This window comes from Pigmentibacter ruber (assembly GCF_009792895.1).
Taxonomy (GTDB): Bacteria; Bdellovibrionota_B; Oligoflexia; order Silvanigrellales; family Silvanigrellaceae; genus Silvanigrella; species Silvanigrella rubra.
The window spans coordinates 461,372-519,042 of the sequence record NZ_WSSC01000001.1 but is presented as its reverse complement, the minus strand read 5'-3'; the positions used below and the strand labels follow the sequence as shown (position 1 = coordinate 519,042).

At 29.4% G+C, this 57,671-nt stretch carries 48 protein-coding genes (2 of these 48 running past the window's edge); 16 read left to right on the top strand and 32 right to left on the bottom strand.

The genetic code is table 11. The annotated features are described in order from the left end of the window. A protein-coding gene (locus GOY08_RS02190) for a methyl-accepting chemotaxis protein (RefSeq protein ID WP_158996923.1) crosses the window boundary here: on the bottom strand, window positions 1–1,082 show its 5' portion. The gene continues 499 nt to the left of window position 1, outside the view; only the first 1,082 of its 1,581 coding nucleotides appear in the window; it begins with the start codon at window positions 1,080–1,082; its stop codon lies off the left edge, out of view. A gap of 171 nt (window positions 1,083–1,253) precedes the next feature. Here GOY08_RS02190 and GOY08_RS02185 point away from each other — a divergent pair, with 171 nt between their 5' ends. The 3 genes from GOY08_RS02185 (at window position 1,254) to GOY08_RS02175 (ending at window position 4,446) form a co-directional block, all read left to right on the top strand. Beyond that, complete coding sequence (locus tag GOY08_RS02185; protein WP_158996922.1) at window positions 1,254–1,625, top strand: response regulator; 372 nt, start codon at window positions 1,254–1,256, stop codon at window positions 1,623–1,625. A 79-nt stretch (window positions 1,626–1,704) separates the two neighbouring features. Next, window positions 1,705–3,627 (top strand): methyl-accepting chemotaxis protein, encoded by a 1,923-nt coding sequence (locus GOY08_RS02180; protein ID WP_158996921.1) that lies wholly within the window; start codon window positions 1,705–1,707, stop codon window positions 3,625–3,627. Window positions 3,628–3,699: 72 nt separating this feature from the next. Continuing rightward, the gene (locus GOY08_RS02175) at window positions 3,700–4,446 is read left to right on the top strand and encodes a substrate-binding periplasmic protein (RefSeq protein ID WP_158996920.1); all 747 of its coding nucleotides are present in this window, start codon (window positions 3,700–3,702) and stop codon (window positions 4,444–4,446) included. A gap of 12 nt (window positions 4,447–4,458) precedes the next feature. Here the strand turns inward: GOY08_RS02175 and GOY08_RS02170 are convergent, their stop codons facing one another. The 3 genes from GOY08_RS02170 to GOY08_RS02160 form a co-directional block, all read right to left on the bottom strand. Further along, window positions 4,459–5,028: a hypothetical protein gene (locus GOY08_RS02170; RefSeq protein WP_158996919.1), complete on the bottom strand. Its 570-nt coding sequence runs from the start codon at window positions 5,026–5,028 to the stop codon at window positions 4,459–4,461. A gap of 302 nt (window positions 5,029–5,330) precedes the next feature. Further along, on the bottom strand, window positions 5,331–6,554 hold the full coding sequence (locus GOY08_RS02165; RefSeq protein WP_158996918.1) for a GAF domain-containing sensor histidine kinase: 1,224 nt from the start codon (window positions 6,552–6,554) through the stop codon (window positions 5,331–5,333). Between the two features lie 8 nt (window positions 6,555–6,562). Continuing rightward, a complete protein-coding gene (locus tag GOY08_RS02160) occupies window positions 6,563–6,862 on the bottom strand; it encodes a metal/formaldehyde-sensitive transcriptional repressor (protein ID WP_158996917.1) in 300 nt (99 codons plus the stop codon). A 75-nt stretch (window positions 6,863–6,937) separates the two neighbouring features. Between GOY08_RS02160 and GOY08_RS02155 the strand changes: the two genes are divergently transcribed. Beyond that, entirely contained in the window at window positions 6,938–9,184 is a 2,247-nt protein-coding gene (locus GOY08_RS02155) for a heavy metal translocating P-type ATPase (protein ID WP_158996916.1), read from the top strand. Here GOY08_RS02155 and GOY08_RS02150 read toward each other — a convergent pair. The 7 genes from GOY08_RS02150 to alr all read right to left on the bottom strand — a co-directional run bounded on the left by GOY08_RS02150 (window position 9,171) and on the right by alr (window position 16,060). Then, entirely contained in the window at window positions 9,171–10,229 is a 1,059-nt protein-coding gene (locus GOY08_RS02150; protein ID WP_158996915.1) for an oxidoreductase, read from the bottom strand. The two genes, GOY08_RS02155 and GOY08_RS02150, sit on opposite strands and share 14 nt — an antisense overlap. Window positions 10,230–10,369: 140 nt before the next feature. Further along, a complete protein-coding gene (locus GOY08_RS02145) occupies window positions 10,370–11,338 on the bottom strand; it encodes a hypothetical protein (protein WP_158996914.1) in 969 nt (322 codons plus the stop codon). Between the two features lie 56 nt (window positions 11,339–11,394). Continuing rightward, a complete protein-coding gene (locus GOY08_RS02140) occupies window positions 11,395–12,045 on the bottom strand; it encodes a hypothetical protein (protein WP_158996913.1) in 651 nt (216 codons plus the stop codon). A 51-nt stretch (window positions 12,046–12,096) separates the two neighbouring features. Beyond that, the gene (locus GOY08_RS02135) at window positions 12,097–12,393 is read right to left on the bottom strand and encodes a hypothetical protein (RefSeq protein ID WP_158996912.1); all 297 of its coding nucleotides are present in this window, start codon (window positions 12,391–12,393) and stop codon (window positions 12,097–12,099) included. A 3-nt stretch (window positions 12,394–12,396) separates the two neighbouring features. Further along, complete coding sequence (gene tgt, locus GOY08_RS02130) at window positions 12,397–13,671, bottom strand: tRNA guanosine(34) transglycosylase Tgt (RefSeq protein ID WP_202914010.1); 1,275 nt, start codon at window positions 13,669–13,671, stop codon at window positions 12,397–12,399. 2 nt (window positions 13,672–13,673) lie between these two features. Beyond that, entirely contained in the window at window positions 13,674–14,846 is a 1,173-nt protein-coding gene (gene queA / locus GOY08_RS02125) for a tRNA preQ1(34) S-adenosylmethionine ribosyltransferase-isomerase QueA (protein WP_158996911.1), read from the bottom strand. Further along, a complete protein-coding gene (gene alr / locus GOY08_RS02120) occupies window positions 14,846–16,060 on the bottom strand; it encodes an alanine racemase (RefSeq protein WP_158996910.1) in 1,215 nt (404 codons plus the stop codon). Before alr ends, queA begins: the two co-directional genes overlap by 1 nt. Before the next feature lie 155 nt (window positions 16,061–16,215). Here alr and GOY08_RS02115 point away from each other — a divergent pair, with 155 nt between their 5' ends. Both GOY08_RS02115 and rpmF read left to right on the top strand, forming a co-directional pair. Beyond that, window positions 16,216–20,625 carry a protein kinase domain-containing protein gene (locus GOY08_RS02115; RefSeq protein ID WP_158996909.1) on the top strand — a complete coding sequence of 1,470 codons (4,410 nt, stop codon included), beginning with the start codon at window positions 16,216–16,218 and terminating at the stop codon, window positions 20,623–20,625. Between the two features lie 170 nt (window positions 20,626–20,795). After that, complete coding sequence (gene rpmF, locus GOY08_RS15715; RefSeq protein ID WP_158996908.1) at window positions 20,796–21,002, top strand: 50S ribosomal protein L32; 207 nt, start codon at window positions 20,796–20,798, stop codon at window positions 21,000–21,002. A 56-nt stretch (window positions 21,003–21,058) separates the two neighbouring features. On the opposite strand, the gene GOY08_RS02105 is transcribed toward rpmF, so the two are convergent. The 8 genes from GOY08_RS02105 to GOY08_RS02070 form a co-directional block, all read right to left on the bottom strand. Next, the gene (locus GOY08_RS02105) at window positions 21,059–22,249 is read right to left on the bottom strand and encodes an MFS transporter (RefSeq protein ID WP_158996907.1); all 1,191 of its coding nucleotides are present in this window, start codon (window positions 22,247–22,249) and stop codon (window positions 21,059–21,061) included. Between the two features lie 49 nt (window positions 22,250–22,298). After that, the gene (locus GOY08_RS02100) at window positions 22,299–23,051 is read right to left on the bottom strand and encodes a phytanoyl-CoA dioxygenase family protein (protein ID WP_158996906.1); all 753 of its coding nucleotides are present in this window, start codon (window positions 23,049–23,051) and stop codon (window positions 22,299–22,301) included. Window positions 23,052–23,089: 38 nt separating this feature from the next. Further along, entirely contained in the window at window positions 23,090–24,850 is a 1,761-nt protein-coding gene (locus GOY08_RS02095; RefSeq protein WP_158996905.1) for a hypothetical protein, read from the bottom strand. A gap of 256 nt (window positions 24,851–25,106) precedes the next feature. Continuing rightward, window positions 25,107–26,777, bottom strand: coding sequence for a hypothetical protein (locus GOY08_RS02090; RefSeq protein WP_158996904.1), 1,671 nt, complete (start codon window positions 26,775–26,777; stop codon window positions 25,107–25,109). A 327-nt stretch (window positions 26,778–27,104) separates the two neighbouring features. Continuing rightward, window positions 27,105–27,803, bottom strand: a complete 699-nt coding sequence (locus GOY08_RS02085) for a substrate-binding periplasmic protein (protein WP_158996903.1) — start codon at window positions 27,801–27,803, stop codon at window positions 27,105–27,107. Between the two features lie 82 nt (window positions 27,804–27,885). After that, the gene (locus GOY08_RS02080; RefSeq protein ID WP_158996902.1) at window positions 27,886–29,874 is read right to left on the bottom strand and encodes a hypothetical protein; all 1,989 of its coding nucleotides are present in this window, start codon (window positions 29,872–29,874) and stop codon (window positions 27,886–27,888) included. Between the two features lie 244 nt (window positions 29,875–30,118). Further along, entirely contained in the window at window positions 30,119–31,993 is a 1,875-nt protein-coding gene (locus GOY08_RS02075) for a hypothetical protein (RefSeq protein WP_158996901.1), read from the bottom strand. A 71-nt stretch (window positions 31,994–32,064) separates the two neighbouring features. Beyond that, window positions 32,065–32,763 (bottom strand): LbetaH domain-containing protein, encoded by a 699-nt coding sequence (locus tag GOY08_RS02070; RefSeq protein ID WP_158996900.1) that lies wholly within the window; start codon window positions 32,761–32,763, stop codon window positions 32,065–32,067. Between the two features lie 169 nt (window positions 32,764–32,932). Here GOY08_RS02070 and GOY08_RS02065 point away from each other — a divergent pair, with 169 nt between their 5' ends. After that, entirely contained in the window at window positions 32,933–33,175 is a 243-nt protein-coding gene (locus GOY08_RS02065) for a hypothetical protein (protein WP_158996899.1), read from the top strand. Window positions 33,176–33,179: 4 nt separating this feature from the next. On the opposite strand, the gene GOY08_RS02060 is transcribed toward GOY08_RS02065, so the two are convergent. Beyond that, the gene (locus GOY08_RS02060) at window positions 33,180–33,824 is read right to left on the bottom strand and encodes a hypothetical protein (RefSeq protein ID WP_158996898.1); all 645 of its coding nucleotides are present in this window, start codon (window positions 33,822–33,824) and stop codon (window positions 33,180–33,182) included. Window positions 33,825–33,827: 3 nt separating this feature from the next. Continuing rightward, window positions 33,828–34,442, bottom strand: a complete 615-nt coding sequence (locus GOY08_RS02055; RefSeq protein WP_158996897.1) for a hypothetical protein — start codon at window positions 34,440–34,442, stop codon at window positions 33,828–33,830. 212 nt (window positions 34,443–34,654) lie between these two features. On the opposite strand from GOY08_RS02055, the gene fni reads away from it, so the two are divergent. Genes fni through GOY08_RS02025 form a run of 6 tightly spaced genes read left to right on the top strand, consistent with a single transcriptional unit; the run spans window position 34,655 to window position 41,386 of the window. Next, window positions 34,655–35,761, top strand: coding sequence for a type 2 isopentenyl-diphosphate Delta-isomerase (gene fni / locus GOY08_RS02050; protein WP_158996896.1), 1,107 nt, complete (start codon window positions 34,655–34,657; stop codon window positions 35,759–35,761). 10 nt (window positions 35,762–35,771) lie between these two features. Next, window positions 35,772–37,097: a hydroxymethylglutaryl-CoA reductase, degradative gene (locus GOY08_RS02045; protein ID WP_158996895.1), complete on the top strand. Its 1,326-nt coding sequence runs from the start codon at window positions 35,772–35,774 to the stop codon at window positions 37,095–37,097. Between the two features lie 13 nt (window positions 37,098–37,110). Then, a complete protein-coding gene (locus GOY08_RS02040) occupies window positions 37,111–38,127 on the top strand; it encodes a hypothetical protein (RefSeq protein ID WP_158996894.1) in 1,017 nt (338 codons plus the stop codon). Further along, window positions 38,117–39,331 (top strand): diphosphomevalonate decarboxylase, encoded by a 1,215-nt coding sequence (mvaD, locus tag GOY08_RS02035; protein WP_158996893.1) that lies wholly within the window; start codon window positions 38,117–38,119, stop codon window positions 39,329–39,331. The genes GOY08_RS02040 and mvaD overlap by 11 nt, the downstream gene beginning before the upstream one ends. After that, window positions 39,328–40,344: a mevalonate kinase gene (gene mvk, locus GOY08_RS02030; RefSeq protein WP_158996892.1), complete on the top strand. Its 1,017-nt coding sequence runs from the start codon at window positions 39,328–39,330 to the stop codon at window positions 40,342–40,344. The genes mvaD and mvk overlap by 4 nt, the downstream gene beginning before the upstream one ends. Continuing rightward, window positions 40,328–41,386 (top strand): tyrosine-type recombinase/integrase, encoded by a 1,059-nt coding sequence (locus GOY08_RS02025; RefSeq protein WP_158996891.1) that lies wholly within the window; start codon window positions 40,328–40,330, stop codon window positions 41,384–41,386. Before mvk ends, GOY08_RS02025 begins: the two co-directional genes overlap by 17 nt. A 1-nt stretch (window position 41,387) precedes the next feature. Here the strand turns inward: GOY08_RS02025 and GOY08_RS02020 are convergent, their stop codons facing one another. The 9 genes from GOY08_RS02020 to GOY08_RS01980 form a co-directional block, all read right to left on the bottom strand. Further along, window positions 41,388–41,828: a hypothetical protein gene (locus tag GOY08_RS02020; RefSeq protein ID WP_158996890.1), complete on the bottom strand. Its 441-nt coding sequence runs from the start codon at window positions 41,826–41,828 to the stop codon at window positions 41,388–41,390. Between the two features lie 129 nt (window positions 41,829–41,957). Next, window positions 41,958–43,229 carry a histidinol dehydrogenase gene (gene hisD / locus GOY08_RS02015; protein ID WP_158996889.1) on the bottom strand — a complete coding sequence of 424 codons (1,272 nt, stop codon included), beginning with the start codon at window positions 43,227–43,229 and terminating at the stop codon, window positions 41,958–41,960. Beyond that, on the bottom strand, window positions 43,226–44,455 hold the full coding sequence (gene hisE, locus GOY08_RS02010) for a phosphoribosyl-ATP diphosphatase (protein ID WP_158996888.1): 1,230 nt from the start codon (window positions 44,453–44,455) through the stop codon (window positions 43,226–43,228). The genes hisD and hisE overlap by 4 nt, the downstream gene beginning before the upstream one ends. Next, the gene (gene hisF, locus GOY08_RS02005) at window positions 44,442–45,224 is read right to left on the bottom strand and encodes an imidazole glycerol phosphate synthase subunit HisF (RefSeq protein ID WP_158996887.1); all 783 of its coding nucleotides are present in this window, start codon (window positions 45,222–45,224) and stop codon (window positions 44,442–44,444) included. The genes hisE and hisF overlap by 14 nt, the downstream gene beginning before the upstream one ends. Continuing rightward, window positions 45,212–45,793, bottom strand: a complete 582-nt coding sequence (gene hisH / locus GOY08_RS02000; RefSeq protein WP_158996886.1) for an imidazole glycerol phosphate synthase subunit HisH — start codon at window positions 45,791–45,793, stop codon at window positions 45,212–45,214. Before hisH ends, hisF begins: the two co-directional genes overlap by 13 nt. Further along, window positions 45,787–46,371 carry an imidazoleglycerol-phosphate dehydratase HisB gene (gene hisB / locus GOY08_RS01995; RefSeq protein ID WP_158996885.1) on the bottom strand — a complete coding sequence of 195 codons (585 nt, stop codon included), beginning with the start codon at window positions 46,369–46,371 and terminating at the stop codon, window positions 45,787–45,789. The genes hisH and hisB overlap by 7 nt, the downstream gene beginning before the upstream one ends. Next, complete coding sequence (locus GOY08_RS01990) at window positions 46,368–48,017, bottom strand: aminotransferase class I/II-fold pyridoxal phosphate-dependent enzyme (RefSeq protein ID WP_158996884.1); 1,650 nt, start codon at window positions 48,015–48,017, stop codon at window positions 46,368–46,370. The genes hisB and GOY08_RS01990 overlap by 4 nt, the downstream gene beginning before the upstream one ends. 1 nt (window position 48,018) lies before the next feature. Then, window positions 48,019–48,867 carry an ATP phosphoribosyltransferase gene (gene hisG / locus GOY08_RS01985; protein WP_158996883.1) on the bottom strand — a complete coding sequence of 283 codons (849 nt, stop codon included), beginning with the start codon at window positions 48,865–48,867 and terminating at the stop codon, window positions 48,019–48,021. Window positions 48,868–49,382: 515 nt separating this feature from the next. Continuing rightward, window positions 49,383–50,492, bottom strand: coding sequence for a S1/P1 nuclease (locus GOY08_RS01980; protein WP_158996882.1), 1,110 nt, complete (start codon window positions 50,490–50,492; stop codon window positions 49,383–49,385). Between the two features lie 114 nt (window positions 50,493–50,606). Here GOY08_RS01980 and GOY08_RS01975 point away from each other — a divergent pair, with 114 nt between their 5' ends. Beyond that, window positions 50,607–51,311, top strand: coding sequence for a peptidylprolyl isomerase (locus GOY08_RS01975; protein ID WP_202914009.1), 705 nt, complete (start codon window positions 50,607–50,609; stop codon window positions 51,309–51,311). Here the strand turns inward: GOY08_RS01975 and GOY08_RS01970 are convergent. After that, the gene (locus tag GOY08_RS01970) at window positions 51,286–51,918 is read right to left on the bottom strand and encodes a YigZ family protein (RefSeq protein WP_158996881.1); all 633 of its coding nucleotides are present in this window, start codon (window positions 51,916–51,918) and stop codon (window positions 51,286–51,288) included. The two genes, GOY08_RS01975 and GOY08_RS01970, sit on opposite strands and share 26 nt — an antisense overlap. A gap of 1 nt (window position 51,919) precedes the next feature. Beyond that, a complete protein-coding gene (locus GOY08_RS01965) occupies window positions 51,920–52,999 on the bottom strand; it encodes an SAM-dependent methyltransferase (RefSeq protein ID WP_158996880.1) in 1,080 nt (359 codons plus the stop codon). A 208-nt stretch (window positions 53,000–53,207) separates the two neighbouring features. Between GOY08_RS01965 and GOY08_RS01960 the strand changes: the two genes are divergently transcribed. Beyond that, the gene (locus GOY08_RS01960) at window positions 53,208–55,091 is read left to right on the top strand and encodes a hypothetical protein (protein WP_158996879.1); all 1,884 of its coding nucleotides are present in this window, start codon (window positions 53,208–53,210) and stop codon (window positions 55,089–55,091) included. Window positions 55,092–55,099: 8 nt separating this feature from the next. Then, window positions 55,100–57,671, top strand: partial view of a hypothetical protein gene (locus GOY08_RS01955; RefSeq protein WP_158996878.1) — the 5' portion only. The gene runs 131 nt beyond the window's last position; the window shows 2,572 of its 2,703 coding nt (coding positions 1–2,572); the start codon lies at window positions 55,100–55,102; the stop codon falls past the right edge of the window.

Here is a 57,671-nt window from a genome sequence, read left to right as displayed (position 1 = left end):
TTGCTACTCTCACCTAACTTTACAATAATTGAATTTGTATTTTGTGCTTGTTTAAGTGCAAGAGAACTACTTGCAGAAGCTTCAGCAGCATTGCGAGCTATTTCTTTAATTGCCGCACTCATTTCCTCTGTATTTGTTGCAACTGAACGCACACCTTGGGATACCTCCTCTGACGAAGCAGCCGTTGAGTTTGCAACTGACGTGGTTTTTTCTGCATTTGTGCTCATTTGCTTAGAAGTTGCATTTAATTCTTCTGAGGCTGCAGCTAGTTGGCGGGAAGCCTCTCCAATATTTTCAGTTAATGTAACTCTGTCTGTAATAATTTCCCAAGTAACCATAATGCCAATATATTTTTTATCAGAATCATATACAGCAGAAGCTAACAAGCTTAATTTTTCAGGTCCAACGGAAATTATTGCTCTATGAGGAAGATTTTTATCATTTGCCAGCAATCTTCTTTGATGTGCAGGATTTTTATGAAAAATATCAATACTTGAACCCACAAATTCATTCAGTCTAATGGGCAAGTACTTTTCCAATTTTTCTAATGTTTTTAAGCTAGTGCTGTTTGCGTAAGTAATTTTAAAATCCATATCAGAAAACATAACATTAATAGGAATATTTTCCATCATAGAATTAATTCTTGCTAAGTTGCCTTCAATAAGTAATTTCTGGGTTACAATATCCCATGTTACCATTACCCCTATATATTTTTGATTTGTATCATAAATTGCAGAGACTAAAAGATCTAACTTTTCTGGACCAACAGTTATAATTGCTCGATGTGGAAGGTTTTTATCATTTGCTAAAATTCTTCTTTGATGTGCTGGTACCTTATGGAAAATATCAATACTTGAGCCAACAATTGCATTTACTCTGATAGGCAGAAATTTTTCAATTTTTTGCAGAGTTTCTTTACTTGTTTGATTGATATATGTAATTGTAAAATTCAAATCGCAAAACATAATATTAATTGGAGAGTTATCGGCCATTCCTTTGTATTCATCTAAGTTTAAACCTGTTAAAGTTGTTAAATTTAAACCTGGAATATTTGTACTTTGATTGCCCTTTAGCTCTTCCATGGTAATCCCCTTAAAATTAGTAATTTTAGCAATAACTTTAATTCTACTAAAAATAACATGCCCTATTAATGAGTAAGAAATATAAAGCGTTTATTTTTTGTCTATTGCAGTGAAGAATGTTGATTGTATAATAAAACATACTTTCTATTATTTTATTCTACGGAGAAGCAAATGGCTCACAAAATTTTAATTGTTGATGATGCTAAAACAATTCGCCAACAAGTGAATTTTACCTTAACAAAAGGGGGCTTTGAAGTCATTGAAGCAGAAGATGGGGTAGATGGAATAGCAAAATTGAAAAATAATAAGGATATAAAAGCAATAATCAGCGATATCAACATGCCAAATATGGGTGGGCTTGAAATGGTCGCACAAATCAATACAAGTAGCGACCTACCGCATCCACCAATATTAATGCTAACCACTGAAGGTGCAGCCGAAATGATTGCTGAAGCTAAAAAAGCAGGTGCTAGTGGTTGGATCACAAAACCTTTTAAGCCGGAAGTCCTAATAGAAGCTGTAAAAAAACTGGTTGGTGCATAATTATTATCAATTATATATATAAATTTTTCTTTATAAAATTAGAAATAATTGAAATAAAATAAAAATAGGAGTTAAAAAATTGGCGGATGTTTCAGAAGCTAAATATTTGGAATTACAAAATGTTATTCAAGCATTTCATAAAGCACAAGCTATTATAGAGTTTAGCATGGAAGGAATAATTTTAACCGCTAATAATAATTTCCTGCATGTAGTAAATTATAATTTAGATGAAGTTGTTGGCAAACATCACAGAATTTTTTGTGAAACAAATTATGCAAATAGTATTGAATATAGACTATTTTGGGAAAAATTAGGTAGAGGTGAATTTGATTCCGGTGAGTTCCGCCGTTTTGGTAAAAATGCAAAAGAAGTATGGTTACAAGCTTCTTATAATCCAATTCTGGATTCAAATGGCAAACCTCAAAAAATAGTAAAAATAGCTTCTGATATAACAATCCAAAAAATGAAAAATACTTATTTTGAAAGTCAAATAAATGCAATTGAAAAAACACAAGCTGTTATTGAATTTACATTAGATGGTATTATCATAAATGCAAATGAAAATTTCTTACAGTTAACTGAATATTCTTTAAGTGAAATTAAAGGAAAACATCACAGAATGTTTTGCGATCCTAGCTATACAAACTCAAATGAATATAGAATTTTTTGGGAAAAATTAGCAAATGGGGAATCTGATGCTGGTGAATATAAGCGTTTTGGAAAAAATGGGAAGCTAGTTTATCTCTCAGCTTCATACAACCCCATTTTTGATACAAGCGGAAAACCATTAAAAGTTATTAAGTACGCTACAGACGTAAGTAAACAAAAACTAAAAGATCAAGAACTAAATGCTCTCTCAAAAGCACAAGCAGTAATAAATTTTAATTTAGATGGCACAGTTATTGAAGCAAATGAACTCTTCCTTTCCCTTATGGGATATAGATTAGATGAAATAAAAGGAAAACATCACTCTATATTTTGTGACCCAATTTATACAAATAAACCAGAATATCGAGAATTTTGGCAAAAATTAAATAACGGGCAATTTTCAGCAGGTCAATTTCAACGTTTTGCGAAAGGCTCAAGGGAAGTTTGGATTCAAGCTTCTTATAATCCAGTTTTTGATTTAACAGGGAAAGTATACAAAGTAGTTAAATATGCAACTGATATAAGTAAAGAAAAATTTGAATGGCTAGAACTTGTAAGGACACTTGAAGAAACAGCTATTCAATTAGGTTCAGCTTCTGAAGAATTAGCAACAACAGCTTCAGAACTTACAGCCAATTCAAATGAGACATCAAAACAATCAGTCAGCGCTTCAGCAGCCTCAGAGGAAGTAGCTAAAGGAGTAAATTCAGTTGCAACAAACACTGAAGAAATGGCTGCATCTATTAAAGAAATTTCAAAAAGTACATCCGCCGGATCAGAAAAAACACGCCAAAGTTTAAAACTATCTCAAGAAACAAATTCAATAGTCAGCCAACTTGGAAATGAAAGTAAAGAAATTGGTACAGTTCTCAAAACAATTAGTTCTATTGCGCAACAAACAAATTTATTAGCATTAAACGCTACAATTGAAGCGGCAAGAGCAGGGGATTCTGGTAGAGGTTTTGCAGTCGTAGCAAGTGAAGTCAAAGAACTTGCGAAACAAACAGCAAAAGCTACTGAAGATATCTCTTTTAAAATTGGTACAATACAGCAGAGCACAGCGAAGGCGGTTTCTGCAATTGGAGAAATTTCTAAAGCAATTGAGGAAATAAATACAATTTCAGTCACAATCGCTACAGCAGTAGAAGAGCAAGCAGCAACTACAACTGAAGTTTCACGCATTGTATTAGAATCTAGTAAAGCAGTAGATGGAATCTCAACTTCTATTAAGAAAGTTTCAATTTCGGCATCTCAATCTTCTACCAGTGCACTCCAGTTACAAGATGCTGCAAAAAGTTTAAATCATTTAGCAATTAAACTCCGAGATTTAGTCTTAAAATTAAAAGTAAACTAATATATTAATAATAATAGGAATTAAGGAAAAGATACTCATAAAAAATCATATAGAAAAATATCTGGAGGATAAATGTTAAAAATCAAAATTCTTATCTTATTGTTATTCACTTTAATAACGGAACAAACTTTTGCTGCTTTTTATACTCTGGATTATCCTCCGTTTAGTTGTACTCATGAACAAGCAACAAAAGGAATTTCAATTCACTTTGTGCGTGAATTACTAAAAATTACAGATATTAAAGAAGAAATTTTAATTGGCAATTGGGCCGAAGGTTTAGAAAAAGCAAAAAAAAATGAAATAGATGGAATATTTCCTGCGATTAAAACAAAAGAAAGAGAAGAATTTCTTATTTTTCCTGCTGAAACTCTTTTTACTGAAAACATTGTTGCTATTGGAAAAAATTCTTCTGAGTTAAATACAATTGATGATATTTCTAAACTGACTGGGAAAAAAATTTGCACAGGTAAAGGCTTTAGTCTTGGTAATAAAATTGATAACTTGATTAAGCAAAAGAAAATCATAAAAGAAGAAGAAAAAGATGTTAGAAATTGTTTAACATCTGTCCTGAATAATAAAGTTGATTATTTTCTTGCTGATAAATTAATTGCAGAATTTGCATTAATTCACTTTAATGATAAAGATAAAACTTTAGCAATATCTGAAAAAATTTTAGATTCCACTCCAAATTACCTTGCTTTTACAAAAAAAAGTAAATATTTAAAAAAAATTCCTGAAATTGAATTAGCTATAAAAAAGCTTAAACAGGAAAATTTTATCAAACAACTAATGACTCAAGAATTTAATGATTGTTTTTAAATTTAAAAACTATTATAAATACTTATCTAATCCCTCAGCATTCTGTATAATTCCATGTTGGTACAAAGGAATAAGATGATTTTTAAGACCCACATTACTTATGTCAGAAGATATTCTATTAAAATTATTTTTTAAAACTTGAATAGTTTTACTAAACTGTCTATTCATAAAATCTTTCCAAGCCTTAACATCTGAATATTGCATAAAATCTTTGTTACAATAATTTGTAATAGTTTCTAATGAATTTGTAGCAGTAGATCTGAAAGAATGTACATTAGAATTTTCAACCAACATAATACCTGCTAAATTTTTCTCCTCAACTTCACTTAATCCATAAGTTAATGAAGTCACACTTATATTTGTATAAAATATGTACATTAATTTTTCATTTGCAATTTCAAGTTTTATTATTTGCTCAAATAGAGGCATTATTTTAGATTTTATATGTTTGCATTCCGCATTTTTATTTGTGCGATCATCTGCAGAATATGTAGGGTCTTTTGAAGAGGATGTGCCGACTCCACAACTATTAAATATCATTAAAGTTACTATTAAAAGAACTATTTTTTTAATTAAATTCACACGTTAAAGCCTCCTCAATTTTATTATATTTTTGCAATAAAAATCACAAAAACAAAGAGATTTTAACATTATTTATAAAAAATAAAATTAAATTATTATTTAATATATAAAATAAAAAATAATATTTTTTTATCAATTAAATCAATATCTTAATTTTAAAACAAGAGTCTTACCTAACTTTTATCAAAATATAACAAAATTTTAAATTTATACAAATTTTATAGAAAATAGATAATTATATTTGGAAAATCTTCGAACACATGATAACTGTATGAAAATAAATAATAAAATGTAAGCGTAAATCAATAACTAATATTCATCTGAACTACAAATGTTGTATTTGGAGAATTTTCAACATATTTTAAACTACCATGATTAGCTTGAATAATACCTTTCGCAATACAAAGTCCCAAACCTTTTGGTAAATTCATCATCTCTTTAGATGAAACAAATGGCTCCATTAAGCTTGTTTGCAAGTTTTTTGGAATACCATTTCCAGAATCAGTAAAATAAACCTCTACAGTATTTTCCAAATTTTTTATCACAGAAATTTTAATCCACCGCTCTGTTAAATTTAATATTGATTCGTAAGAGTTTAATATTAAATTATAAAAAGCATGCGATAAATTAATAAGTTTGCATTTTATCAATAAATCATCAGGTATATCAATTTTAACTTCAATATTATCTTTTGCAAATTTTCTTTCAAACATAAAAAAAATAGTTTGCAAAATATCTTTTAATGAAACTAAAGTTACTACTTCATTTTCATCGCATTGTGAAAAATCATTTAATGATTTAACTATTTTTGAAATTCTTTGACTAGCAGTTATAATAATTTCCATATCGTGTTTTATATTTAAGGATTCCAATATTTCATTTTCAAAATTTTCCATTTTTGTTGTGATATAAGATATTTTTCCTAAAATAATAGCTAAAGGATTATTTATTTCATGGGCTATTCCTGACGATAAATTTATTATAGAACTTTGTCTTTCTTTTTTTATAAAATCTATCTGAATTTTTTCTAACTCTTTTTTTGCTTTATACAATTCAAAGTAATTTATCACCTGCTTTGATAATACTGCTAGCATTTCTTTTTGTTTATTTGTTAATTGCTTTGGCTGATAGTCAATAACACATAATGTACCAATATTGTTACCATTAGGTGTCCTTAACGGTTGACCTGCATAAAAGCGCAAAGAGGGTTCACCCAATACCAATGGATTATCTTTAAATCGATCATCTATTTGTGAATCCTCCACTATAAATAACTTATTTTGCTCTATGGCATGAGTACAAAATGAGACATTTCTTGCAATTTGAGTTACTTCTAAGCCTGTTTTTGCTTTAAATACTTGTACGTCTTTGTCGACTAAAGAAATAAAGGCTATTGGGACTTCACAGATACTAGAAGCTAGCTGGGTTATTTCATCTAAATTAATGTCACCATCTGAATTTAAGATTTGGTAACTATACAGTTCTTGCAAGCGTTTTTCTTCCGAACTGAATTCTTCAATAACCATATTTCTCCTTAAAGAAATGCCTTTAATGAAATAGATAACTCATTTGCTAATTGTAATTCATTTTTAGATAACTCTCTATCCTGTTCTGCCATATGTTCAAGAATATGGCTTTCAATTACTTCACACATTAAGCCAGTAAGTGCTCCACGCACTGAAGCCAGTGTATGCAGAATTTTTTTGCAGTCCTCATCTGTTTCTAATGCTTGTTCTACACTCTTTAGTTGACCTTGCATTTTTTTCACACGTGCAATTAAGCGCAATTTATTTGAAATATGATGTGATTTTTCATTTGTAGATTGTGTTGACATAATTTACCCCCCTACCCTATAATTTCATAATCGATCTTCAGCCGAAGGTCAATTCCATGCCCACTCGAGGTTAGTATGAATATTGAAAAAACTGCGGAAATAAAATTTTCCATTAATGGAATGGATTGTCCAAGTTGTGCGCAAAAAATTGAAATATTTAGTAAAAATGCAAAAGGAGTCCACGAGGCAAAAGTCAATTTCGTAAATTCTATTTTACTTTTAAAGTTTGAACCAGAAATATTTAAAAAAGATCAATTTATTCTTTCCACTAAAAAATTGGGCTATTCTTTACAAGAAGAGGCAATTAAAAATAAATATAATTCGATTGCCACGTTAAAAAAACAATTTCAAAAAAGTAAAAATTTTAAAAGTTTTCCACAAAAAAAAATTGTCGCAAAAAAAATTCAAATTGATAAAAAAACTTCAAGTTTTACAAAATTTGCAACTTTTTTTACAAGTCAAAATTGGACATTGATAGGAATTTTAAGTTTCGTATATTTAGCTCTGTTATCCCTCCAATATTTCTATAACAAAAATTGTCATTCCTTATTTACAGGTTTAACCTTAATCCCCCTCTATCCAATTGTAACAAAGGCTTTTTATCTAGCTAAAGCAAAACATATATTTAGTGTGGAAACTTTGATGAGTATTTCAAGTATAGGAGCAATCACTATAGGCGCTAGCGAAGAAGCTGCTGCAGTCCTAATATTATATTTAATTGGGGAAAAGCTTGAATCTGTGACCCTTGCAAAAAGTAATCAAGAATTAAAAATGCTTATGGGAATACTGCCAGAAACAGTAACTAGGGTTACAGAAAATCATACTCAAGAAATAATCCCTCTATCAGAAATAGAAGTAAACAATATATTAGAAATAAAACCTGGAGACAGATTTCCTGTAGATGGAAAAATAATTTCAGGTGAAGCTTTCATAGATGAGTCTCTGATAACAGGTGAAGCCACTCCTATATTTAAAAATGAAAATTTTCCTGTTTCAGCTGGCTCTATCAATCTTGATGGTTTTTTATTAATTCAAGCAGAATCCACTGCCGAAAATAATACTGTTAGTAAATTAGTTCACCTCATAACAGAAGCACAAGCTTCAAAAACTAACGCAATGCGTAGCATAGAAAAATTTAGTAAAATCTACACCCCCACAATTTTATTGCTTGGTATTTTAGTTGCCGCCATTCCTCCCCTTTTTTTTCATGAGAATTGGTTTTCTTGGATTTACCGCGGACTGGCAATATTATTAATAGGATGTCCATGCGCTTTAGTCATTTCCACACCCTCTGCAATTTCGGCTGGAATTTTAATAGCTGCGAAATTAGGAATATTAATTAAAAATGCTATTTCATTAGAAACAATTGGAAAAATAAAGCAAATTGCTTTTGATAAAACAGGGACATTAACTTATGGTAAACTTGACGTAACAAAAATTGTTTCTTTTGATAAATCTGAAATGCAGATACTGCAATTAGCAGCAAGTGTAGAAGCAAAAACCAATCATCCCTTGGCTAAATGTATTATAGAGTATGCAAAAAAATTAGATGTTTCAATTTCAGATGTAAAAAATTCTAAAACAATACCTGGAGTTGGAGTCCAAGGAGAAATAAATAATTTAGCTGTATTAATTTGTTCACCGCAATACGCAAGAAAAATAACTGCCATTTCTGATAATTTTGCAAATGAAATTATAGAATTACAAACCAAAGGAAATACTGTAATTTGTATTTTAGTAAATTTTAAAATTGAAGGATTAATTGCTTTAAAAGACAAAATTAAAATTGAGGCCAAAGAAACAATTGAAAAATTAAAAAAATTAAATATAAATTCTACTATTTTGACAGGAGATAACGTAACTACTGCCAATTTAATCGCAAATCAATTAGATATTGCTGTTAAAGCTGAATTGCTACCTAATGAAAAGTTAAATTTTATTAAATCAACTTCGGAAAAATCTTTTATTGCTATGGTTGGAGATGGTATAAATGATGCACCTGCCTTAGCAGCAGCAAATATTGCAATTGCCATGGGAAATGGAAGTAATATTGCAATTGATTCCTCGCAAGTGATAATAACAGGTAATAAATTAACAAGCATTGTTGATGCTATTTCGCTTTCAAAAAAAGTAATGGTCACAATAAAACAAAATATAGTTATTGCAATTGGGCTTAAAGCAATATTTTTTATCTTAACTATTTCTGGTGCAACACAATTGTGGATGGCAATAATAGCTGATACTGGAGCAACATTAATTGTTACATTAAATTCACTAAGCATTTTATTTTTTAAATCTAAGTTTAGTATTAAAAAACTTTAATCCATTTTTTAAGCTGATTACTTTCATAAGCTAATTCAATTAACTTAATTACATTCAATGCATCTTTTGGATCAACTGGGTTTTTCTCTTTTGCAACGATTGCAGAATAAATCTGGAGATAAAATTGGAAGTAATTTCCTGGTAAAGTTGAAATATCAATTAACATTTGCTGACCATTATTTATTTGCACAAATTTAACTTTATTTTCTATATTATTTTCATGCCCCCAAGTTTCGATATTTAATTTTTCACCTTTTGCAATAAAATTTAAAGAATTTTCTTGGGGATCCAGACCATTTTTTAGGAAAAATCCATTCTCCCCTAAAATAGAAAATATAGGCCGAGGTTGAAAACCTAAATTAGTTGCTCCAAGAATTGCTGTTGTTTTTTCATACTGAAAAATAAGATGAAAATAATCTAAAGTAGAAGCATTAGTTCTCTGCATTTGAAGATCTGCAAAAATCTCTATGGGCATTCCTAATGTAAAAAGAACTTGATCAATTAAATGCGAACCCAAATCATATAAAATACCAGAACCTTCCTGTTCTTGCTCTTTCCATTTTTGTTTATTTACGATTGGTCTAAACCTATCAAAATAACTTTCATATAAAGAAATATTTTGCAGTTTTTTTTCAAGAATACATTTTTGAAGGGTTAAAAAACCATTATCCCAACGTCTATTATGAAAAACACTCAGTAATAAATTTTGTTTTTTAGCAATATTTATTAACTCTTCACCCTGAGAAAAAGAAATTACAAAAGGTTTATCTACAACAACATTTTTCCCAGAAAGTAAAGCTTTCTTAGCTAATGAGAAATGTTCTTTATTTGGAGCTGTGATAATAACTAAATCTAATTCTTTTATTTTACAAAGCTGATCAAAATCAGATATTACAGAAACTGTTGGATAAGTTTTTTGTACTTTTTCGGCTTGGGTTGTGTTTATATATTTTAAATTAAAGCAATTGGAATTTGTAATTAAAGGGGCGTGAAAGGTAGAACCCGACAATCCAAAGCCAACAATAGCTGTATTTAGTTTTTTCATATGAGTATCCAAAAAAAAGACTCTAGAATGATTTAGATTCTAAAGTCAATTATTTTGTTAAGTTAGAAATTATTCCGATAATTTCAATCCACCATAGCAATCTGTCATATTAGTTAGTCTTGCATAGCCAGAAGTAATAGTTACTCTAATGTCAATCTACCAGAGCACGAAGTAACAGCATCTTCAATTGATATTTCGGAGTCCATAGTTGATTTACATGAATACACTTTTCTAAACTTCTTCTGCTTTCCAATATAAGCCTCAATAACGCAGCGAGTTTCCACTACTCGATCTTCAGTTTTTGGTATTTTAGGGCCAACCTTTGCTTTGCAACTTGAAAGAATTCTTCTTTTAGATTCAGTCCCTTCGGAAACGGCTCCATCCATTATTTTAATTTTTTCGTTTTTATCCTCTTCTAATAAAGAGATAAGATCATCTCTTAAAGCTAAAGATACTTTATCTTTATTTGAGATAAATACGTACTGATCCTTATCACCTTCTTTAGCTACTAATTCAGAAAGTTTACTAAAAATATCTTCATCTTTAGAAATATTGCCGCATCCGCTATTGGTTTTACAAAGGTTTAAATCTTCTTCATAGGTATTTTGATACTCTGCTAGAAATTTTTTTGCTGCATCAACATTTTTAGCAAGAGTTTCATCATCTTTTGCATTTTCTAAAGACTGCACTAAACTTTTAGCTTTTTTATTAATTGAAGCAAGCTTTTCTTGCAATGAATTTAAAAAAGACGCCTTTTCTAGGGTAACAACTGCTGAAAAAGAATCTTTATTATTACATCTTTTTAAAGTTTTAGCACCAATTATAACCTCTGAAACAACAGACTTAGATGTTGCATTCAATGATGCATTTTCATTTGTCTCTTCAACTGTAGCTGTAGCGGTTACTTTTTGTCGAATATTTCTTGCTAAATCAACTTGTGCATTTTGATCAGCTTCTTTTTGAGTATTTCCTGTTCCATATCCAACATATAATTCCTTTTGAGTTTTTGATTGTAGATCAGCAAGGGTAGAACAAGGATCTGTTTGTGCATAAACACTACTGAACAAAGCAATAGAAGACAAACTTATAAATAAACCAAAAGCTTTCATTTTTCACCTATTATATTGGATGAGAACAATTGTTTGGAAGGATATTCTATCAGAGATTAATCTTCTGATTTTTCAGAAGCTCCGGCATCCTTCTTACCAACGCTATCAATAAATTGTTTTTGCGCATCAAGCAATTTTCTACGGATTTCAGGATTTCCACCTGGAGCACCATTTATAGCATCACGCATTTGTTTGTCTAAAACAGATTTTTCAATAGCTACTTGAACAGCGCACATTAATTTTTGAGTTGGCCTTACACCTGACTCATCTGCTTCCATTGTTTTTTCCCAATAAGTGGTAGTTACTTTAGCTCCAGAAATATTTCCTTGGGATAAAAATGCTGTTAGTGAAGAGAGAGATGGATCTGATGAAGCATTTAAATCTTCAACTTGTCCTGAAGTTGTAACAGAATTTTTAATATATTTTAACATTTCACCAACGGCTTGAGTGCGAGCCATAGAAACACAAGCATCTGGTCTTGAAGCGCCACTTAAAGTTACTTTGTGAATAAAAATAATATTAGAACCTTCTTCACGAATAACAGAGCTATTTAATACCCAATCAGGAGTTTCTAAAGTTTTATCTGAATTAGCAACAACTTCTTGTTTTATATATTTGGATGAAGATTTACAAGAAGATAAAAAAATTGAACTAATAGAAGAAATTATAATTAAACTTGTTTTTAATGTCTTAGATTTTGAAAACATAACTAACCTCAAATAAAAGAGTTCGCAAAACACATACAATATTATATGTGTTCAGTGCTTTTCGCAAATTACTTTTTCATAAATAAAATTTGGTTTATCGAGAATTGAATTTTGAATAAAAAAAACGGTTGTAAATGTAAAAAAAATGCCTAAACTTGCAATAAATACGCCGCCTAAAAATCCTAACCAAAACCACCATTTTTTTATTTGATTAGGATTTTGGTTCTTTTCTTTTGAGTTTTTTATCACATCATTTAAAAAACTTTGAGTTTCTTGTGCACCAATAATAACAGGAATTGCTTTGTCTGAATTATCAAAAACGAAAGAATTCTTATTTTGGCTCTTCATGGGCTAGACACTCCCAGGGGCATACTTCCTTCTAATAGAGGGCAATGAAGAAAATATCGTTCCTGCTCTAATCGATTCACGCATTTCAAAAGTCAAATCGAATAAAAATTGCAAGTTGTGTATCGACAATAATCGAAAAACTAGTAATTCTTCTGCAACAAAAAGATGACGCAAATAAGCACGGGAGTAGTTTTGGCAAGTGTAACATTTACATTCTGAGTCTAACGGTAATTTTGAAGTTCTATGTATTGCATTCTTTATTTGTATTTTTCCATTTGCTGACGCAGCTTGGCGCACAAAAACACTGCCATTTCTCGCATTTCGGGTTGGCATAACACAATCAAACATGTCAATACCAAGCATAATAGCATCAATTAGATCATCAGGAGCACCAACACCCATAAGGTAACGCGGTTTAAATTTTGGCATCCAAGGCATTGTTGCTGACAGTAACCTGCGCATTTCACGTTTGGACTCACCAACTGATAATCCTCCAATGGCATAGCCTTCAAAATCATTTTCAACCAACTGTTTGATACTTTGCACTCTTAAGTCACCGTACATACCACCTTGTACAATTCCAAATTGAGCTCTATTTAATTTATTCCTAGCCATTCTTGCGCGTTTTGCCCAACGCATAGATCTTTCCATGCTCGACAAAGCTTCAGCATGCGTTGCAGGATATGGAGTGCATTCATCAAGAACCATTTGAATATCAGAATCAATATCTTCTTGAATTTTAACCACATTTTCAGGTGTTAGAGTGATTTTAGCGCCGTTAATATGATTTGCAAATGTAGCGCCTTCTTCAGTTAATTTCCGTATTTTAGCAAGACTCATAACTTGAAATCCGCCACTATCGGTTAAAATAGCTCCAGGCCAACGCATAAATTCATGTAAACCACCAAACTCACGCATGAGTTCCATACCTGGACGTAAATTTAAATGGTAAGTATTTCCCAAAATCAATCTGTAACCAATTGAATAGACATCTTCAGGCGAAAGTGATTTCACACTTCCTACAGTCCCTACTGGCATAAATATGGGAGTTTCTAATTCAACTGAGCCAAACTTTAATTTTGTAATTCGCGGCCCTACATCCTCTAACAAAGACATATCTTTTGTTTGCGCAATTCCTTTTTGCAGAACTTGATCAAACTCGGAATAAAGATCTTGGGCTTTTAAATCATTGGTATCGAATTGACCCGATTTAAAATTTTCTGGCAAAGGTAAAGATTGAAGTAAATTAAATTCTATTATATTTCTATCTGATAACATTGTTAATTATTCTCTCCAAATATGAGAAGACTTGAATCACCATAACTTAAAAAACGATAGCGATTTTCTATTGCATACGCATAAAACTTTTGCCAAAATTCATAACCCATTAATGCAGCGATTAACATTGCTAATGTACTACATGGTTGATGAAAATTAGTAATTATAGCATTTCCAATAAAAGGTTTAACTATATCTAATTTATTTTTTGGATAAATAAATAATTTTGTTTGAAGCCATTTATCTGCAAATGGTAATAATATTTTAGATAAATTTTTATCCAGAAGATTTTTATTAAATTCTGCATAATTTAAATTTTGAAATATATGACGAAAAAAACTTTCAACAGCTCGTAAAGAAGTAGTCCCTATAAAAACAATAGGCCAATTATTTTCTAAATGTTCAATAATTTTTTTTACTAACTCTTCCGAGAGCATAAATATTTCTTCATGCATATCATGTTCTTCTATATTTTCACTTTGAACAGGTAAAAAAGTTCCTAACCCTACATGCAAAGTTGCAGAAGAAAATATAATATTTTGCTCCTTACATTGAGCAATAATTTCTTCAGTAAAATGCAAACCTGCAGTAGGCGCTGCACTACTTCCTTGTTCTTTTGAATTTGCATAAACCGTTTGATACCTTTCTTTATCCATAGAAGTATAATTTTGAACTTTATTTGGATCTCTTTGAATATAAGGTGGTAATGGCATTTCTCCATATTTATCAAGAATTATTTCAAGAGTTTCATTCAATACTAAAGAAACAGATGGATTTTCAAGATTTTCAACTTTGAATAAAGGAACTTTTCTATCATCATCTGAATAAAGAATTTCACCAACTTTTAATTTATTTTTAGGTCTAAGTAAGCAAGCATAATTTGCTTTATTTCCTCGCTCTAAAAAGAAAACTTCACCTCTACCACCTGTAATACGTTGAATGCGAACGCGTGCTGGATATACTTTAGAATTATTAGCAATCAATAAAAGTTTTTTTTGTTTCTCAGCCAAAGAAAAAATTTTATTCAATATTTTGGGCAAATCTTCAAATTTATTATCTAATATAGATTTTTCTGTAGAATTACAGACAAGGAGTCGACTTGCACTTCTTTGAGATAACGGGACTTGAGCAATGAGATCTTCAGGCAAATCATAGTTAAAAAATTCTTTTTTCACTAATCTACAACCAATCTTTTTAAGTGAGGGCCAATTCGCGTCACTACTTCATAGTTAATGGTTTGTGCCCAATCTGCTATTTGTTCAGCAGAAATAGCTTCATTGCCATCTTTTCCTAAGAGTGTCGCAACAACTTCAGAAGTGTTTTCTCTTGTTGCTTCCGTTACGTCAACAATTATATGATTCATCATCACTCTTCCAAGTATTTTGCAACGTATTCCATTCACAAGAACATATCCTTTATTAGATAAAAGTCTTGGGTAACCATCAAAATACCCTACAGGCAATAATGCAACCCTCAAGTCTCTATCAGCCCTACAGGAACAGCCATAACCGATGTATGTTCCTGCAGATATTTTTTTAATACTTTGGCTATGACATTTCCAAGTTAAAACAGGTTTTAAATTTGGTAGTTCGCTTTTTACCACTTTTGCAGATAACTTTGTTTCATTTGAAGGCCATAAACCGTAAAGTGAAATTCCAATCCTTGCAATGTCATAATGGGAAGCTGGTATGATAAGAGTTGAGGCACTTTGCGCAATATGTTTTTCTAATTTATAACCTATGTTTAGTTCTTCAGTGATTAAATCATATGCTTTATCTAATTTAGCTATTTGCTCAAAGGCATAAGATTGTTCTGTAACATCTTCGGTATTTGCAAAATGGGACATAACCCCTTGCACATAAATTAAATCGTTGTTTTCCTTTAAAAAATTTAATTTTGTTTGAATTTCTTCTAACATAAAGCCTTCTCTCGAAAGACCTGTATCAATGTGTAAATGTGCTTTTAACTGTCTGTAACTATTTCCTTTTTCTTTTTCAGATTTCCTTAATTCAGAGATATAATTTTCCCAAAATGGACCTGTTATCGCAACTTCAATCACTTTCTTTGCACACAGAACAGATTCAGCAGGAGAAATTGCTCCTAGAACAATAACTCTTTTTTGCACCAACTCATTGTCTTTTTCGAATTTCCGAATCTTAAAAGCATCTAAAGGAGAAATGACAAATAAAACATCTACATAGCCATGGATACATTCAAGAATTTCTTGAAACCCATGTCCATAAGCATTTCCTTTAATGACTCCACCTAAAATAATATGCGATTCCATTTGGGATCTGTAAGTGTTGATATTTTTTATAATTGCAGACTTACTTAGCTCGATCCATGAAGCACAATCCTCGTGATCTATAATTTGAACTGACTCTGCCATGAACCAACCTCCCTGTGAATAACTCAGGCATTAAAAAGAAAAATGAGCTGTTTTTACGATTATAATATTTTTTAATTATTCGTAACAATCCTATGGAACAAAAAGTTTACACCGATAACTAACAGGGTCGATAGATAGAGTAGAATCGGGGCTATATGGATAATGAAAGGCTCATAGCGCAAATATCACAAAGAGAAGATGCGAGTGTAGATAAGGTTGCAAGTCTGAAGATAAAAAGCAGCCCTATCATTGCGCGTATGCAAAGAGCTGATGAGCTGAGAAGAAAAACAATTAAAGTAGATGGACTTAACAAATCGCGTTTTTGTAAATTAAAACTGCAAGAAAGTTTTGATTTATTACAAAAAGCCCTTCCTTTTGAATATGGTGAAAATTTAGAGCTCTTTTTAAAAAGTAACGAATTTGAAGTTTTCACCCGTTGGGTTGAAGGTACAACATTATTTGATGCAAATAAAAAAGATCCACCTATTAAAGTTAATGATTTTATACGCTTAAGAAATAGGATTCGATTTTGGGTTAGAATTTTTGAATATTTATCTTTTTACCATACAAAAGGAATTATTCATGGAAATTTAAAACCACAAAATATTCTTATTCGTGATAGAGCAACAGTTGATATTAAGTTAACTTATGAATCAGAATTTTTTGAGAGAAAAGAAGAAATCCCACATATTATCTTTCTTGATGGTGGATATGCGCACTTTTTGCCAAGCTCCTATGAACAACAAAACAATGAAGAAAGAATTTCTATTTTTCAAAGAATTGTTGAAAAAAATTATTGGTTAGCACCAGAAGCTAGAGGATTAATTGAAGGTTCTTACCGAGAAAATTCTGATATTTTTAGTCTTGCGGCAATTATGGCTTGGGATTTAGGACTAATCAAAGATTCAGGTTTAAGTGTTTTAGAACAAATCTGGTCAGCATTTTTAGTACCAGAAGCAAATACTTTTATTTTGGGAAATGATTGGTATAAATGGACAACTCGACATCCAATTTTTGAAACTATTAAAAGATTAAGAACTATACTCTTAAAAGCTCTTGAACCCTTACCAGAAAAAAGAATTTCTAATGCTAGAGAATTAGCTTTTGAATTAATTATGTTGTCAAACAAACTTACAGATAATATAGATATCCAAAATATTAGTAATATATATACTAGCTATTCACTAAATTATGCTGACAAACATAATCAAATCTTACTTAACAAAAATTTTGATATACCAGAAACTGTGAGTGATTTTTTACTGCAAAAAAGTAACAAGGATAAAAATAGATTATGGATAGATGCTAAAACTTTAGGAGCTAATAAACATCTTTTAATGCGAAATTTGTGTGTAGGATTAAATATAATTAATAAACATACTTTTTTCTATCCAGTGAAATTTAGTTCATTAAAAATTCCATTTTCAACATTAAATGATTTATGTGAAAATTTATTAAATTATGCAATTTTTCTTAATCCTAAGTTTTTGCAAGAAATGAAATCAATTTTCTTTAATTTAGGAAATCAAGTAGAGATTTTATTTTATATTTTACCATCTTTAAAAAAATACGCAGAAAATAAAAATGTAGCAAAAAAATCTGCTACAAACTCTCTTATTCAAATAACTCATGAATGGCTTTATAGTAACATAGAGAAAATTTTTGAAAGAATTATATCTTCATCTGAAATTTCTTTTATTATCATAGATGATATTAATAGATCAGACTTTTCATCATTGCCTGTTTTATTAAATATTATTAAAAAGAATTCTATAAATAATAGGTGGATTTTAGGAATAAGATCTGAAGAAGATATTTTTGATGAAGAAATTAAAAAAACAATCCAATTACTAAAAAGCCAAGATGTTATTTTTTCAAATTTGAAAGATGATAGAACTCGCACTTATTGGGTTGCAAAACTTAATCACTTAACAAGTCAGCAAGCCCGTTTTCTCGCAACATGGGCTATGGCAGATTTGAAAATTGATACTGATATTATAGAACTATTGAGTAGTAAAGTAATGAACCTAAAAGAGATATTTTCTGAAAAATACCATGAAGGAAAAGAAGATATCAATTCCATTAATTCAGAAGTAAATGACCTAATACAAGAAGAATCAGAAGAAATCAGCACTGAAACAAGTCCACCACCAGAATTAGATGAAGAGTCAGAGGAAAAAATAGAGAAAAGAAAAAAAGATCCTTTACATTTAGCTTATGAAACTTTAAATGTGGCTATTAAAGTAGGACTTGTTTCTGAAAATAGAGATATATTAACAGGACATTTAATAAGTTATTATTGGGAACATCAATTTATCTGGTTAAGCTTATCTTTATTGCTTAATAAAGACATAAAATCAAAAATTTATTATTTATTATCCGAACATTTATGCAATAAATTGAATGAAAAAACAACTCTTTCTGAAATTATTCAAATTTCTGAATATTTGTCCAGATCAGATCTTAAAAAATGTTCATATAGTGCATATTCAGCACTCTTAATTGCAACTGAAGACTTATGTGATTATACATCAACTGAATTTATTATTTCTAAATTACAAATGCTTAGTGAAAACATTGAAAAAGAATCACCTGATGAAGCTCCAGTACTCATTCCTAAAATAAGAGAACACATTGCCGATCTTTCTCTTTCTTTAGGAAAGTATGAACAAGCTGAAAAATACTACCAAGCTGTAAGCTGGAATACTGTAAATTTAAAAAGAAAAGCTATTTTAACAATTAAAAGCTTTTTTCCTTCCCAAATTAAAAAGAGAGAAAAAAGAACGGATGAATTTTATAAACTTATTCATCTATCTGAAGCCTCTGGAATTATAGAAAAGTCATTATTTGAAACAAAAAGTTCTTATATTAGTATTATTGAAAGTGAAATATATAAAGTACAAAAAAAATTACAAGAACAAACGGAATTTTTAAGTAAAGTAGATTCAAATAATTTAAAAATATTGATGGAGAGTATCACAAATCCAATTGAATTTCAAGAAAATGCAAAGCAAGACAAAACAAAACTATTTCCAAAAATGCGCCCTGTACGCAGTGCAGTGTTGTCACGTTTTTTTAGATCATGTATAGGATGGATAGATAATAATGTTTTAATTCCTCAAATAGTTAGAGTATTAAATTTTACTATTGATAGTAATGATGGTGAAAGCATTGTTCATTTATTATTTTCTTTACTTATTTGTGCTGAAAGAAATATTCCCAGTCGCCTAAGATCTTTAATAATTGAAACCATTCTTGAACTCTCTGGAAGATTAGGTAACGACTTAAATATTTTTGAAGCCTATTTATTAAAAGCATGGTCCTCTATTTTTTATGACGGCAATTTACTAGAAGGCAAGAAAAATATTGATAAGATTAATTCATCCATGTCCAATGATCTCCCTTTTTCATTGCGTCAATGTACAAGAAAATTACAAATTTTAATTGAATTTGAATCCATGAGTTTTGATGCAATTAAGAATCATAAAAATAATCCGCAAAAATATATTAAGAAATTTCAAGATTATCATCTTACGGACTGGTATATTGGAAATGTTATATATTCAGTTCAACAAGCTCATTATAAATTAAAAAGAACTCCTGGTGATGAATTATTTATTGGTAATATTCTTGATGAAAAAACCGATCAACTGCTCCTATTAACACATCTTTTATTTGAAAAAGGACATGCGCATGCTGCCTCAATAATTACACAAGAAGCTAAAGAAGCGGGCATAAGACAATGGTTTGTGGATCCATCAACTCATATTGAATTTGTCCCTGAATTATTTGCAAACAAAATGTATGAACTCTCTACTTTAAAGAAAAAAGTATTTGCCTCTACTCCTCAAAGTAAAGCTAATAGATTTCTTAATCAAATAAAAATGTTTAAGAAATTTATTTCTTTTAACAAACAAAGCTCATTAAAGTATTGGGGTGAAGATAGAGCTATTCTTACTGGAAATAAAATTGAAAAAGCAAATACACAAGATACGGAAAGGCTTCACTTTTTATCCCAAACTGCTATTTTATCAGGATTTAATTGGACAGCTTACCGTTTAGCTTTAAAAGCAAGGACAGATATTGTTGTTATTATAGATGACTTGAAAGATATAGAAAATACGGTTAAAGGACATGCTACTATTCGCAAAGATCAAACTAGTAGCCCAGAACTCATTTCTCAAAATTTCACTAGAATGAGTGATGGCCATGATCGATTTGATGAATTAAAAGATAGAGCCTATATGGCCTCACAAGCCTATCCAGAGCAAGGTGTAGCAATAAACTATGTTCTAGAGTTTCTTCATAATTTTCAAAATAATATTCAGAACTCAAAGCTTTCTGAAGAAGAACTTTTTCTCCTTGCCAACATGATTCATCGTTCCATTCCAAAAGACAGCGACATTATAGAATCAACCTTAGCAGGGGCATTAAAAGCATCGGCCAAAAGATTGATATTAAAAGATAAAAGTGCAGAAAACCCCTCTTCAAACCCGCAGCAAAGCTCCCAAGAAGAAGATAAATCAAAACAAAATGAGCAAGAGAATTTGAAGCAGACAGGATAGCTATTGACATAGCTAGTTGAGTCCATTATGAAGATGGGACGTTTTATTTGCGTGATGTGTGATGTGGAGAAATTTTCTCAGGAATATCACACCCGTTTATTCTTGAAAATTTTTGTACTGTATTTCAAAGGGGATAACCTTCTGAAATTACTATAAAAGGATACCCTCGTATGCCAACTCCTAAGATGAAAGTTTCCCGCGCTCGCCGTAACTCACGCCGTGCTCATGACGCTCTAACAGCTATCAATTTTTCAAAATGCTCTAACTGTTCCGCTCCAAGACTTCCACATTCAGTATGTGAGTCCTGCGGTTTTTATAAGGGTCGTTTTGTAGCTAAAAACATCCTTAAAGCTGACTTATTGGCTGTTTTACGCTAATTAAAAGACTTTTAAAAAGGGGATGATTTTTGGATCATCCCCTTTTTTTATTTTACTTAATTGCTAGAAGATCCCCAGCGAGTATAAAATTCAAATATTTTTGGTCTATTAACCCAAATTAAGAAACTTAACAGACAAAATATAACAACCCCACCAACAAATAAAAAAGTGATAGGAATAGAAAAATAATGGGCTAGCAAACCATTAGTAAGATTACTTCCAAACATTCCAAAAGAGTATGCAATATTATAAATAGCATATGTAATGGCGTAAGCCCCTGAATTTCTCCGCTCAGCTGCAGAACTTAATTCAGAAAGTGTAGGGTTTAGAGCTAAACCATAAGCAGCATTTGCAAGTGATAAAACTATCCCAGCATTTATCAAATTTTTTGAAATGCATAGAATTGGGATTGAAATAGCTAGTAAAAACATTCCAATAAACATTACTTTGGTAGGATTAAATTTATCTGCAATAACACCAATTAAAGGACAACTTAATCCATAAATAAGACAGCCTATAGAAAAAAGTGCGCCGATTTGTGTAGAATTTGCAGAAGCAGCATTTTTCAAAAAAATAGGATAAAGTGGCTCTAAAACACACCAACACCAAGCAACCATAGCAATCACTACTGCTGCAAGTAAAATTGTTCTGTCCTTTGTGAGAACTATGATTTCTTTCATAGGGATTGTATCTTTTTTTTGCCCATTTTTTATCCAATGAAATCTGCAAAATAAATCACAAAGCATAAACCCTGCGAGAAGTAGAAAAGGAGCATGATAATTGTATTTTTCAAATAAAAAACCACCCAGTAGAGGCCCAACCAACAAACCAAGTGTATTGCCAAATAATGCATAACCTAACATTTGACCTCTTTTAGCTGAAAAATGATCTGTGATGAATGCTAAACCAGAAGTCCATGTAGTGGAGGCTGCAATGCCTTGAGCAAATTTAGCAACCAGCAAAAAACTAAATTGATGCGAGAATGCAAAAACAGCCAAGGCAATAAATTGAATTAGAATACTTGCTAACATTGGTAAGCGCCGACCAAATTTATCAGACAAATAGCCAGTTAACAGAGTAAACAGAATTACCCCTAAAGCGTAACTAGCACTCAAAAACTCATACATCCAATCTGCTGAGAGTTCTGCAGGTGAAAATGGTAACAAAGGAATTAACAAGCCATAAAATAGGCCGTCAGTAAACAAAGCTAGAGTAACAACAATCATAATTTTGAATGACTGAGGCATATTTCACCATAATTTTATATTTATTTTATTCTTAGTTTATTTGTTCTGTTTAATAATCATTATACCAGTTTTTATGATATACTTTATAAATAACCATACGTGGATCAATTGATTTATTTTCTCTTCCGCGATGAAATATTCTTCCATCAAACAACAGCACCGAACCGGCTTGTACTTCTGTTTGAAATTTAGGTAAATCAACACATTCATCGTAAGATTTTTTATGTGAGGATAAAATAAATTCTGTTGCCCCATTATGCAGATTTATATTTTCAAGAGGAATAAGCATAGTATAGTAAAATGGAGGCATTAGTTTTACTTCAATTGAATCATCATATTTTTGTTCGCTTGCTTCTCCATGCTCAAAGAAAGGATATATATCTCTATGCCATGGTCCATTATCAGAATTTGGAATTGCTGGCACAACTCCTGCATGTTGGCTATATTGAGATTTTAATTTCATTTCCATCAAACTACATATTGGTTCAGGATTTAAAAAATCATCTGTTGCAAAAATTCCTTCTGAAGTATTCAATGAATAATCATATCTACCTTTAGCAAGTTCAATTATTTTTTCATTGTTACTATCATTATAAAATTTCTTTTTATTGTAATATATTTTATCGAATGCTGTAATATATTCTTTAATTTGTGGATTAGAATTTTGGACGATATTTTTTACCTCTACAAATCTTTCTAAAGCGGCGCTTTCAAATAATTTTAACAGATTTAATGGAAATACATTTGGAATAATAACAACACCATCTTTATCCAGTTTTTCAGAATATATTTCTAAATTCATTTTACGATACCCTTTTTTATATAATTATTGATTAAGTATCAATCTCGACCCCAAACCTCTACAATAAAGTCTGAATAAGGAACATTTCTTGGGCTAGCTACATAACCTAATTCAGTTCCAGAACATAAGGAAGAGTGGTTAGCTTGAATTGTATTTGTTAGAATTTCATAACCAGCATACACTCCTGCAAAAATAACAGGATCAAAACCTCGATACCATGGTTTATTACACATCAAATCAAATCTAATATTTTGATTTAAAATTAACTTATTATCTAATGTTTTTAAGCGAAAATAAACGCTAGAATACTTTCCGCTATCAACAATACTTTTAAAGTCAAGAAAGTCTACAGAAGATCTTTTTTGTTGTCCAGGCAAAGGATATCTTCCTGATTTTGTTTTAGCTATTAAAGAACCTATGTTTGGCTTTAAAAAACTTTCATCATAATCAAGTAGTAAATGACTTATTTTTTCTTTATAGTTATTCAAACATTCAATTAAATTTTTATGACATTCTTTTGAGAAATTTCTTAAAGAATCAATATTTATTTCCGACTTATCTAAAATTTCTTTCAAATTATTTCTCTCATCAATAGCAAGATTTGTTGATTCTAATATAGAATTTGCAATGGAGTAATTATTTACTTCTCTTGAAATAGCTTGATGAATAATATTTTTTAACTTTGAGTAATTTAATGAATCCCCATAATTTTCTAACCAATTAAAGTTAAAAGACTTACCACTAGGATCAAGAATATTTAATTCATCATAAGGCATAGTTTGGGAAGATTCTACTACCCAAGAATCAGGATTATTTGGACTTAGTTGTTTACTAAAGTCTTCTGCAATATATTTATTTAATTGATTAATAGTGTTTTGGCATTCCTCAATTTTAGCTATTTCGCATGATGTTTTCATACTCAAAATTTCTGTTAAATTAACAGGATTTCCACCTAATTGAACTGCATATAAATTTAAATGCATCCCTTTTTTTGTTTCATCATCTAAATATTTTACATTTGTATTAATTCCAATTTTTCCTGCAACTGATAATATATTTTGTGCTAAACCTAATTTTCCTTCAACAGTATTTAATGTTTTTTGCGAATCAAAATTTAATTTTAGTGTTATCAATAGTTTTGCTGAAAGTTTTTGAGCTACAACAACTTCATCACCACATTTTTTAATAAAATTAAAAGGGTCATTTAATTTTCCATTAGCATTAAAGTAACTATATGCAAAAGGTTTTAATGTTAATTTATTTTCTTTTAAGTTTGAAACTTTTGTTTCACCTAATCTAACATATACAGAATAAGTAGTTGTGCGGCTCAATCTTGAACTTGCTGCTTCTCGTGAATATTTTATTTCTGGTGATAATTCAATTCCTTTTACAGGAACAGTTGCAGAAACCCCGACATTTAAAGCCGTTCTAAAGTCTTCTTCTTTCATATTATCTGATAAACTAATTGCTGTTTTCTCAATAGATTTTGGATATAATACTGCATCACTTTCTAAGCAAGTATCTGTAAATGAATATCCCATTTTATTAAAGCCTTGCAGAAGTGAATTTGCAGTAGCTCCAGTTGTAGGAATAAAACTTTGCTCATCTACTGAAGAATCTTCATTACTTCCTTTTTCATAATCTAAAAAATCTTTTTCCTGCATACTACTATTTAAAAAACTTTGTGCTACTGCTTGTTCATTTGGATGTTGATTTTGATAATTTTCTTTTTTTCCACAAGAATAAAATGCGAAAACAAAAAAAGAACAAATTGGCAAAATAGTATAACGTTTTTGCATGAAAGACCTCTAAAAATCATTTTGTTAACTGACCAACAAGTATTTTGAGGATGATAATTTTAATTTCATAAATTGCAAGAAAAATATTCTATATAAAATTAATAATTTTTTTTATTTATTTTTTTGGTAAGCAAAATAATTACTGATTATTAAGAAATAACTATTGTATAATTATAATTTTATCTGAAAAAAAATATAGATAACTTTAATGCCAGAATAATTTAAAGAATAAATTTAAATATTTATCTTTAAAAATTTATTCTTTCCCCCAAACTTCGACTATAAAATCTGGATGATTCATATTTTTGGGGCTGGCAACATACACCATTTCTTCATTTGAACACATCCTAGTATAATTTAATTCGAGTGTATCAATAGTAACTTCATAATCATTAAAAGCACTTGCTATAATTATAGGATCATCTCCTCTGTACCATGGCTTGTTACACATTAAATTGAAGCGTATAGATTTATCACGCATGAGCATGTTATCAATTGTTTTAATCTTAAAATAAACACTATTAAATTTTCTATCTTCAATAACTGTTTTCAAATTTAAAAAATCACTTGAAGATCTATTTTTTTGCCCTTCGGAGGGGGTACTATCAGAGCGAATTTTACTTATTAATCTCCCAATATTTGGTTTAAGGTAATATTCATCATAGTTTTCTAAATATTCTTGAAACCCTGACTCTTTATTAAATAAACAGCTTTTTAAATCAGAATAACACAAAGCAGAGTAATTTCTTAAAACTGAAATATTTTTTTTAGTTTTTCTAATTATCTCTTCTAATGCACTTTTTTCATCTGTTGCTAAATTACTATTATTTATGATAGAATTAGCAATTGAATAATTTGCATACTCCTTAGATATTCTAGTAGATAAATCTGATTTTAATATGCTAAGATTAATTGAATCTTTAATGTCATTAGTCCAATTAAACTTTAGATATTTACCCTTATTATTTAAAATACTCATTTTATCATATGAGGTTGTTTTTGAACTTTCTATAGCCCAAGTTGACATATCATCTTCATCAAGTTGTTGCTTATAATCCTCTGAAATATATTTATTTAGTCTTTGAAAAATTAAGTTACATTCTTTTAAATTATCAAGACGGCAGGAATTATGAGTTGAAATAACTTTCATCATTTCTTCTGGCTGACCTCCAATTTGAATGCCATGTAATTCCAACTTAATTTGTTTCCTAGTACTTTCTTTTAATTGATTTAGTTTAACTGTAGGACCAATTTCTACTCCTTCCAAAATGAAGGCATTTAATACGCCACCTATATTTGCGTTAAATTCCTTCAACGCTTTTATAGAATCAAAATTAAGTTTAATAGTTATCATAAGTTTAGATGAGTATACTTGTGATGTAACTATTTCATCCCCACATTTTTTTATAAAATTGTATGGATCAATTAACTCACCATCGTTATTAAAAAAATGATCATAGCTAGGTTTTAAAGTGAAATTATTTTCGTGCGAAGTGTCTATTTTACTTTCACCTAACCTCACATAAGCATGATATGTAGTTGATCGACTTAATTTATTTATAGCCGCATTTTTTGAATAATTCATCCCCGCAGTGATATCAATTAGCTCTCCAGGTAACTTTATATCTGTTCCAATATTTAATTTTTGTCTAATTTCATCATCACGTAAATCATCGATATAACTTACTAATATTTTCTCAATGTTGCTTGGATATATAATCTCTTTTTTCAAAAAACAGTTTTCAGCTAATGTAACCCCCATATAATGAATACCTTGCATCATTCCAGCCTGATTTTTATCTAAGCTAAATTGGCTTTGATTGACATTCTTAAAATTATCATCATTAACTTTCTTTTGTTTTCCACAACCTGAAAAAACTATTGGAATAAAGCACATTACAGAAATAAATTTATGAATATTTTTCATAAAAACCTCAATCTATTTTTATAGGTTTGTCTCCATAACCAAATAGTAAATGTTTTTTTATAAAAATCAATAAATTTTATAAAATAATTTTAAAATATTTCCTTAAAACTTATAAGGTATTGCATAAATAATTGTTTTAATTAAAAATATATAAATAAAAATTTATCTTTAAGTTTTTATGAAATAAATTTCATATTAAAAATTAAAACTTGAATATTTTTATTTTTAAAATAATAAATTATTGATATTTCTATAAAATATTTTAACAATATTTTAATTTTCTTATAAAAATTATATTTCTAAAAATTATTAGTAATTTTATATATATCAGTTTTTTTGAAATGCTTTTTTGAATTTTTTAACTACACTGGGATGAGTGCCTTTACTAAAAGTAATGTACATATTTCCATCAATTTTATTGGCTTCAATCAACTTCTCAAGGTCATCAATGGATGCATTAAATTCTTTTATCTTATCTTTCACAGTTTTATCACTCAAGATAATTAACTGGCAGCGGTTATTTAAAAATTTTTCTATATTATTTGAATAATGAGTTGTTTCTTCAAAATTTGTAAACTTTTCATGCTTTAAGGTTTCATGAGTGTTAGTGTCCCTTACAACGCATATTGAATATTTTTTTGCATCATCAAATTTAGTTAATTTGATGTTTTCATTCTTTTTTAACTTATAAAAATATAACTTTTGTTCATAAACTTTTATAGCAAAATCTAGATACTCCATACGTTCAAAGGTTTTAGCTACAGGAAATAACATTACATTTTTATTATTTCTGGCAGTTAAAAGAGCTCTTGTCCATGGAAGGACTTCAATTTTTTTGGGATCTAATTGTAATTTTTGAAAGGCATTGACAACTTTTGAACCGATTTCGCCACTTAGAGTATGGTTTTCTGTTACTACAACATATGGAGGATTACTTTCTGTGACAAATTGCATTTCCTTAAAAACATCAGCGTAGCAATTCAAACTTATAAATATACTAAGCTTAACAAAAAAAGAGATTTGCATTTGAAACCTTATTTTTTATAAATAATTAATAATATTTATAAAAAAATTAATCTTTGAAGTCAACGAAAAAATGTCAAAGTAACTATTCAGCCCAAACTTCATAATTAAACACACCTAATTTTTCTAAGTCTGAATTTCTTGTGCTAGCAAATAATTTTTTTCCTCTGCATTCGCTAATCATAGAATCAGTAACAGGATAAGTTTTATTTGGTAGTAAATTTTGGAACCAAATTTTACCGAATGAATCAAAAAACCAAGTAGTGCATCTTAACGTTGAACTTAAATTTAACGCAGGGTGCTTTTCTACTGTTATTTTGTTTCTATGCATATCCAAATATTTAATCATAAAATTTGAATATCCTCTCAATTGAAAAGTTTCAAAAAAGTCACTACTTATTCTGTCAGATCGAAAAAAGGGACCAAAATACCTTGGTTTTTTCCATTCAGCTTGACTTAATGCTACTAAACTCCAGGTTTTAATATCATCAAATATGGGATTTTGTTTATTTACAATTAAGGAGTTATTTGTAACATAATTATTTTGGCAATGTACAATATCTAAAAAACATGAATTCATAAACCTAAATAAAGTATATAAATAATTTTCTGAATTTTCTTTAGTCTCCACAACAGCTGCAATTTCATCTGTAGCTAAATGTTTGTATGCTATACTATTCTGTATATCTTGAGCTCGAATATAATTTTGAAAATTTTGCCGTAAATCTTTTCTGATTTGTAATTTAAATTTTGATATTTCTAAGGTTTGACTTGTAAGTTTTAAAATTTCTTTACTGATGTTGCTTCCTGTTGGATCTGTAATTGTAACGTTTCCATATAAAGATTTTTCAGTATCAGCTAAATAATATTTCTTATTATTCATTTTATCGCTTGGGTCGGCTGTATTACTTTTTAACTGTTCAGGAAAATCTTTTGCAGCATAATTTTGAATTGTTGTAAACAAAGAATCACAAGCACCTGGATCACTTAATTTACAATTAGCAGCAAGTAACATTGGCAGCTTTTCAGGCTCTCCACCTAATTGAATTGCTTTTATTGATATACTAATATTTTTCTTTAATTCATCTGACATTTGGTTTACTTTTACTTTTATTTCTGGCGACATTCCTTTCATATTGGAACCATTTTCAGAGTTAGATAAAACGTCTCTTAGTTCATCTAAAGTCGAATTAATTTTATTTGAATTTCCGTTACTTGCATTTGATATTATTGAAGATACTTCACTTAAATCATTAAAATCATTTGACAATGGATCAGCTATACGATTTCTAACTTTCGAATTATTGCTAGAATTCCCTGATAAATCTCCAAATTCATTTACATTTGCAGGTGAAATTGAAGTATTTTTTCCTCCTAGATTGAATGGAACGGGCATCGAAGCACCCATCACAGATTCAAACTCTGATTTTGTTTTAGAATCTGAAAAAATAAATTTAGCTGTTATTATTAATTGAGCTTTAATATTTTGTTTAACAATAAATTCATCTCCACAAGAATTAAAAAAGTCTGTTTTACTACTTTTCAAAATAGAATAGTGCTCACTTCTTAATTTTAAAAATGATGTGTCTTTTATAGCTAGTTTATTATGTCCTCTTATGACTTCTATCGTTATACTAGAAGTTCTTGACAAACTGTTTACCGCTGATTCCATAGAATATTTTACTTCTGGCGAAAGAGTTATTGGCACACCGGATGCCTGAATAGGAATTGTTGCATTGACCCCAATACCTAACTTTCCTAGTAATTGTTCACTTGTAAGATTTTCTTCATACGCAATTTTTGAAGATGGTTCATAAATAAATTGATAGGAAGCATTTTCAAAGCATCTTTCAGCAATTAAACCCGTTATACTATTGTAGCCACGACCAATTGAGTCAGTTCTATCATCAATTTTATCATTTAGATCATTCATAATATCGCTAAATTTATTTTTAATTGATGAGCGATATGAACTAAGTTGACTTTGTTTTTCTTCTTGAAAACTACTTTGCTCCTTCCCACAGCCTAATAATAAAAAAATACTAAATGTAATGCATATCCTTGCATCCTTCATACATTAACACTCCTTGTTAGTACAAATTTGAAGCTATTCTTTATGATTCCTTTATAAAATTTAATAATCTAAAAAAAGAAATTTTTCAATATTAATATATTAAATAAATTCTTATATTATTTTTAATAATTATAAAATTAAAGAAATAAAAAAAAAAGCGGATTATATATTCATGAAGAAGCTATTAATTTCTTTTGTTTTACTTACCATTTATTTTTACTTTATGAAGAAATATTTTTCATTTTTAATGTGCCCAAATTTCTAAAATAAATGGACCTAATTTTTCTAAATCACTATTAATAGAACCAGAAAAAGAAGCCTTTGTTCCACAAATATTGAGCATATTTTCTGTAATTGGAAAAACAGTATTTGGATAAACTTCCTGCAACCAAATATGACCTAAAGCATCACTCAACCAAGAATGACAACGAAATGAAGTAGATAAATTAACATTAGGTAATTTATCTACAGTTACTTTATTTTTATCTTTATCTAAATACTTAAAAAAGAAAAGAGAATACCCTTGAAAAATAGAGTTCACAAAAAAATCTTGTGTAATTCTATCTGAATTAAAAGCACCCAAAACATACCGAACTGGTTGCCAATTTGCAGAAGTAGATGCAAGAAGCTGCCAAGCATGAATATCATCAAAATTTTTCTCAAAATTTTGATGAAAAATATTTTTACTATTTGAATACTCATTTTGGCATTTTATTGTATCTGAATAGCATTGCCTTACAAATCGCATTAAATTAAATAAATTTTTTTCTGCTAAAGATAATGTTGAATTCACTAAATTTATTTCGTTCTTTGCTAACAAATTAAAACTCTTTGCTGATTTTATGTCTTGCGCAAATAAATATTTTGAAAAACTGTCATTTATATCATTTCGTATATTTAACTTTAATTGTGAAAATAAAATACTGTTATCCGAATATTTTTCTATATCTTGATTTATATTAATGTTATCATTAGAAGATATTGGAATTGAACTGTATAAAACTTTTTCAAATTCACCAGCATAAAATTTATATTCTGGGTTTTGTTGTTCTAAATTTTTTTCATCCTGAAGTTGATCCAAAAAATTATTCGCTGCATAAATCTGAATAAGTTTAAAGATTGAATCACAAGTTTTTAAATCTGATAAATTGCAGGCAGAAACTGCAAAAGATGGCAATTTTTTAGGTTCTCCTCCAAGTTGAATTGCTTTTATACTTAAAAATATTTTTTCTAAATTCTTTTGACTTATTTTGTTCAGTTTTATTTTAATTTCAGGCGATAATCCAGAACCTTTTTCAGTAAAAAGAACATTATAATCCTTTTTTAAAGCTTCAAGAAATTCTGTTAGCTTTCTAGGTTTTGGCTCTATTTTAGATTCTGCATTAAGATTAGGGACAGAAATAGATTCTTTTAGCTCTTCTTTCTTCGCAAAAATAATAAATGGGTTAAACATACTTGTACCCATCGCATTTTCAAATTCTTTTTTTACATTTATATCTGGAAAAGTATATTTTGCTGTGATGAATAATTGAGCTTTTAAAAATTGCTTTACTATTACTTCATCACCGCAAGTATTAAAAAATTCACCTAAGCTTTGTTTTACAAGTTTATAGTAATTATCTTTCATTTTGAAAGAATTTATTTTATCTTTTATAAATATTTGATTATAACCCTTTTTTATTTCAATTACTAAATGCGATGTTTTTGATAACTCGCTTACAGAAGAATCTCTTGCATAATTTATTTCCGGCGAAAGAGTTATTAATCCGCCAGTAACTTGCAAAGGAATATTTAAATTTATTCCAATTCCTATCTTACTTAATATTTGACTTGATGATAAGTTTTCTTCATAGGTAATATTAGATGCAGGTGCATCTATAAATTGTACACTATCATTTTCAAAACAACTTTCACTTGTTGTTCCTGTTAAACTATTAAAACCTTTGCCGACTGAATCGTACCGAAAATCCAATGTTTTATTTAACTCAATAATTTCTTTTGGAAAGCTAGACTCTATCATTTCTCTAGAAATATTCGTCGCAGGGTTATTAAACCCTCCCGTTTTGGAGCATGCAATGACAAAAAAAATAACAGGAAATTTATAAAGAAAAATCCGCATAGTTGCTCCTTGAAACAACGCAACTTTCGGATCGGAACAATGAATTTTTTATTTAGGAAAACAAGGATTTATTATCGTCTAATAACGCCTAAAGCGGTATGATTTGGTAACAAAACGGTTTCTGGCAACATTATAGTACCTGGATTCGTCACTGAATTACACCCTGTTTGCGCTCTATTGCCAAGCACTGCACCGAATTTTTTTAACCCAGAATCTATTTTTTTATTGTCTAAAGCCAGAATAATATTTTTATGATTCATTTTTAAATTTGCTAATTTAGTTCCAGCGCCTAAGTTTGTATCAACTCCTAAGAGGGAATCACCAACATAATTGAAATGTGCTGCTTTTGCTGAAGGCATTAAAATACTTCCCTTGCATTCAGTAGTATGTCCGACAACTGCGCCTTGCGAAATGTATACTGAGCCTCTAACATAGGCACCATGCCGAATAATGGCCTCGGGACCAATAAAAGTAGGTCCTGAAATATAAGCTCCCGCTTCAACAACAGCTCCCTTTGAAATAACAATTGAGTCTTTGTTCTCTAAATAAACATGCTCACTCACTAGACCTTTTATTCTTTGTTCTGGCGGAATTTTTTGGATACAATTTTCAATAAATTTTGTGAGAGGCTTCCCTAATGCTTGCCAAGGGTATTCTACTTCAAGTAAATAGCGATAGAGTTCTTCAGAAATGTTTAATTCTTTGAATCTTTTTAATTCAAAAAGAAAGTCATTAGTAACAAATTTAGATTCTATTGATATACGATTCATCATTCCTCCTATCAATGTAATACTAGTTTAACAAAAAACTAGAGTTTTGAGAAGATCTTAGTTAACTAAAATTAAAAGTTAAGTATACAACTTTTTATCCGAAAGATATATAGATTCCTGAATAATAATCAGGCATCAATAAGATTCAGCTTAAAAAGGCGTGAATAAAATGTTTGATAAAAATATATTTAAAGAAAAATTTCGTATTTGGACAGAAGAAAACCCTAATGCTTCTTGTGAAGAAGCAAAAAAAGTCTGTGAAATTTTAATTCCTTTTGAATATAAAGAAAAATTTTATTGGCTAGAAGAAGAATCATTAGCTTGGTTTGCATGGAAAAAAGAATTACATAGACAAAAGCTGAATTCCGACTTAGACTATTCTTCAGAATTATTGTCTAAAAATATCCATTAAATTTTTATTTTATTTTGAGCAAATTTTCTCTAAGTTTGGAAAGATATTCTTTTGCGCGATTATCAATTTTTGAAAAATCAAAATAACTAGAGTCCCAATTATTCATAAATGCTTTCTTTAAATGTTTAAACGCTAAACCTTCTGCTTCTCTATAAATGTTATCTTCACTTACAAATCTATTGCCTTGAAACACCAAATCGCATATATCATGTAAATTTTTCCAATTATTTGTCAGTTTTGGATTAATTTTTAATTGATTCCAATGCATCAAGCATATAAAACGATCTATTTCACCAAGCATTTCAATCTCAAGTTTGGAAATACTTGAATTTAAAATTACAGAATCAATTATTATCTTAAAATGACTTACTTCTTCAGAAATAACAGCTAATGAATTTAATGATATAAATTCATTATTTTCAATTTCATCAATAATATATTCACCAAATTGAATTCCAATATATAATTCATTATTTTCTGAATTTTCTTCAAATAATGTTTGCCCGCAATTTGCATGTAATTCCCCAGTTGGAGCAGAAATCAAATAATTATCAATCGGATCTTGATTATAAAAATTATAATAGCTTGAAAGTATATTAATTAAATGATTACAACTTGAAAATAGTTTAGATTGATTCCTAATTCCCATTAACTAAACCTTACGAGTTGATACTTTAATTGGAGTTACCCCTCTTAGAAATAATTCTTTTTCTAGCTTTGCGCTATTTGTATTCAACCAAGCATCATAAATACTGAGCAATGATCTCTCTTGACCTGATTGTGTAGTTTGCTCAGATATATCAAGTAAAATATCTACAGCAATATTAAAACTACAACTCATTTCATAATAAATTTTGGACATAGTTTCTTGGTACGTTGTTTTTCCTTTTAATAAATTAGATAACTCATTGTAAGCAGATTCGCCCATATTTACATAATATTTAATATTAAAGCTTTTTCTATTGAAATACTCTTGGAAAAATCCTGAGAAGTATAAAGCAGTATCGGCAAGTTTTTTATATAACGCTATTTTTTCATTATGCGGGCTTTCTAATGCTTTTTTCAATATCAAGGCAAGACAATCTTCAGTATCATCTGATTCTGTACTTCTAACGTGAGCACACAATAAATTAACAATATAAAACTCAACATTTTCTGTTAATTTAAGTCCCTGCCTCTCCTGAGCTTCAACAACCATTTCATGAAAAAATTGTGTTGGATTTAAACCTGTCATCCAAAGAGCATTTTGATCCAATTTGGAGCTCATTTTTGCCTCCAATTAACTTAACGAGATGACTTAGTTAATTTTAAAATACCTATTATAAATAGTCAAACGCCGTCATTATTGTATATCGTCAGATAAAATTGATGATTAAAGGTTTTTCTTTTGTTTCTCTTGATTGTAAGTATTCATATTGGTAAGCCATTGAAAGGTGAATGAATAACCCTCAATTAAGACTAGCTGAGGAGTCCTAAATTTTGTCCAGCGAAGAAAAATTTAACAATTCTAATATTTTAAGTACAATTGAAGACAATCCAGAATTGATGATCAGTCGAAAAAATGATCATATTTCAATCTGTGAAACAAAAGATGTTGAGTCCCTTGGAGAAAACTTTTCTCAATACTTCTTTACACCTGAAGCTCTACCTGAATTTCATTTCAACGAAGTTAACACATCACAAAAATTCCTTGGGCAAACATTTTCTTTGCCAATCCTGATAACTGGAATGACTGGCGGAGTTGCAAAAGGACAAGAAATCAATGAAACCTTGGCTCTAGTTGCACAAAAATATAATATACCGATGGGACTGGGTTCACAAAAAATGATGCTTTCTGATTCAAAATTTCAGAAATTGTTTGATGTGCGAAAAGTGGCGCCTCATGTTTTTTTAATTGGGAATTTAGGAGCTGTAAGCCTGAATTATGGTATAAAAACAGAAGATATTCAAAGACTTATAGATAAATTGCAATTAAACGCATTTGCCCTTCACTTAAATGCTTTACAAGAATGCATTCAACCCGAAGGTGAAAGAAATTTTTCAAATTTATTAAATAAAATTGAAAATATAGTAAAAACTATTTCAGTACCTCTCATAATTAAAGAAGTAGGCTCTGGAATTTCCCCTGAAACGTTCAAAAAACTTGTTTCTGTTGGTGTTGCTAGTGTAGATGTTGGAGGAAAAGGCGGAACGAGTTGGGGATATATTGAAGGCTTAAGATCTCAAAATGATGGTCAACGCCTTGGCGAGTTATTTCGCAACTGGGGTATGAGAACGGATGAGTCTTTATTGGCATGTTCTAGACTCAAAAAAGAACTCGGATACAATATCCCTTTAGTGGCAACTGGTGGAATGCGCAACGGATTACAAGTTGCCAAAGCTGTTGCCTTAGGAGCGACAATGGCGGGTGTTGGTCTACCATTATTTAGAGCGGCTATTTCAAATGAAAATGGTAGTACCCCGCTAGAAACTGTTGAAAAAGAATTGCAGTTTTTTCAAAAAGCTCTTTCTATTACAATGTTTTGTTCAGGAGCAAGAACTTTAAAAGAATTGAGTTCTAGAATCGCAGGAGTAACTAAATGCTAAGGGTATTAAAATGAGAAAAGACAAACAGCAGATACTATCCAGAAGTGATTCTCAAATTGATGATATGGCCTCAAAATCTGTTCCTTATCATGCCTCAAAACAACAGCATGCGCTTGCTTCTAGTAGAATTCCCAACTTTGCTCAAATGAGTGCAAAACAACGTTCTCAAGCCTTAACAACCAGAAATATTATTAGTCATGAAGACGCTTCCATTTTGAATAATTCGGGTGCATTAAATATTGATCAAGCCGAAAAATTTATTGAAAATTGTATCGGAGGTTTTACGTTACCTCTTGGAATTGCAACAAATTTTTTAATAGATGGAAAAGAAATTTTTATTCCAATGGCTGTTGAAGAATCAAGTGTTGTTGCAGCAGCAAGTTTCGGAGCTAAACTGGCAAGAACATGTGGTGGTTTTACTTCAACTCCTACTGAGACGATTGCAACATGTCAAATTCAGTTCATTGTGGCACCAAGCTTGAATATAAATACTCTTTATCATGAATTTTTAAGAGAAAAATTAATTGCAATTGCACAAAAATGCCATCCAAGGTTAATTGAAAGAGGAGGCGGTGTAAAAAGTATAGAATTAAGAAGTTTAAATAAACTTGGATACTATGTTTTACACGTAAATGTTGATACAAAAGAAGCAATGGGAGCAAATATAGTTAATAGTATTGCTGAAGAAATAGGAAGAAAATTACCAGAACTGATCCCATGTTCTGTAGGTTCTAAAATTCTTACTAACTTAACAACACATCGTATTTCAAAAGTAAAATGTGAAATTGAATTTTCAGCATTAGAGCGAAATGGTTATTCAGGTGAAGAAGCCGCAAAAAGAATTTGCTCTGTATGGGAATTTGCTGATTTAGATCCTTTTAGAGCAGCAACTCACAATAAAGGAATTATGAATGGAATTGATCCTGTAGTAATAGCAACAGGAAATGATTGGAGAGCTGTTGAAGCTGGGTGCCATGCATATGCTTCTCTAACAGGTGTTTATAAACCTTTAACCAAATGGTTTATAAATTCTGAACGGCGCTTACAAGGTGAAATAGAACTTCCTATTGCAGTTGGTACAGTAGGTGGAGTTACAAAATTACATCCAGCAGCTACAGCATGTTTAAAATTATTAGGATCTCCGACAGCTTCCGAGCTATCAGCAATTATTGCAAGTGTCGGTTTAGCACAAAATTTATCTGCAATCAGAGCGTTAGGTTGTGAAGGAATTCAAAAAGGACATATGGCACTTCACGAAAAAAACTTAGAAATGATGCGACAATACGATCATCTTCCAAGTATATCTGTTGTTGATAATCTACGCCACAAAAATTAAAGAAGTTAAATTAATGCATGAAGTAAATGTTAAGATCCCTGCAAAAGCTATGCTTTTTGGGGAATATGGAGTATTGAATCATGGGAAAGCAATAGCTGTTACTTTCGACCAATACTTTTTTAAATTTAATATTAAAGTTTCTTCTAATTTTAAAGACAGTTCCCTTATTAAAATTAAAAGTGATTTTTTTTCTAGTAAAGAAATTGAATTTTCTAGTAAAGAACTAGAACTCAAAACTCCACTTGATAAAAAAACTTTATTTTTTATCAAGTTACTTCAACCTTGGTATTGCTATATCAAAAATAGAAATATAGAAATTTCAATTTTAAATAGTTATTCTCCAAGCCTTGGATTTGGCTCTTCATCAGCCATCATATCTGGAATTGCAGTAGCATTTAATTCTATTTTTTTAGATAATAAGCCAATTTTTTCAAATCCTATTTTTTGGAAAAATATTCGTCAATCTATTATAAATGTTCAAGGGAAAGGGAGCGGATACGATGTGGCTGTTCAATTAGCCCACTATTTGTCTCAATCTGAAAATGAACCTATTCAATTTTGGGTATTTCAAAACCAAGAAGACTCCGAAATACCAAATATAACAAAATTTAAACCTAAAGATGATATAAATTTATATGGTTGTTTCCTTAAAACAAACATTTATTCTGATACTAAAAAAGCAATATATATTTTTTCTCAAGATAATAAAAAAGAAGAATTCGCTAATTCCCATACAAAATTAGCTGAGAGTTTTATTAATGATTCTAGTATAAAAAACTTGAATTACCTGATGAAATCAGCGCAAGTAATAGCAAGTAAGCAAAATATTCTTCCAGTAGAAGAAACAACTTTTAATAATTTAATAATTCAATTAAATTCATATAAAGTAACATTCAAAACCATGGGAGCAGGACATGGTGACTGTTTATGGACATTGGCAACACCTGATTATTTAATCAATAACTGCAAAATTTTAAAAGATGATATTGTTTTTGCCTTTAGTAAGGTTGGAGATTTAAATGAAAGATAACCTAATTTATACTGACCTTCCTCCAAGATTAATTGAATTAAATAAAGTTGTTTATAATCTATTTGATTCAAAGAAAATATTTCTTCAAAATGGGGATAATGGATTTTCCTCAGCACCAAGTAACATTGCATTAGTCAAATATTGGGGTAAGAAAAATGATGAACTGCAATTACCTCTTAATTCAAGCATAAGCTTTACGTTAGGTGGTTTTAGGGCGTTTACCAAAGTAACAGTACAAGGAAGATCTGTTGAAAAATCAGAAAATCACCCTATGTTATTTAAGCATAAATTATTTTTAAATAATGAAAATTTAGAGACAAAAATACCTCTTAAAATGGAAAAAATAATAAATACTATTTTACTTCCTTGTATCCAATCATTAGCTTTAGAAATAAAAAGTCAAAACAATTTTCCAACCGCTTGCGGTATTGCTTCTAGTGCAGCGGGATATGCAGCACTTGTGGGCTCTATAGCAGATCTTCTCCAACTTGATAAACACTTTTCACAAGATAATTTACTATATTGGCTAACTCAATGGGCAAGAATTGGCAGTGGGTCTGCAACAAGAAGTGTTTTTTCTGATAAAGATTTTTTTGTTAAATGGAAAGTTGAAGATCAATTACCAGAAAATAAAAAAATATATAGTGACACTTTATCTATTCCTTATAACGAAAAATGGACTGATTTAAACCATTTAGTTTTAGTATTAGACTCTTCTGAAAAAAAAATCAGCAGTTCAGAAGGACATCAATATGTCCATACATCTCCATTCCAAAATATTAGACTTGCAGGATTAAATTCAAAGTTACATTTATTAGAACAAGCAATAGCAAATTTTGATTTTAAAAAGGTGCAAGAAATTTCAGAAGAAGATGCAATATTAATGCATGCTGTTATGCAAACCTCCTCACCAAAGGCTTGCTACTTAACCCATGAAACTTCTGATATTATTCATTCATTTGTACAACGTAGAAATAAATTACAAGCTGAGGCATTTTGGACATTAGATGCAGGTCCTAATATCCATATTTTATATATGCCGTCAGCTTGTAACTTTATACACGATTTTATAAAAAATCTTGAAATAAAAAAATCAGGCTCATTAAAAATATTAAAAAACAACTTTTCAGGTGGATTAATGCTTGGAAGAAATAATTTTTATGAAATGAAAAACAAATTAAACACTACTGGTGCTTTATCATGAGTGAATATAAATCAATAAATAAGCAAGTATTAACACATTTAAATCTAAATGCTAATGCTGGCGGCAAAGCTATTTTAATTGGAGAACATTCAGTAGTCTATGGACATAAAGCTATTTCATTAGCTCTTCCAGATATTAGATTAAACATGCAAATTTGTCCTGATAAATTCACAGAATCATGGGAAGATTCTTGGGAGACCAGAATTAAAGGAAATATTTATCAGACAAACAAAGAAATACAAAAACTTTTAACTTTAGCATTTGAAAAGGCTTTGCAGCTTTGTCATCCTTCTTTAGAATTAAAACATTTTTCCCCCCAAAAAATAGTTATTCAATCAGAAATTCCTTTGGGTGGAGGAATGGGGGGCAGTGCAGCTATTAGCACCTGTTTAGTTAAACTTTCTATTGAAATAGCAAAACATAAGCACTTACTTACTCAAGAAATTTCTAATGAAACTCAAATTCAATTTTCAAATGATGTAGATTGTTTGTTCCACTCAGGAAAAGCAAGTGGTTTAGATGTTACAACTGTTGCATGTGATGGTCTGATAGAGTTTAGTAAAGAGAATGGTTTTAAATATATTAAAAATGCGAAAGAATTTTGGCTCGCTTTGGTCGATACCAAAGAAAGAAGTGATACTGCTTCTATGGTAAAAAAAGTTGCTGATTTTTTAAAAATAAATCCTGACAATGGCAAGAAATATTTAGATAATCTTAGTAAACTAACAGATAGTACTTTAGTCTTTTTAAAAGAAGGCAGGTTACTTGATATTGCAAGTAACCTAAATTGCGCACAATTATTTTTAGAAAAACTTGGTGTATCAACAAAAAAAATAACTGATTTAATTAAAACCTTGCAATCTAATGGGGCTTTAGCAGCAAAGCTTACTGGAGCTGGAGGCGGTGGATTAGTTTTGGCACTATTTGAAAAAAAACCTGAGCATTTATATAATATATTTAGTGAAGACGTTCTCTATATCACTAAAGTACCTGTTTATGAAGAACAATACTAATAACCTAAAAATCTCCACCTCTGCGACCAACGCATTAAAAAAGAAGACCTTCATTGATGTTAAATCTCTGTCTGAATGGAGTCAAAGAGAACTTACTACCAACTTCAAAGATATTATTTTACATTTTGTGTTTAGTTTCACAAGCATCAACACAAGACGCAGCTATTTAAACGACTTAAAAGAATTTAATTTATTTTTAGAAAGAAAAGGCATTTTTTGTATTAAAAACATTGATGAAAAAGTATTAATTTCTTGGAATAATGAATTAAATAGTAGAGAAAATCTAAATCAAAAATCTATTAGAAGGAAATTAATTGTTATTTCTTCTGTATTTATGTTTTGTATAAAAAGAAAATTAGTTAGTAAAAACCCTATGGAATTTATTCAGAAACCTAAATTAACTTTTGAAAGTAAAACAAATGCTTTAACTTTTGCTGAAGTAAAAATTTTATTACAATATTTAGAAAATAATTATTTAGAATACACACAGCAAAATATTTTTTCTCGTTCTTCTAAAGCTGCAATATTGGCATATTCAGTAATATCTACATTACTTTCTGTTGGAATGCGTGTAGAAGAACTCTGCCAATTAAAATTAAAAGACATTGAAAGCAACCCAGACTTTACAAGACTACACTTAAAAGTAAAAGGGAATGAGCAACACTCTCCAATTATTCATCCTAAAACTGCATCTATTATCGAAAATTATCGCAAAATTTGTAGAAATAATGCCAATGAAAATGACTATTTATTTGTTCGTAGTCAAAATGTAAAAATACAAACTAAATTAACCCAACCAGCCATATATAAAATGTTAAATATAGCAATTCAGTCTGCTGGCATTGAAAAAAAAATCAGCCCTCACAGTTGTCGAGCAACATTAGCTACTTTATTACATAATCAAGGCACTCCAATTGGAGAAATTCAGCACTTATTAAACCATAAAGAAATCTCAACAACTGCTATTTATATAAAGAAAGCAAATGAAATTGAGGAATCTGCTGCATTGAAATTAAATTTAGATAAATTTCATCCTAAATAAATTATTGTATAGTTTCAATTATTTCAATGAAGTCAAGAATATGTAATGAGCATTCTTGTTCTGTAGCTTTTCCCATATCAGCTAAAAATCGAAGTTTAATTCCTTCATCAATATGGATTTTTGAATGTATTACCCTATAGGAATCTAAATATTTTTTATTTTCCACAAGTATTTTGGCATATTCATCAACTGCAACTTTTAAATTAGAATAGTCCAGTAAAGTAAATTTTTCGTAGTCATTAATCAAACTTTTTGCTGCTTCTAAAATAGTTACTTTAATATTCGTATTAGTGCTTATATTTCCAGGTTCACTTTTCTCTTCTTGATTTTCCTTACTTTTATTAGGGCGAAAGGGAATTACATTATTAATTACATGAGCTTCAGATACTTCATCTTTTTTAGGTTCATCCACATTCTTTACATCACTTTCTTCAATTTCCATGTTTCCTCCAAAGAGCAGGAAAATTAACAACATGACAATTCAGGAAAGAGAGTTCAATACTATACAGATTTATCGACTTTTATTGTTATTATGTTTAAAATTATAAATTTTATTAATTATTTTAAAGTGTTATATTGTAATTTTTACAATATTACTTTCTTTCTTGAATGTTTTGTTTAAATTAATCTTGTTTTGAATTCTAAATTTTTCCCTCATTTCAAGGCTTTTAGCATGATGTTCTAGTCCTTCAGCTTGAGCAATCATTCTTGCAGATCGAAAAAGAGTTGTTGAAGAATTTATTTCTTGTTTCGTTTGAAATCGAATAAAGTCACAAACAGATAATCCCGATGAATATTTTGCTTTTCCCAAAGTAGGTAATGTATGATTTGGCCCACTTAAATAATCTCCTAAAGCAACTGGAGAGTATTCTCCAATAAATAAGGCTCCATAATGTTTCAATCCTTCGCACGAAATACTTTTTGCACACCACTGCAAATGTTCCGGTGCGTAATGATTGCAAAAAGAAATCAGTCTCAACGGATCTTCAGCATAAATAAATTGAATTTGTTTCTCAATTAAATTTTTTGGATCTGAATGTGTAGCGACTATTTTTTGAATGAGAGTTTCGAGTATTAATTTATGACAGGAAACAACAACAGCACAAGAATCTTCACCATGTTCACATTGTGCTAAAATATCTTCCAAGATTAAATCGATTTGTGTATTTTGATCTATCACAATTAAAATCTCACTCGGACCTGCTATCGAATCAATTTTAATTCTATTTTGTAATTGAAATTTTGCTTCAGAAACATAACGGTTTCCTGGTCCAACAATTAAATCGCATGAAGGCATTAAGTCATAACCAAAAGCAGCTGCACAAATTGCTTGAGCCCCACCAATTTGTAAAAACTGAGTTGCTCCAGCAAGAGAAGCAGCTGCAAGTAAAACTTCATTTGTACTCGGTGAAAATGCAATTCTTTCTGAACATCCTGCTACCTGTGAAGGAATTAAAGTCATCAGTGCAGATGAAATAAGAGGTGCTTTTCCTCCTGGAATATATGCAGCAATTCTATCGATCGGTGCTATGATTTGACTATATTGACCATGCTCATCTGAAAATGAACTCGATGAAAAGGATTCCATTTGGAATTCTGCAAATCGACGAATGCGACTAGCCGCTAATAATATTGCTTCTTTTAATTTTTTTTCAAGAGGATATTCTTTAAAAGGTTTTAATTGAATCCATTTCGGTAAAAAGTTATCAAATGCTAAACTATATTCATTGATAGCTAAATCTCCACGTTGAGAAATATCTAAAATCATTTTTTCAACATCTTTTGAAGTTTTGAATGAATAATCTAAGGGTTTTCTTTTCCAGTTTTGAGTTGATATTATCATTTTGTTCGCGCCCTCAATTCATTTACAATGTCTTTATAGGAAACCCCTTTTGATTTGGCATCTACAAGAAGAAAATAAAGCAAATCTGCTGATTCCCAACGTACATGTTCATAATGAACTGCTTCTATTAATTCTTCTGTCTCTTCACGTAATTTTTCGAAACGCAGATTTTTATCTAAAAATAGCTTTGAAGTAAAAGAATTAAGATTCAATTCATTTATTTTATTTTCAATTATTTTTTCTAAAGAGGAAAGGCTAAATTGATTTCTTTGTGAAGAAAAACAACTCCATCGCTTTAAATGACAAGCCTTATTAACTTGTTGAACTTGAAAAATGAGTGAATCGCCATCACAATCAAAATCTGCTCGAATTAATTTTTGAAAATTATTTGAATTTTCACCTTTTATCCATAATTTATTTCGAGAACGACTCCAATACACACCTTTTCTAGATTGAAAGGCCATTCTTAATGATATTTCATTTGAATAGGCTAACATTAAAACTTCTTTTGTATCTATATCCTGAACGATTGTAGGTATGAGATCATTTTTATTAAATGATAAATTTGCAATAAAAGCATCATCTAAGGAAAGAAAATTGGTATAGATCGCCATTCCAATTTGACAATTTGCGCCTTGTTGATTGATAAAATTAATGTCATCTTGAGTAGAAATTCCTCCCGCAATAGTTAAAGGAACAGAAGAATTATATATTATTTTGGAAATTCTTTCACGATCTATACCCTGTAACATTCCTTCTTTTAAAATTTGTGTATATAAAAATTCGCTACATTTATAAGATAAATTTTCCATTACATCTAATACATTTTCTCCTGTTTTATGCGTCCATCCATTATTACACAACTCATCATTTTCTGCATCAATTGCAATTATGATTGATTCTTTAGTTAATTCAGATACCCAATTTTCTTTAGCTGCTGTTCCAATTATAATTTTCGTCGCCCCAGATTTTAAATAATCTATAGCAATTTGTTTATTACGTATTCCTCCTCCAACACGACAAGGAATTTTTTGTAATATTTTTTTAATAAGTTCTGTATTGTTTCCTTGATTCAAAGCTGCATTTAAATCTATTAAAGCAATTTCTCCGTACAAACTAAATTTTTCTAATAATTCAAAAATATCATCTCTTGCAATTACTTTTTCTTTTCCTTGCCGCCATTGAACAGCTTGTCCATTATACAAATCAATACTAGGGATTAACATCTTTTACTTCCTTTGAAATACGAACAGGTATATCCATTTGTTTCATGAGTGTTTTTATTTGTTGAATTTTTATTTCATTTCTATGAAAAATGCCTGCTGCCAATGCACCATCAGCACCTGCCTTAAAAATATCGATAAAATCTTTTTCTTTTTTTGCTCCGCCTGAAGCAACAATTGGTATTGTTAATTTATTACTAAGCTGTTTTATAATATTTTGTTCAAATCCAGCACCTGTTCCATCACGATCGATACAAGTCAAAAGCAATTCACCAGCACCTCTTTGAGTAACTTCATTAGCCCAATCAATCACATTTTTATTAGTTTGTTTTGTACCGCCATGAATGAAAACATTATCAGAAGAACCACTACTCAAATAATCAATAGCAATAACAATGCACTGTGACCCAAAATAAGACGCGACTTCATCAATTAAATTTGGATTCTGGACTGCACTTGAATTGATCGATACTTTATCCGCTCCTGCTTCGAGCAGTGCAGTTATATCCGCTAATTGATGAATTCCTCCCCCTACTGTAAAAGGGATAGTGAGTACTTTTGCAACTTCAAGAACAATTTCTCGTATTGCCTTACGGTTTTCTAATGAAGCACTGATGTCGAGTAATACTAATTCATCTGCTCCTTCATCTTCATATTTTTTAGCTAAAGAAACAGGATCTCCAAGCGTGATGAGAGAATCAAATTTTTGTCCTTTTACTACAAGACCGTTTTTAATATCTAAACAAGGGATGATTCTTTTTAATAGAGCCATTGTTTTAATAACCTTAATCCAATTGTTCCTGATTTTTCTGGATGAAACTGACAAGCAGTGATATTACCTTTATTTAAAATTGCACTATATTTTTTTCCATTCACAAAAGTTGAAATGGTAAATTTTATTTCAGGTGAAGCAAATGAATTTACAAAATAGACTTGTTCAACTTGATTATTATTTTTATAGTAAATATTTGACCAACCCATCATAGGCTGCTTTGGACTTTCTAATTTAACAATTTTTCCTTCAAAAAATGAAAGCCCTTTTATTCCAATATCTTCTTCACTTTCTGAAAATAATATTTGTAAACCAATACAAATTCCTAATAGGGGTTTATTTTTAATAGTCCAATTTTGAAGTTCATCTTTTAAATCGGATTTATTTAAATGATTTAAAACAGAACCAAATCTTCCTTGTCCAGGAATAACTAATTTATCTATCAATTTAAATTGTGCTTTATTTGAGATACGAATAGAATTTAAATCAATTCGTTTTAATGAATTTTCAAGACTTATAATATTCCCAGATCCTGTTTCTAAAATTCCAATTAATGGTTTTTTTAGCATATTTCTCCTTTCGTACTCAATATTTTTTCTGAATTATTAAGAGTAAATGCTTCTTTAAGTGCTAAAGCTAAAGATTTAAAACTTCCTTCTACTAAGTGATGATTATTATCAAAATATAAAGTTTTAATATGGAGACTAAAATTCCCATTTGAAGATAATGATTTAAAAAAATGCTTCCACATTTCAGTAGCTATTTTTCCGATAAATTCTCTTGAGAAAGGAAGATCAATAACACATTCTCCTCTTCCATCTAAATCAAGTGCGCATAATATTAAAGTAGAATCCATAGGTAATAGTCTTTGACCATATCTCATCAAATTCTTTTTTTTCAAACGTAATTCATTTAAACATTCTCCCAGTAATATAGCTATATCTTCAATAAGATGATGATCATCTACATCAATATCACCCGTAGCACGAATATCTAAATCCCAATTGCTATGAAAAGCTAATTGTTCTAACATATGATCAAAAAATTTTAATTGAGTATCTATATTAATTTTCCTACTTCCATCAATATTTAAATTTATCGATATCGTCGTTTCTTTGGTTGTACGGTTTTTTTTAGATATTCTCATCTTAATAAATCCCCTATTTCATTAATTGAATCAATGACAAAATGCGCTCCTGTTTTTAATAAATATTCTTTATTTTTTTTCCCTACCCCGATAGCAACCGCATTTGCTGAAATTGCTGCACGAATATCATCTATTGTATCGCCAACCATCCAAACTTTATCTGTTTGAAGTTTATTTTTTATTAATTCAATTCCTTCAGAAGAAGGTTTTAAATTCTTCACATCATCACGAGAAATTATTTCTTTTATTTTTATAGGTAATTGTCTAGAACCAGCAAGTGCTTCTTCCCTTGGTCGACCTGTCACAATTGCTAAGTTATATTTTTTTATATAATTTCCCGTTTTATGATTAATAAGCACTTTTTCTTGATTATTTTTATTAATAATTTCTTGATATCTCAGTTGAAAATAATTTTTAATTATTTCAATATCATAATTCTTTCCTGTTTTATCTTTTATTATTTTTTTTGTTAATTCCCAGTCACAATTTAAACCACCTAAATTTCTTTTTATATTTAGATCATCAACTGTAATTTTTAAATCAGTAAAATAATTTACTGTTGAAATTATGCATTGATCATAAGTATTTTGCGTATCGATTAAAACTCCATCCATATCTAAACAAATCAAAGAGGGTCTTAAAATTTGCTGCATGAGCAAAAACAATCTATCTATATTTTTTGGAATCGTGATTCGTATGCAACCCTTTAAATAATTTTCATTAAATTTTCTAACTTTTACTCTATTTGAAATCAAAAAACGGTATAATAATTCTGATCTTTTTCTAGATAATTGAAGAAATATAAAATTACTTTCACTTTTTATTACATTTAGTGAAAATATATTTTTACATTGATTCGTGATATAATCTACATTTTTTTTTATAATTTTACTGTATTCTTTATTTTCTGTTTGGACATCATTTTCTAAAGCTCTTAATCCTAGTTGCAAACTAAAATCAGAAATATTGAAAGGAAAGATAAAATATTTGACTTCATTCAAAATATTTTCTTTGGCAAAAATATATCCTAGACGTATTCCAGCTAAACCATAAATTTTTGAAAATGTCTTGAGCACTAAAACATTATTAAACTCTTTGGCTAATTTAATACTAAAATCATTCAAAGAAAACTCTCCATATGCAGCATCAATTAATACAAGACTCCCCAATCGTTCTGCATAAAGGATGAGTTTGCGTAAAAATAATTCATCTAAAACTTCGCCAGTTGGATTATTTGGACTGGTTAAAACAATTAATTGATTTTTAGACACGGAATTAAGTAATAATTTTTTATTTAGTGCAAAATTCGGTTTTGGAAAAATTTTTAGAAGATTTAATGAATTTTTTTCTGCTGCTTCTAAATACATTCCAAAAGCAGGAAGTGGAAGTAAAATTTTTCTTTTTTGTTTCGCAGCCATTCGGAAAATTAAATCGATCCCTTCATCTGCCCCATTTGTACTTAATATATTTTTTTCAGAACAAGAAATTGTTTTTGCTAATTTTTTTTCAAATTCTTGTTTATCAGGATATTTCCATAAAAAATTTAAATTTAAATTTTTAGTTGCTTCAATTAACCAGTTTGGAAAACAATCACTTCTTTCATTAAAATCTAATTTCAGTTCAGTTAATTCATTTTTATTTTCCATTTTACATAACTTTCCTAATTGGAATTTCTAAAATATCTTTTGCCCCAGCAATATTTAACTTAACAATTAAATCGGGAACATCTTTTAATAAAACTGCAGATTTAACCGAATACCAGTTCGATTTAAAAAGTTTAGAAACAGTTACAGAACGCATAGAAGGCAAAATAGAAACAATTTGATTTAAATTTATTTCCTCACAATTCATTTCTAAAAGAACTCTATTTCTCGCTTGAATTACTCCCTGCATGATGGATAAAATATTTTCTATCTGTATTTTTTTATTTGGATCATTCATTGCTTGCTTATTTGCAATAAATTGCGTTGTACTTTCAAGAATTGTACTTACTATTTTTAAATGATTTGCTTTTAAAGTGGCTCCTGTCGCAGTATTATCTACAATAAGATCTGCATCTTCTGGAGGAAAAACTTCCGTTGCACCATAAGAACGAATAAATTTAAATTGATATCCATTTTGATTTAAAAATTGTTTAGTTAAATTTTCATATTCTGAAACAACAACTATTGGTCTATTTTTTAATTGTTCTATATCTGAATTTTCAGGAATAGCGGCAATGATTTTTACAGGATCGAAACCCAAATCTAGCAAATTTACGACGTTGGAATTTTGTTCCTTTATCCAATCAAGACCTGCAAAACCTATATCATGATGGCCTAATTCCACTAAAGGCGGGATATTTTGACTTTTTAAGAGTTTTATTTCTATATTTTTCCTTGAAACATGCGGTCTATAATTTCTATCCGTCGCCGAGAAATTTAATCCACATTCTGAAAGTATATCGCAAACTTTATCATAAATTCGACCTTTGGGTAGAACTATGCGTAGTACCATATTAATATTTCCTTAATTTTGAACGTTTTTTCTATTCACCACATGCTTTCTTTAAAAAGTAGCTGTAGTAAAACAAGATTCATTATTTAATTTTTAGACTCCAACAGATTTTTTGCTTTGACTCAATGCTTGATCATGATTGAATGAGACAAAAAAAAGCCCCGTTGGTGCAGAAGACACAACAGGGTTTATTTAGACTTAAATGGTCATTAAAACCTATGATCTTCCAAAGGCTGAGGATGATGATGGCTAAAATGATGATGTCTGTAGTTCATAAGACGCTCCATTTAAAGGGAATCTTCAGACTAAATTAATATTTATCTAATGTCAAGATTTTTATACTTGAAAGAAATCGATTAATTTCTTTCTTACTTTAATACATATGGATTATTTACTTAATCCAACTAATTTTAATTATGCATAATTTAAATTAATAATTTTATAATTCTTGAAATAAATTTAATCTACTAATAAATTTTGTTTTTCTTTAATAGATTGTAAATATTAATATTTAGTTACTTTTTCCCAAAAGGTTGGATTGAAGAATCGTTCCTAATATTTTCTACTAAGGTTTTATATGGATTATCTATTTTTCCAGAGTCAAAAATTTCATTTAATACAAAATACAATCTAATCCCAGATTTCTTTATTTGATTTCCAATTATATCAGCTCTATCATCATGATAAGATTTCCAGTTTTTAGTAAAAGAAGCTGTTATAGTGGCTTGGGAACTAAAATCTGAAGTTGGTAATTTAATATCAGTATAAACACTTTTAACAGCAGTTTTATATGAATCTAAAACCCATCCTTCTATTAAGCTTTCATTTGAAGAATTTTCTAATGAATTTGTTAAAAATTTAAAATTTTTATTTTTAATTATAGAAATAGAATCTTTTTTAGTAGCATTCGTTTCTTCAGTTGTATAAATACCTTTTTTAGTTCGCTCAGGATCATAAGCAAATTGAAAATAAATATTTAGCGAAGAATCCCAAATTTTATGCATATTATTAGCTGATGAAGATGTCCCATCAATATTGATAATGTTAACTGGCTTATCAAGTTTAATATTATTTCCACCTGCGTCTGTAAAATCACCTGAAACAAGTTCTGCACTATGCAAAGGCTGACCAATATCACCCACAATATGCAAGACCATTCGCAGAGCTATAGCCTTTTTCACATCACTTTCTGAGTTAGTTAATAAAGTTTTAATAGAGCTTTTTAAACAATTTACTGAATTATAATTGCTCTTTGCTACAGCATCTTTTAATTTAGCCATAGCTTCATCATCATTTATATCTTTGCCAATCATTTCTTTAGTAAGGGGTACATCTGTATAATGGCAAGTTGAGTAGTTCTCGGTTTCTCTATATCCTTTAATATTATCCGCCCAAGAGGCTGCAGTATCCATTGTAGAAGAATTTCTTGCTAATTCTTCACTGCCAGGAGTCGCTATCGCTATTTTTAATAGTCGATACACTTCAGTTTTTGTTTTTTCTGATATTTTTTGTTCTGCTATTCCAGCAATCAATTGATGTGATTGATCCCAAAAAGCAAAAGATTTATTCATACTTAGAAAATTTACACAAGTTATTATAGCAAATACCTTTCCTTGAATTCGCATTGCTTCTCCTATGGATATTCATTAAATATTAATTTAAATCATAGTACGTTTTTATCTGGCTATCATCTTGACTTGCTTTACCTGTAATAAGAGACTGATTAAGGAGGCTCATGAATGTTAAAAACAATTAAAATGTTACATGTCTTTTTACTCCTTTCTTTTACAATTTGCGTGCCAAGTATCATTGCGGCTCCAAGTAAAGGAGAAGTTGTTAAAAAAGAAAAAACAACGAAAATAAAAAAGAAATCAAATAAACAGCAAAAAGCGTCTAGCCAACAAAAAACAGCTCTTGCTGAACTGCCAGTTCCCAAGGGACATGCCGAAGTTGTGATGATCACAAACTTTGGAAAAATAAGACTAGATCTTTTTAAAGATAAGGATCCCGAAACTGTAAATAATTTTCTCGAGTATGTCAAAGCGGGTTACTATAATAATACTATTTTTCATAGAATTGTTGATGGTTTTTTAATTCAAGGAGGAGGTTATGACATTCATTTTAATGAAAAAAACCCGCTATTTCCTCCAATCAAAAATAATTCTAAAAATGGATTTAAAAATTTAATTGGAACTATTGTCATGGCTAGAAAACAAAGTGATCCCAATTCAGCAACTTCACAGTTTTTTATAAATTTATCAAACAATTCATATTTAGATTATTCATCTACTGAAGAAGGCTACACTGTATTTGGAAAAGTAATCTCTGGAATGGAAATTATTCAGAAAATAGCACGAATAAAAATAGGCCAAAGAGAAGGAATGTATCATGTTCCCTTTTATCCAGAAGAAGCTATTATTAAAGAGGCTTTTCTAGTGGAGTAGCTAAATATTTACCAGGTTTTTCATTAATTATAATTGTTCCATTTCCTTTATTTTTTAATTCATCTAAAATCATTTTAGTTTCTAAGGTATAAAAAGTAACAGTTATTTTATCTAGATAAATTGGTTTATCATAAACTATCTTTTGGCTTTTGAAAAAATGTTCTATTTTATTCCAAAACTCATAATCTAAACTCATTTCAAAGGCATGATAAAAAATATGTTCTTCAATCCCTGAATGCTTAATTGCCTCTTGAGTTGCTGCAGTATAAGCCCTAATCAAACCTCCTGCTCCTAATTTAATTCCACCAAAATATCTTGTAACAACAACTGAAATTTTTTGTAAATTGTTCTTTTTTATGCATTCAAGAATTGGTTTTCCTGCAGTGCCAGCAGGTTCTCCATCATCACTAGAACGCATTTCATTGTTATTAATTAAAAATGCAGAACAATTATGAGTGGCATCCCAATATTTATGCTTTATTCCCGCAATAAATTCAGTCGCTTCTTGCTCTGAAACCACTTTGTTTATTGAGGCAATAAATTTTGATTTTTCAATTATAATTTCACAACTGACATTTTTTCCAATTGTGCGATAATTCTCGAACATATCAATTACTTTTAATTAAAAACAGTGTTACTTCTTGTTTATTATTATATAATTGTCTTGCAAATAAAATTTTAGCATTTTTCTTTTTAAAAGTATTCACAATTTTATCAAATTCAGTTCCGAAATCAGAAATATTATGAATTTTATAAGTGAAAATAACGTATCCTTTATTTTCTAAATTTTGAATAAAACCAGCGCAAATTTCAGCTGAAATGAGAGCAGGACCATTCATATCACATACTATACAAGAAAATTGCAGATCAGGTCTATACTCTCTAGCATCTTTATTGATGAAATGTACTAAAGGATTTTGCAAAAGTTTTTTATCTAATAAAGCTTTATCAACAGCCCAAACATGATTTTGTCTATTAACCAATTCACTTGTAATTCCTCCTGGTGCGGCTCCTAATTCCAAGTAATTACTTTTCTCGGGCAATTTAAATCCATTTAAATTCATCAATTCGGCAGCTTCAACAAATTTAGCCGCAGCTCTGCTTGCTGTATCTTCGCTTCCTGTACTGACGTATCTTCTTCCGCCTGCAAAATACGAACCTGAAAGCTTGGGAGATAAAATCCCTGCCCAAATGCATTTTTCAGATATTGCAACGATTAAGTTTTTTTGTTCCGGATGTTGGGTTGTTGGGTTTTTTGTCCATTTTATCCTTTCCGCTTTTTTTCTATCAATCTGATTTTGTGTATCTAGTACTTGCAAAAGTCTGCCTCTTATATTTGAAGCTAATATTTGATTTTTTCTTTCTACCGAAAACACAACTGCATTTAAAAAGCTTTGATCTTTGAATTTAGCGAATAAACCTTGAGCGCACTTTTCAATAATTCCCTTTTGTTCAAGTTTTGTTGGCCACATATATTCAATTGGCATAGCAAATTTTACAAATATACTATTTAGAAGCTTTTCTGCTAGGAAGCTATCACCAGCAGTTATCAAATAAAAATCATTGCTTATTTTTTTAATTTCTAATGAACTTTTCAATTGCAATTTTAATAAGTTCTCCCAAACAGGGAAAAAATTTTTTGCCACATGGACTAACCATGAATTCGATTCACTAAAGTGTTCTTTCATTTTTAGAAAATTCCTGATATCAATAGGTTAGAAAATTTACTGGCTAAACCAAACAGGTCACTTACAAGCTCTTACATATTCCCTAATGAAGAGCAACGAAGATTTGTGAAGTATGGCGGTTTTCTAAGATTTTTTTCAGACCTATGTTATTCTAATTTTAAAAGTAAAATGCAAAAAAGTGATGACATCACAGATTGAGGTAATGAAGATGTTCCGCTCGAGAAGTCCAATGGTTAGAAAAACAGATAAAATGACTTCTTTTATGACAGTTTTATCAAGATATGTTCTTTTTTCTAGCATATTTTGGGTTCTATTTTCATTAGCTTGCTTCATACTTTTATACAATCCGAATTACGGAGAAAGTTCAAAGCTAACCTTATTATCTTCATGGCACCTTATAGCATTTTCAATGCTCGTTATCGTAGGAATTCTTCTTTTTTCTGCTCTTTTAGGAGCTATCATATCAATTCCATCAATTCTTTTAAAAATAATAATGAAAATTAGGGTTGATAAAAAAAGTCTTAAAGGACAAAAACCAATCATTTTAATCTATCTATCAATTTATTTTCCAATTTTACTTTGTATTGCATCTAATTTAATCGTATTATTAATAAGTACCAGTTCAACACCACAGCAAATGAGAAACTGGTTAGATCCTAATTTTAAATTGTATAAAATTCAATATAAGATTTATAATAATATATTTGAAATTAAAAAAAACAATCTTTATAAAACTTGGAAAAATGCAGGAAAAGAATTAAATAAAGATTCTAAATTTATTTTTCTTATTCCACAAAATTTGCTGCTTTATAAAGATTTATTTACTGAAACTAAAAAAATACTCCAAAAAGAAAATCAGTGGCTTTTGTACTTACCTACAAAAGAGTCCATTACTGCGTCAATTTTAAATACAACTTACTTTGCAGATGAACGTCTTTTTTTGCCTGCTCCTCTGCAGAATAGTGAAGATAAACATTTTATGGAAAACAATAATGAATTAAACTTTATTGGTATAAATGGAAGAAATTTATTAAATTTCAATCATATTTTTCCTAAAGATAATTTAGCAAGCAATATTAATAATACATGGTTCAACATTTTTTTAAATCGCTTTGCTATTTCACAACCACAAATATATCTATTTTTTCGTTTAGGAATTATATCTTCTATTTTTAACACATGGCACTGGGAAAATCTTATTAATTCAAATAACTATCTACTTTTTTCATATGGGATGAAAATTGCAAGTTTATCCACCAAAAAAGAAAATTTTGTCTTATTTTTAACAGAACTTGAAGGAAAAAAAGTAAATAGTTTTTTTAATGCTATTGACTGGCCTGAAAATATTTCTAAAGATGAATTTGAAAAAATACTGAAAGAAATTGACTTAAATTTATCTATTGCAATTAGAGGATTGAAAGACTCCGGAATTGAAAAAATTGTAGTTGCCCCATACAAACAAGGAAGTAACAATTTAGAAAGTAGTTTAGGTTTTTCAAATTTTGATTTCAAAGATCAATTGATGAATACAGAAATTCTTCATAAAGAATTATTTAATAGTATTAGTACAGAAAATTGTCATCCTCTGTTAATTAATTTTAATTTAAACAGCAATAAAAATAGTACAAAAATTGTAAATACATTTTTACTTGATACAATAAGTCCTAAAAACGACTCTTATCCTTCAATTAAGTCAGATTATACTTTAGCAATCAAAGAAGAAATGCGGTATGGAGTAATATGCCAGATCCCAAAAAAATCGACTTATATTACAATAAGTAAAGAAAATTATCTTGCAAAAGATAAAATTGTTTTAAGAACAGGATATAAGAATATTTATCAGCAAATTTTTAAAGAGCAAGAAAAAAAGAATAAAAAATCTGAAAAAGAAGATAATACTAATTATAAATCAATAAAATCAGAAATTAATATTGCTGATTTTTTAAAACAATTTGATATATTCAAAATTAATATGGATCCATACTTAAACTACGCTCTAGTTACTGATACAGAAAAAGAACAATTTATTAAAGTATATGGTAACGAAGTTAAAGAAAATTTTCAGTCTTATATTCAATACTTTACTAAGTAGGGTTAACTATGCCATTGCGTTCATCGAGACTTTCAAAGTGGTCTATTTATATTATCTTATCTTCTATTTTTTTAGCTATTTCTGTTCTTATTTTTTTAATCATTATTTACTTTTATCCCATACCCGCAGTTACAAATAATTTTCAACATGCACAATTTTCAAGATTTATATCACCTTGGCCGATGTCAGCTTTAGATCAAGAACTCATTGAAAGAAGAAGATTAAAAAGATACGCAAAAGGCGAGCAGCTAAGAAGAATGGAAAAGCAATTACAACGGATGGAATTATTAAATATTCCAATTTATGATTTATTTTTAGATGCAAATGCTGAAGTATATATTCCTAGATTTGTAAATTCTCAAGATATTTCTTCTTTTTTATGGCCTATTTTACCAGGTAGAAAAATTTTTTCTAATTCAAATAATTCTAATTTTTATAGAAAATCATCAAATATTATTTTTCCATATAGTCATTGGGCACAACTCTCTGAAGGAATTATTTTGCAAGGTGGAGAGGAAGTAAAAGCTACAATCCCTCTTGTTAAAGGAAGAAGAGCTTTTGCTTTTAATTTGTTTTTACTTTCCCCAGGAAGTATAAGAATAAATTTAGGGCAGTATGTTTGGTCAAAGTCCTTTACAGATGACGATGTGCAAAAAAAACTACACTTCTCAATTCCTATCAACGACTCAACTGCTACTTCAATTAAAGTAGCAAGTATTTCTTCAAGTTTTTATCTATTAAATGCTAATGTAAATCATATAGAGCATACAGGTAGATCTAGTATCCACATATCTGCAACAAGCAACTTTTGGACAGCTAATAAAGATTATTTAATTTCAAATCAAAAATCAGTTGAAGAAAATGACATTGAAACAAACGATCAAGAGGATTTAGAAGAAGAAAAATTATTGGAAGAAGGAAAGCCAGAAGAAGCAAAATTTGATGAACTGGTTACAAATCAAAAACCTGTTAATGGTCCCAAAAAAGATCCAAAGAAAAACGATCAAACAATACAAGATCCATTAAATCAAATTGCAAATCAACAAATTATTACAAATGATTTATATACAACAGCTTTTGGATATAATATAGTATTCCTACAGTTACCTAAATTAAGTGGTAATATACTTCAAAATAAAAAATTACTCTCAAAATCAGCTCCAAATATATTTAAATTGATGGAACAATCTGTAATTTTTAATAATTCAATTGAAATATCTGAAAATGTATCCGAGAATTTTCGAAAATTTATTTACTCAAATACACCACAATTAAATTCAGAAAACTTACCTATAATAAAAGAAGAAATTAATGAAAATAAAAATAATAATACTTATTACTTGCTAAGAAAATATGGGTATAACATTGTAGGTATTACATATCCAGAATCGTATTTTTACTCTCGAGGAATTAGTGAGACTAGTGATTTTTCTTCCCTTTATGGCAAATGGCTAGAAAAAAATGATTGGAACTTTGCAAGCAAAAACATAAAAATAGATGATCGTAACTTACCTGTAACAGGATTAGACGCTATATTTAAAACTGGTTCAAAGGGAATTTCACCACCTCTAAACTCTAAAGATTTTTCTATTATTTCGAATTATCTTGCACAGACTTCTAAAAATATAGGAAATATTCCTGACTGGGGTGCGAATGAGTATATTTTAGTCAATAACAAAGATTTATATGTACCAAGAGTTGTAGAAGCTTTTCAAAATTGGTCGAAAGAAAATCAACAATCCCGATTTCTCTCACATATTCTTTTAGATTCAGAATTAAATATTTTTCATCCAAGCATAAAAGAATTAGGTAAAGCAATTGCAACACTAGGTTTTTCCTCTATTCTAAGTCCTTTTGAAGTTAATAATGTTGCAAATATTACGTTTATTGATAAAGCTGTAGGGCAAATTTTAGATACTATAAAAGCTAGAAAAATAGAAAATAGAACAATTATTTTTGCATTAATTCCTAGCGATAAAAATGGAAAATCTCATAGTGCGACAGGGGTTTTCAAAATTCCAGGTTTAGTTCCTAAAAAAAATATTGAATTTAATAAAATAAATATAGAGGATATTGTTTTAAATATCTTAACAAATGTAGGAATTCCATTAGAAAAAACTAATACAAATATTTTAGAAAATTTAAAAAATGAAGAATATATATCTTATAAAGAAAAGAAAAATAAAATATTAAATAACTATATGAAATATACGCTTGTGATAAAGCCAGACGAAAATAATTGTTCTTCTTTTATATGGAATTCTCAACAAGAGCAAATTACTAATATTCAATCAAACTATCCTATTCATCAATTATTATCGGACAATCAACTTGAAATTTTTCCTTGTGCAATTAAAGGAAAGTACATTTATTTAAATTGGTTTCAACGACAAAATATTTCTCAAAATAGTAATAGTTATCTTGATAATTACTTAGGTGGATTCTTTCAATATAAAAAAGACGGAATTTTATTACCAAATTTTTACTTTGGAAAAAGACTTATCCCTTTTGATAATATAGCTTTTTATTTTGATAGCCTTAAGAAAGAAGAAATTGAATCTATCTTTACTATTGAAGAAA

Coding starts and splice junctions, on each gene's coding strand:
- hisH (WP_158996886.1), bottom strand. CDS start 45,793: ATGCTAAAAAAACCATTAATTGGAATTTTAGAAACAGGATCTGGGAAT.
- hisB (WP_158996885.1), bottom strand. CDS start 46,371: ATGAGAATATCTAAAAAAAACCGTACAACCAAAGAAACGACGATATCG.
- GOY08_RS02185 (WP_158996922.1), top strand. CDS start 1,254: ATGGCTCACAAAATTTTAATTGTTGATGATGCTAAAACAATTCGCCAA.
- hisE (WP_158996888.1), bottom strand. CDS start 44,455: ATGTTAATCCCTAGTATTGATTTGTATAATGGACAAGCTGTTCAATGG.
- GOY08_RS02155 (WP_158996916.1), top strand. CDS start 6,938: ATGAATATTGAAAAAACTGCGGAAATAAAATTTTCCATTAATGGAATG.
- GOY08_RS01990 (WP_158996884.1), bottom strand. CDS start 48,017: ATGGAAAATAAAAATGAATTAACTGAACTGAAATTAGATTTTAATGAA.
- GOY08_RS02020 (WP_158996890.1), bottom strand. CDS start 41,828: ATGGAAATTGAAGAAAGTGATGTAAAGAATGTGGATGAACCTAAAAAA.
- mvk (WP_158996892.1), top strand. CDS start 39,328: ATGAGTGAATATAAATCAATAAATAAGCAAGTATTAACACATTTAAAT.
- GOY08_RS01965 (WP_158996880.1), bottom strand. CDS start 52,999: ATGAAAGAACACTTTAGTGAATCGAATTCATGGTTAGTCCATGTGGCA.
- rpmF (WP_158996908.1), top strand. CDS start 20,796: ATGCCAACTCCTAAGATGAAAGTTTCCCGCGCTCGCCGTAACTCACGC.
- GOY08_RS01960 (WP_158996879.1), top strand. CDS start 53,208: ATGTTCCGCTCGAGAAGTCCAATGGTTAGAAAAACAGATAAAATGACT.
- GOY08_RS02090 (WP_158996904.1), bottom strand. CDS start 26,777: ATGAAAAATATTCATAAATTTATTTCTGTAATGTGCTTTATTCCAATA.
- GOY08_RS02160 (WP_158996917.1), bottom strand. CDS start 6,862: ATGTCAACACAATCTACAAATGAAAAATCACATCATATTTCAAATAAA.
- GOY08_RS02060 (WP_158996898.1), bottom strand. CDS start 33,824: ATGGGAATTAGGAATCAATCTAAACTATTTTCAAGTTGTAATCATTTA.
- GOY08_RS01975 (WP_202914009.1), top strand. CDS start 50,607: ATGTTAAAAACAATTAAAATGTTACATGTCTTTTTACTCCTTTCTTTT.
- GOY08_RS02100 (WP_158996906.1), bottom strand. CDS start 23,051: ATGAATTTAGAAATATATTCTGAAAAACTGGATAAAGATGGTGTTGTT.
- GOY08_RS02140 (WP_158996913.1), bottom strand. CDS start 12,045: ATGTTTTCAAAATCTAAGACATTAAAAACAAGTTTAATTATAATTTCT.
- GOY08_RS02085 (WP_158996903.1), bottom strand. CDS start 27,803: ATGCAAATCTCTTTTTTTGTTAAGCTTAGTATATTTATAAGTTTGAAT.
- GOY08_RS02070 (WP_158996900.1), bottom strand. CDS start 32,763: ATGAATCGTATATCAATAGAATCTAAATTTGTTACTAATGACTTTCTT.
- GOY08_RS02080 (WP_158996902.1), bottom strand. CDS start 29,874: ATGAAGGATGCAAGGATATGCATTACATTTAGTATTTTTTTATTATTA.
- GOY08_RS02025 (WP_158996891.1), top strand. CDS start 40,328: ATGAAGAACAATACTAATAACCTAAAAATCTCCACCTCTGCGACCAAC.
- hisG (WP_158996883.1), bottom strand. CDS start 48,867: ATGGTACTACGCATAGTTCTACCCAAAGGTCGAATTTATGATAAAGTT.
- tgt (WP_202914010.1), bottom strand. CDS start 13,671: ATGTTATCAGATAGAAATATAATAGAATTTAATTTACTTCAATCTTTA.
- GOY08_RS02095 (WP_158996905.1), bottom strand. CDS start 24,850: ATGCAAAAACGTTATACTATTTTGCCAATTTGTTCTTTTTTTGTTTTC.
- GOY08_RS01980 (WP_158996882.1), bottom strand. CDS start 50,492: ATGCGAATTCAAGGAAAGGTATTTGCTATAATAACTTGTGTAAATTTT.
- GOY08_RS02115 (WP_158996909.1), top strand. CDS start 16,216: ATGGATAATGAAAGGCTCATAGCGCAAATATCACAAAGAGAAGATGCG.
- GOY08_RS02065 (WP_158996899.1), top strand. CDS start 32,933: ATGTTTGATAAAAATATATTTAAAGAAAAATTTCGTATTTGGACAGAA.
- GOY08_RS02165 (WP_158996918.1), bottom strand. CDS start 6,554: ATGGTTATTGAAGAATTCAGTTCGGAAGAAAAACGCTTGCAAGAACTG.
- GOY08_RS02175 (WP_158996920.1), top strand. CDS start 3,700: ATGTTAAAAATCAAAATTCTTATCTTATTGTTATTCACTTTAATAACG.
- hisF (WP_158996887.1), bottom strand. CDS start 45,224: ATGGCTCTATTAAAAAGAATCATCCCTTGTTTAGATATTAAAAACGGT.
- GOY08_RS02105 (WP_158996907.1), bottom strand. CDS start 22,249: ATGCCTCAGTCATTCAAAATTATGATTGTTGTTACTCTAGCTTTGTTT.
- GOY08_RS02045 (WP_158996895.1), top strand. CDS start 35,772: ATGAGAAAAGACAAACAGCAGATACTATCCAGAAGTGATTCTCAAATT.
- GOY08_RS02040 (WP_158996894.1), top strand. CDS start 37,111: ATGCATGAAGTAAATGTTAAGATCCCTGCAAAAGCTATGCTTTTTGGG.
- GOY08_RS02150 (WP_158996915.1), bottom strand. CDS start 10,229: ATGAAAAAACTAAATACAGCTATTGTTGGCTTTGGATTGTCGGGTTCT.
- GOY08_RS01970 (WP_158996881.1), bottom strand. CDS start 51,918: ATGTTCGAGAATTATCGCACAATTGGAAAAAATGTCAGTTGTGAAATT.
- mvaD (WP_158996893.1), top strand. CDS start 38,117: ATGAAAGATAACCTAATTTATACTGACCTTCCTCCAAGATTAATTGAA.
- GOY08_RS02135 (WP_158996912.1), bottom strand. CDS start 12,393: ATGAAGAGCCAAAATAAGAATTCTTTCGTTTTTGATAATTCAGACAAA.
- GOY08_RS02075 (WP_158996901.1), bottom strand. CDS start 31,993: ATGCGGATTTTTCTTTATAAATTTCCTGTTATTTTTTTTGTCATTGCA.
- hisD (WP_158996889.1), bottom strand. CDS start 43,229: ATGATAATATCAACTCAAAACTGGAAAAGAAAACCCTTAGATTATTCA.
- alr (WP_158996910.1), bottom strand. CDS start 16,060: ATGGCAGAGTCAGTTCAAATTATAGATCACGAGGATTGTGCTTCATGG.
- GOY08_RS02145 (WP_158996914.1), bottom strand. CDS start 11,338: ATGAAAGCTTTTGGTTTATTTATAAGTTTGTCTTCTATTGCTTTGTTC.
- GOY08_RS02055 (WP_158996897.1), bottom strand. CDS start 34,442: ATGAGCTCCAAATTGGATCAAAATGCTCTTTGGATGACAGGTTTAAAT.